The organism is Kitasatospora sp. NPDC056181, from assembly GCF_042266225.1.
Lineage (GTDB): Bacteria > Actinomycetota > Actinomycetes > Streptomycetales > Streptomycetaceae > Kitasatospora.
This window is the reverse complement of sequence record NZ_JBHJUK010000067.1, coordinates 1-45,899: the sequence shown is the minus strand read 5'-3', so window position 1 is coordinate 45,899 and position 45,899 is coordinate 1. Positions and strand designations below refer to the sequence as shown.

41 protein-coding genes, 3 tRNA genes and 1 riboswitch are annotated in these 45,899 nt (G+C 75.4%); of the genes, 26 read left to right on the top strand and 18 right to left on the bottom strand.

Going from position 1 to position 45,899, the window contains the following annotated elements:
- Positions 1-281 precede the first annotated feature (281 nt).
- Complete coding sequence (locus tag ACFC1F_RS24240; RefSeq protein WP_376161209.1) at positions 282-1,796, bottom strand: PP2C family protein-serine/threonine phosphatase; 1,515 nt, start codon at positions 1,794-1,796, stop codon at positions 282-284.
- Between the two features lie 142 nt (positions 1,797-1,938).
- Entirely contained in the window at positions 1,939-3,315 is a 1,377-nt protein-coding gene (locus ACFC1F_RS24235) for an NAD(P)/FAD-dependent oxidoreductase (protein ID WP_376161214.1), read from the bottom strand.
- A 554-nt stretch (positions 3,316-3,869) separates the two neighbouring features.
- On the opposite strand from ACFC1F_RS24235, the gene ACFC1F_RS24230 reads away from it, so the two are divergent.
- Both ACFC1F_RS24230 and ACFC1F_RS24225 read left to right on the top strand, forming a co-directional pair.
- Positions 3,870-4,868, top strand: a complete 999-nt coding sequence (locus tag ACFC1F_RS24230) for a helix-turn-helix domain-containing protein (RefSeq protein WP_376161207.1) — start codon at positions 3,870-3,872, stop codon at positions 4,866-4,868.
- Positions 4,869-5,445: 577 nt separating this feature from the next.
- Entirely contained in the window at positions 5,446-7,578 is a 2,133-nt protein-coding gene (locus ACFC1F_RS24225) for a sigma-70 family RNA polymerase sigma factor (RefSeq protein WP_376161205.1), read from the top strand.
- Between the two features lie 38 nt (positions 7,579-7,616).
- Here ACFC1F_RS24225 and ACFC1F_RS24220 read toward each other — a convergent pair whose 3' ends face one another.
- The 3 genes from ACFC1F_RS24220 to ACFC1F_RS24210 all read right to left on the bottom strand — a co-directional run bounded on the left by ACFC1F_RS24220 (position 7,617) and on the right by ACFC1F_RS24210 (position 11,388).
- Positions 7,617-8,321 carry a DsbA family oxidoreductase gene (locus ACFC1F_RS24220; RefSeq protein ID WP_376161203.1) on the bottom strand — a complete coding sequence of 235 codons (705 nt, stop codon included), beginning with the start codon at positions 8,319-8,321 and terminating at the stop codon, positions 7,617-7,619.
- Between the two features lie 118 nt (positions 8,322-8,439).
- A complete protein-coding gene (locus ACFC1F_RS24215) occupies positions 8,440-8,961 on the bottom strand; it encodes a universal stress protein (RefSeq protein WP_209413490.1) in 522 nt (173 codons plus the stop codon).
- A gap of 249 nt (positions 8,962-9,210) precedes the next feature.
- Entirely contained in the window at positions 9,211-11,388 is a 2,178-nt protein-coding gene (locus ACFC1F_RS24210; RefSeq protein WP_376161201.1) for an asparagine synthase-related protein, read from the bottom strand.
- A 744-nt stretch (positions 11,389-12,132) separates the two neighbouring features.
- On the opposite strand from ACFC1F_RS24210, the gene ACFC1F_RS24205 reads away from it, so the two are divergent.
- From ACFC1F_RS24205 to ACFC1F_RS24170, 8 genes are all read left to right on the top strand, one after another.
- Positions 12,133-13,560, top strand: coding sequence for an MFS transporter (locus ACFC1F_RS24205; RefSeq protein WP_209413492.1), 1,428 nt, complete (start codon positions 12,133-12,135; stop codon positions 13,558-13,560).
- A 265-nt stretch (positions 13,561-13,825) separates the two neighbouring features.
- A tRNA-OTHER gene (locus ACFC1F_RS24200) sits at positions 13,826-13,954 on the top strand.
- Between the two features lie 146 nt (positions 13,955-14,100).
- Positions 14,101-15,693, top strand: coding sequence for a TROVE domain-containing protein (locus tag ACFC1F_RS24195; protein WP_376161199.1), 1,593 nt, complete (start codon positions 14,101-14,103; stop codon positions 15,691-15,693).
- A 75-nt stretch (positions 15,694-15,768) separates the two neighbouring features.
- Positions 15,769-17,004, top strand: a complete 1,236-nt coding sequence (gene lhgO, locus ACFC1F_RS24190; protein WP_376161198.1) for an L-2-hydroxyglutarate oxidase — start codon at positions 15,769-15,771, stop codon at positions 17,002-17,004.
- Positions 17,005-17,197: 193 nt separating this feature from the next.
- Positions 17,198-18,028 carry a tRNA (guanosine(46)-N7)-methyltransferase TrmB gene (gene trmB, locus ACFC1F_RS24185; protein WP_307853208.1) on the top strand — a complete coding sequence of 277 codons (831 nt, stop codon included), beginning with the start codon at positions 17,198-17,200 and terminating at the stop codon, positions 18,026-18,028.
- Positions 18,029-18,154: 126 nt separating this feature from the next.
- Positions 18,155-19,480, top strand: coding sequence for a PrsW family intramembrane metalloprotease (locus ACFC1F_RS24180; RefSeq protein ID WP_376161196.1), 1,326 nt, complete (start codon positions 18,155-18,157; stop codon positions 19,478-19,480).
- A 26-nt stretch (positions 19,481-19,506) separates the two neighbouring features.
- Positions 19,507-19,580, top strand: a tRNA-Met gene (locus ACFC1F_RS24175).
- A 440-nt stretch (positions 19,581-20,020) separates the two neighbouring features.
- On the top strand, positions 20,021-21,205 hold the full coding sequence (locus tag ACFC1F_RS24170; protein WP_376161194.1) for a hypothetical protein: 1,185 nt from the start codon (positions 20,021-20,023) through the stop codon (positions 21,203-21,205).
- A gap of 91 nt (positions 21,206-21,296) precedes the next feature.
- Here ACFC1F_RS24170 and ACFC1F_RS24165 read toward each other — a convergent pair whose 3' ends face one another.
- The 3 genes from ACFC1F_RS24165 to ACFC1F_RS24155 all read right to left on the bottom strand — a co-directional run bounded on the left by ACFC1F_RS24165 (position 21,297) and on the right by ACFC1F_RS24155 (position 23,560).
- Entirely contained in the window at positions 21,297-22,043 is a 747-nt protein-coding gene (locus ACFC1F_RS24165) for a class I SAM-dependent methyltransferase (protein WP_376161192.1), read from the bottom strand.
- A gap of 120 nt (positions 22,044-22,163) precedes the next feature.
- Positions 22,164-22,874 carry a sensor domain-containing protein gene (locus ACFC1F_RS24160; RefSeq protein ID WP_376161190.1) on the bottom strand — a complete coding sequence of 237 codons (711 nt, stop codon included), beginning with the start codon at positions 22,872-22,874 and terminating at the stop codon, positions 22,164-22,166.
- A 59-nt stretch (positions 22,875-22,933) separates the two neighbouring features.
- The gene (locus tag ACFC1F_RS24155) at positions 22,934-23,560 is read right to left on the bottom strand and encodes a GNAT family N-acetyltransferase (RefSeq protein WP_376161188.1); all 627 of its coding nucleotides are present in this window, start codon (positions 23,558-23,560) and stop codon (positions 22,934-22,936) included.
- A gap of 42 nt (positions 23,561-23,602) precedes the next feature.
- On the opposite strand from ACFC1F_RS24155, the gene ACFC1F_RS24150 reads away from it, so the two are divergent.
- Positions 23,603-24,475 (top strand): hypothetical protein, encoded by an 873-nt coding sequence (locus ACFC1F_RS24150; protein WP_148643435.1) that lies wholly within the window; start codon positions 23,603-23,605, stop codon positions 24,473-24,475.
- A 116-nt stretch (positions 24,476-24,591) separates the two neighbouring features.
- Here ACFC1F_RS24150 and ACFC1F_RS24145 read toward each other — a convergent pair whose 3' ends face one another.
- The gene (locus tag ACFC1F_RS24145) at positions 24,592-25,452 is read right to left on the bottom strand and encodes a M23 family metallopeptidase (RefSeq protein WP_277347260.1); all 861 of its coding nucleotides are present in this window, start codon (positions 25,450-25,452) and stop codon (positions 24,592-24,594) included.
- 12 nt (positions 25,453-25,464) lie between these two features.
- Positions 25,465-25,623: riboswitch (cyclic di-AMP (ydaO/yuaA leader) on the bottom strand.
- A gap of 245 nt (positions 25,624-25,868) precedes the next feature.
- On the opposite strand from ACFC1F_RS24145, the gene ACFC1F_RS24140 reads away from it, so the two are divergent.
- The 3 genes from ACFC1F_RS24140 to ACFC1F_RS24130 all read left to right on the top strand — a co-directional run bounded on the left by ACFC1F_RS24140 (position 25,869) and on the right by ACFC1F_RS24130 (position 27,710).
- A complete protein-coding gene (locus ACFC1F_RS24140) occupies positions 25,869-26,159 on the top strand; it encodes a YiaA/YiaB family inner membrane protein (protein ID WP_148643436.1) in 291 nt (96 codons plus the stop codon).
- A gap of 109 nt (positions 26,160-26,268) precedes the next feature.
- Positions 26,269-27,096, top strand: a complete 828-nt coding sequence (locus tag ACFC1F_RS24135; RefSeq protein WP_376161185.1) for an alpha/beta fold hydrolase — start codon at positions 26,269-26,271, stop codon at positions 27,094-27,096.
- A gap of 44 nt (positions 27,097-27,140) precedes the next feature.
- Positions 27,141-27,710: a TetR/AcrR family transcriptional regulator gene (locus ACFC1F_RS24130; protein WP_209413502.1), complete on the top strand. Its 570-nt coding sequence runs from the start codon at positions 27,141-27,143 to the stop codon at positions 27,708-27,710.
- An 89-nt stretch (positions 27,711-27,799) separates the two neighbouring features.
- Here the strand turns inward: ACFC1F_RS24130 and ACFC1F_RS24125 are convergent.
- Positions 27,800-27,876 (bottom strand) — tRNA-Ile (locus ACFC1F_RS24125).
- Between the two features lie 183 nt (positions 27,877-28,059).
- Between ACFC1F_RS24125 and ACFC1F_RS24120 the strand changes: the two genes are divergently transcribed.
- The 8 genes from ACFC1F_RS24120 (at position 28,060) to ACFC1F_RS24085 (ending at position 36,119) form a co-directional block, all read left to right on the top strand.
- Entirely contained in the window at positions 28,060-30,405 is a 2,346-nt protein-coding gene (locus ACFC1F_RS24120) for a SpoIIE family protein phosphatase (protein ID WP_376161183.1), read from the top strand.
- A 148-nt stretch (positions 30,406-30,553) separates the two neighbouring features.
- Positions 30,554-31,897: a sensor histidine kinase gene (locus tag ACFC1F_RS24115; RefSeq protein WP_376161212.1), complete on the top strand. Its 1,344-nt coding sequence runs from the start codon at positions 30,554-30,556 to the stop codon at positions 31,895-31,897.
- Positions 31,881-32,294 (top strand): roadblock/LC7 domain-containing protein, encoded by a 414-nt coding sequence (locus ACFC1F_RS24110; protein ID WP_209413505.1) that lies wholly within the window; start codon positions 31,881-31,883, stop codon positions 32,292-32,294. Before ACFC1F_RS24115 ends, ACFC1F_RS24110 begins: the two co-directional genes overlap by 17 nt.
- Positions 32,291-32,638: a DUF742 domain-containing protein gene (locus ACFC1F_RS24105; RefSeq protein WP_148643442.1), complete on the top strand. Its 348-nt coding sequence runs from the start codon at positions 32,291-32,293 to the stop codon at positions 32,636-32,638. The genes ACFC1F_RS24110 and ACFC1F_RS24105 overlap by 4 nt, the downstream gene beginning before the upstream one ends.
- Positions 32,616-33,230, top strand: coding sequence for an ATP/GTP-binding protein (locus ACFC1F_RS24100; RefSeq protein ID WP_209413506.1), 615 nt, complete (start codon positions 32,616-32,618; stop codon positions 33,228-33,230). The genes ACFC1F_RS24105 and ACFC1F_RS24100 overlap by 23 nt, the downstream gene beginning before the upstream one ends.
- The gene (locus tag ACFC1F_RS24095; RefSeq protein ID WP_376161180.1) at positions 33,227-34,744 is read left to right on the top strand and encodes a cytochrome P450; all 1,518 of its coding nucleotides are present in this window, start codon (positions 33,227-33,229) and stop codon (positions 34,742-34,744) included. Before ACFC1F_RS24100 ends, ACFC1F_RS24095 begins: the two co-directional genes overlap by 4 nt.
- Positions 34,708-35,814 carry a cytochrome P450 gene (locus tag ACFC1F_RS24090; protein ID WP_376161178.1) on the top strand — a complete coding sequence of 369 codons (1,107 nt, stop codon included), beginning with the start codon at positions 34,708-34,710 and terminating at the stop codon, positions 35,812-35,814. The genes ACFC1F_RS24095 and ACFC1F_RS24090 overlap by 37 nt, the downstream gene beginning before the upstream one ends.
- 44 nt (positions 35,815-35,858) lie before the next feature.
- Complete coding sequence (locus ACFC1F_RS24085) at positions 35,859-36,119, top strand: hypothetical protein (RefSeq protein WP_209413508.1); 261 nt, start codon at positions 35,859-35,861, stop codon at positions 36,117-36,119.
- A gap of 176 nt (positions 36,120-36,295) precedes the next feature.
- Here the strand turns inward: ACFC1F_RS24085 and ACFC1F_RS24080 are convergent, their stop codons facing one another.
- From ACFC1F_RS24080 to ACFC1F_RS24070, 3 genes are all read right to left on the bottom strand, one after another.
- Entirely contained in the window at positions 36,296-37,114 is an 819-nt protein-coding gene (locus tag ACFC1F_RS24080) for an isocitrate lyase/phosphoenolpyruvate mutase family protein (protein ID WP_376161176.1), read from the bottom strand.
- Positions 37,115-37,124: 10 nt separating this feature from the next.
- Complete coding sequence (locus tag ACFC1F_RS24075; protein ID WP_376161174.1) at positions 37,125-37,601, bottom strand: carboxymuconolactone decarboxylase family protein; 477 nt, start codon at positions 37,599-37,601, stop codon at positions 37,125-37,127.
- An 89-nt stretch (positions 37,602-37,690) separates the two neighbouring features.
- Positions 37,691-38,041, bottom strand: coding sequence for a hypothetical protein (locus ACFC1F_RS24070; protein WP_376161172.1), 351 nt, complete (start codon positions 38,039-38,041; stop codon positions 37,691-37,693).
- 125 nt (positions 38,042-38,166) lie between these two features.
- Between ACFC1F_RS24070 and ACFC1F_RS24065 the strand changes: the two genes are divergently transcribed.
- Complete coding sequence (locus tag ACFC1F_RS24065; RefSeq protein WP_376161170.1) at positions 38,167-38,952, top strand: NRDE family protein; 786 nt, start codon at positions 38,167-38,169, stop codon at positions 38,950-38,952.
- Positions 38,953-39,024: 72 nt separating this feature from the next.
- On the opposite strand, the gene ACFC1F_RS24060 is transcribed toward ACFC1F_RS24065, so the two are convergent.
- A complete protein-coding gene (locus ACFC1F_RS24060) occupies positions 39,025-39,546 on the bottom strand; it encodes a hypothetical protein (RefSeq protein ID WP_376161168.1) in 522 nt (173 codons plus the stop codon).
- 217 nt (positions 39,547-39,763) lie between these two features.
- Here ACFC1F_RS24060 and ACFC1F_RS24055 point away from each other — a divergent pair, with 217 nt between their 5' ends.
- From ACFC1F_RS24055 to ACFC1F_RS24045, 3 genes are all read left to right on the top strand, one after another.
- Positions 39,764-40,663 (top strand): RNA polymerase sigma-70 factor, encoded by a 900-nt coding sequence (locus tag ACFC1F_RS24055; protein WP_376161166.1) that lies wholly within the window; start codon positions 39,764-39,766, stop codon positions 40,661-40,663.
- A gap of 116 nt (positions 40,664-40,779) precedes the next feature.
- Positions 40,780-41,526, top strand: a complete 747-nt coding sequence (locus tag ACFC1F_RS24050) for an SDR family oxidoreductase (RefSeq protein WP_376161164.1) — start codon at positions 40,780-40,782, stop codon at positions 41,524-41,526.
- A gap of 43 nt (positions 41,527-41,569) precedes the next feature.
- The gene (locus ACFC1F_RS24045) at positions 41,570-42,352 is read left to right on the top strand and encodes an alpha/beta fold hydrolase (RefSeq protein WP_376161162.1); all 783 of its coding nucleotides are present in this window, start codon (positions 41,570-41,572) and stop codon (positions 42,350-42,352) included.
- 173 nt (positions 42,353-42,525) lie between these two features.
- Here ACFC1F_RS24045 and ACFC1F_RS24040 read toward each other — a convergent pair whose 3' ends face one another.
- From ACFC1F_RS24040 to ACFC1F_RS24025, 4 genes are all read right to left on the bottom strand, one after another.
- Positions 42,526-42,984 (bottom strand): carboxymuconolactone decarboxylase family protein, encoded by a 459-nt coding sequence (locus tag ACFC1F_RS24040; RefSeq protein WP_245205139.1) that lies wholly within the window; start codon positions 42,982-42,984, stop codon positions 42,526-42,528.
- A gap of 210 nt (positions 42,985-43,194) precedes the next feature.
- The gene (locus ACFC1F_RS24035; RefSeq protein ID WP_376161160.1) at positions 43,195-43,989 is read right to left on the bottom strand and encodes an alpha/beta fold hydrolase; all 795 of its coding nucleotides are present in this window, start codon (positions 43,987-43,989) and stop codon (positions 43,195-43,197) included.
- The gene (locus ACFC1F_RS24030) at positions 43,986-45,233 is read right to left on the bottom strand and encodes an RNA polymerase sigma factor (protein ID WP_376161158.1); all 1,248 of its coding nucleotides are present in this window, start codon (positions 45,231-45,233) and stop codon (positions 43,986-43,988) included. The genes ACFC1F_RS24035 and ACFC1F_RS24030 overlap by 4 nt, the downstream gene beginning before the upstream one ends.
- Positions 45,230-45,592 carry a YciI family protein gene (locus tag ACFC1F_RS24025; RefSeq protein WP_148643454.1) on the bottom strand — a complete coding sequence of 121 codons (363 nt, stop codon included), beginning with the start codon at positions 45,590-45,592 and terminating at the stop codon, positions 45,230-45,232. The genes ACFC1F_RS24030 and ACFC1F_RS24025 overlap by 4 nt, the downstream gene beginning before the upstream one ends.
- Between the last annotated feature and the right edge of the window lie 307 nt (positions 45,593-45,899).

Genomic DNA, 45,899 nt, shown 5'->3' with positions numbered 1-45,899 from the left:
CCGCTCCGTTTCCGGCGCTTCGTTCATCCAACTCGCTGGTGTCTTCTGCGGCTTGACGCCCCGTCCGACGTTTCAAACTCTAGCCCATCCCCGCTTCGAAAAGCGAATCCGGCCGCAATCCATATAAACGGACACGCCGAATAAGGCCCGAGCCGCGTTGCCGAAAAAGGCAAAGCACGACCCAGCCCGAACCGGGAAGTGGTGTTTCTAGGGATTGGCTGCCCCGGGACCGTCCGCGCCGATGCGTGTCCGGTGCTCCCTGCCAGGCAGCTCGAAGAACACTAGACCTCTTGGGACCCCGGGTCAACCCCGGCCTTCGGCTCACTCCCGGACTCGCTCCCCGGCTCCGCCCCGGGTTCACTCCCCGGCTCACCCCCGGGCTCCGTCTCCGGCTCCGCCCCGGAGTTCTGCCCCGCTTCCAGCTCCGGCGGGGCCTCCTCGGCCGGCAGCTGGAAGGCGAGCACGGCGACGTCGTCGTCGTGCTCCGCGGTCACCCCCATGGCCCGGAGCAGCCGGGCGCAGATGACCTCGGGGGCGCCGACCGCTCCGGTGAGGGTGCGGGCGAGCAGGTCGAGGCCCTGGTCGATGTCCTCGTCCCGGCGCTCCACCAGGCCGTCCGTATAGAGGACGCCGGTGGTACCGGGGAGCAGGCGCAGGGTGTGCGAGACGTGGACGCCACCACCGGTGCCGAGCGGCGGGCCGTTCTGTTCCTCGCTGCGCAGGACGGTGCCGTCGGGGCAGCGCAGCAGGACGGGCAGGTGGCCGGCGGAGGCGTAGGTGAGGGTGTGGCGCTGCGGGTCCCAGACCGCGTAGGTGCAGGTGGCGATCTGGTTGGCGTCGATCTCCATGGCGAGCCCGTCCAGCAGGCGCATCACCTCGTGCGGGGGGAGGTCGAGGCGGGCGTAGGCCCGGACTGCCGTCCTGAGCTGTCCCATGACCGCGGCGGCGCGCAGGCCCCGGCCCATGACGTCGCCGATGACCAGCGCGGTGCGGCCGCCGTCGATGGCGATGACGTCGTACCAGTCACCGCCGACCGCCGCCTCGGCGCCGCCCGGCTGGTAGGTGGCGGCGACCCGGAGGTCGGCCGGCTGGTCGAGCTTCTGCGGGAGCAGGCTGCGCTGGAGGGTGACGGCGGCCTCGCGGTGGCGGCGTTCGGACTCCCGCAGGCGGGTGGCGGCGAGGACCTGGTCGGTCACCTCGGCGGCGAAGATGAGCACCCCGGCCGGCGACGGCGCCTTGTGTTCCCGGTGTTCCCGGTGTTCCCGGTGTTCCCGGTGTTCCCGGTGTTCCCGGTGTTCCCGGTGATCGTCGGTCGGCCCCGGCTCGGCCCGGTGGTCCTGGCGGCTGAGCGGGACGCAGGAGACGTTGTAGTAGCGGTTGCCGGTGAGGCCGAGGATGCAGCGGGCCTTGACGCTGCGCGGGCGGCCGCCGCGGATGACCTGGTCCATGAGCGGCAGGACGCCCATCGTCCCGAGTTCGGGCAGGGCGTCGCAGGCGGGCAGGCCGGTGGGGCGGTCGCCGAAGAGTTCGCGGTAGGCGCGGTTGGCGTAGCCGAGCTGGTGCAGCGGGCCGTAGGTGACGGCGACGGGGGCGGGGATGCGGTTCAGCACCTCCCGCAGGTCCTGGGGCTTCTGCGGGTCGAGCACCTCGGTCGGGCTGACGAGGCTGGTGGGGTCGCGTGGGCTGGGGACCACGACGTCGCCGGACGGCGCGCCCTGGTCGGTGCCGTTCCCGGTGGGCGGGGCGGCACGCCAAGGGACTCCGGTGAGCCGGGCGCTCCAGCGCATGAGGTTCAAACGACGGCCGCTTCCTCGATTTCCAGGCATATCATCACTTTTTGTATGCGCACTGGCACACGGGGTAATGACTCGGTTGGGCAGATCCTGTCAGGCGGAGGCCCGATTCCGGAAGTCGCGCGCCCACGGCGCGGCCGTCATGTCAGTCCGGGCCGGGCCGGGAGCCGGGCCCGGGGCCCGGTCCGAACCCCGCCTCGAACTCCGAGCGCGGGTGCTCGACCGCCCCCAGCGAGACCACTTCACGGGAGAACACCCCGCCCAGGAGCCAGTCCATCAGCACCCGCACCCGCCGGTCGGAGCTCGGCAGCCGGCGCAGGTGCCGGGCCCGGTGCAGCCACCACGCCCTCCGGCCGGTCAGCCTGCCGCCGCGCCGGGTGTGGGCGACGGCGCGGCCCAGGCCGAGCGAGGTGGAACAGGCGGCGCGGTCCGGCCGGTACTCGGCGATGCCCGCCGCCCGCGGGCCGCCGTCCAGCGCGACCAGCACGTTGGCCGCGAGCAGCTCCGCCTGGGCGAACGCGTGCTGCGCGTTGGGGGCGCAGGGGGCGCCGTCCGCGTGCGGGTCGGGCACGGCGGCACCGTCGCCGGCCGCCCAGACGCCGGGGAGCGCCCGCCCGTCCGGAGCGACGACCTGGAGGGTGGCGAGGCAGCGGACGCGGCCGGAGGTGTCCAGCGGCAGGTCGGTGTCGCGCAGCAGCGGGGACGGGCGCACCCCGGCCGTCCAGACCAGGGTGCGGGCGGCGAAGCGGCTGCCGTCGGAGAGCGCCATGACCCGGCCGACGGCCGAGTCCAGGGTGGTCCGCAGCCGGACGTCGACGCTGCGCTCCCGCAACTGCGCCAGCGTGTGCTCGGCCAGTTCGGGGGACTCCTCGGCGAGGATCCGGCCGGAGGCCTCGACCAGCACCCAGCGCAGGTCCTCGGGGCTGATGTTGTGGTAGCCGCGGACCGCGTACCGGGCCATGTCCTCCAGCTCGGCCAGCGCGCCGACGCCGGCGTAGCCCGCGCCGACGAAGACGAAGGTGAGCGCGGCCTGCCGCAGGGCCGGGTCGCGGGTGGCGGAGGCGAGGTCGAGCTGCTCCAGGACGTGGTTGCGCAGGCTCACCGCCTCGCCGACGGTGGAGAAGCCGAGGCCGTGTTCGGCCAGGCCGGGGACGGGTGCCGTCCGGGAGACCGAGCCGGGGGCCACGACGAGGACGTCGTAGTCCAGCTCGACGGGCGCCGGCGGCTCGCCGTGGCCGGCGGCGTCGGCCCAGGCGCGGCGGGTGGCGTGCTCGATCCGGGTGATCCGCGCCGTGAGGACGCGGCAGTCCGGCAGCGCGCGGCGCAGCGGGACGACCACGTGGCGGGGGTCGATCGAGCCGGCCGCGACCTCGGCGAGCAGCGGGTGGTACGTCAGGTAGGGCTGCGGCTCGACGACGGTGATCTCCACGTCGCCGCGCCGGAGCCGCTCGCGCAGGCCGCGCTGGAGGTGCAGCGCGGCGGACATCCCGGCGCAGCCGCCCCCGACGATCAGGATCCTGATAGCGCACCTCCTGCCGAAGTGACCTTCCCGCCGGCCCCGTCGGCCGGGGCACCCCCCACCACGCCCTCCATGAAGGACCGTCGAAGGGCCTCTTGTCCACAGTCCGTACCGAGGCAGTTGGGACGGGAGTGGACAGGTGGGGCCGGATGTGCTGCCGGGGTGACTTTCTGACGCACTTTCGGCTTTCAACGGCGGTGAACTATGGTCGGATTGTGTGTCGGAGCGGCCATCGCCATGACAATCGGCGGCGACGCACCGTGGAGCTGCCATTACGGCCAGTTCCAGCGTTGGCGGGAGCAACCCGACTGCGGGAGCGTGATCCGGGGAAGGGTAGTCCCGGACGAGGCCTCAAACGCGTGGTCTTCATGCGTATGCGGTCGGACACGTGCGGTCCGGCGATCGTGGTCGGACACCACCTGGGCGGAGCGAACGGCACGACCGGTACGAGCGATGGGTCATCTGGTCATTTCTGACAACGGACGGAGCTGCACCGGGGGGTGCAGGGGCGGGCGACGACAGGGTCCGGGATCGGGCGCCTGCGGGGGAGAGTTGGGATGATGGAGCAGGAACGACTGTTGGGGCGGGATGCGCCGCGTACCGTCCCGGGTGTGGTGCCGGAGCAGCGCGGTCCCGGCGGCCTTCCGGAACAGGCCACGGTGGCGTACGCCGGGGTGCCGTACCGGAGCGAGCCGCCGCAGGGCGGTGGCGGGCCCGTACCCGGGGCCCGGTTGCGGGTGGACGCCCGGCGCAACCTGGAGAGCGTGCTGCGCGCGGCCCGCGAGGTCTTCGGCGAGTTCGGCTACGGCGCGCCGATGGAGGAGGTCGCGCGCCGGGCCGGGGTCGGGGTCGGCACGGTCTACCGGCGCTTCCCGAGCAAGGAGGTGCTGGTCCAGCGGATCGCGGCCGAGGAGGTGGCCTGGCTGACGTCGCAGGCGCGTGAGTCGCTCTACGGCGGCGGCGGTGCCTGGGAGTCGCTGGCCGGGTACCTGGCGCGGGCGGTGTCCACGGGTGCCGGGCGGCTGCTGCCGCCGGAGGCGTTCCGGTATGCGGACGAACTGGGCCGGGTGCCGGAGCAGCGTTCCGGCGATCCGGCCGGGGCGGGCGGGCTCCCGGGGGGCCGGTTCGAGCCATCCGGCTCCGGGTCGTACGGCGCCGACTCGTACGGCTCCGGGTCGTTCGGCTCCGGGTCGTTCGGTGCCGGACCGCAGGATGCCGTGGCGCAGGGTGCCGTGGCGCAGCAGGGCGGCGCCGAAGCGCCGGCGGCCGATGCGGACCCGCGGCTGTTGCTGCAGCTGCTGGCCGCGCTGGTGGCCCGGGCGGGTGCGGCGGGCGAGCTTCGGCCCGGGGTCACGGTGGCCGACGTCGTACTGGTGCTGACGGCCTCGGTGCCGGTGCACGCCACGCGCGCGGTGGCGGGCGAACCCGTGCACACGTCGGCCGCGGTTCCGGCGGGGGGTTCACCGACGAGTGGCCGGCCGACGGACGGTCAGGCCACCGAGGGTCCGGCCGACCGGCTGCTGCAGATTCTGCTGGACGGGCTGCGGGCGCGCTGAGCCCCGGCGCGGCCGGGCGCGGCCGCCGTCCGCTGCGGGCAGGTGAGTTGGGCGTCGGACCGGGGCGCACGGACGGGCCGCGCACTCCGCGCGTCCGCCGTGCCGCCGGGCACCGTGAGCAGGCCGAACACCTCCGCGACGGCCCCTCGGAAGAGTGGGTCACGGCGGTCCGGCTACCGCCCAACTCTGCGCTATGCCATCCTTTGCCCGTGGTTGGAGCCAATGTCCCGATGCGCGCCGTTCGCGCGCACCCGGCGCCGCGCAGCGGGGAATCGTGCGCCCACGCGCTCCCGCACGCCCTGCCACACTTCGGGGGCTGTCGTGGAATCTGGGGTCCGTTGTGAGCGCCGAGGAACAGAACGACTACGGCTACGGCCTCGACTTCGGCCGATCCGGTACAAACGGGCCGGAGGGCGCGGCTGAAGGCCCGAGCGCTGGTACACCCGGTCACGCGCCCGGTCACGGGCCGGGGCGTGCGCCCGGCTCCCCGCCCGGGCGTTCCGGGCCGTTGCCGTCCGGGCACCAGGGGGCCCGCGGGAATCCGGCGCATCCGGGACAGGTGCCGGACCAGGCCGGCATGCCCAGCCGCGAATCGCTCTCCGCCTCGGCCGCCGCGCTCCCGCCCACCCGCGTCCCCGGCCAGGCCCCGGCCGGACGGGGCGGGGTCGCCCCCGAGGCCTTCGTCGGCAACGGCGTCCCCGCCCGCCGGACCGTACCCGCCCCCGCCGACCCGGTGGACGGCGAGCGCCCGCCCTCGGACGCCGAGTTGACCGCCCGCGTCCGGGCCGGCGACGACACCGCCTACGAGGAGGTCTACCGCCGGCACGCCGACGCGGTGCGCCGTTACGCCCGGACCTGCTGCCGCGACAGCTTCACCGCCGAGGACCTCGCCGGCGAGGTGTTCGCCCGCACCCTTCAGGCGCTGAAGGCGGGCAAGGGTCCGGACTTCGCCGTCCGCGCCTACCTGCTGACCGCGGTGCGCAACGTCGCCGCCGCCTGGACCCGCAGCGAGCGGCGCGAGCAACTCGTCGACGACTTCAGCGTGTTCGCCCAGACCTCGGCCGCCACCGTCGACCTCGACCTGGCCGACCCGGGGGCCGACGCCTGGGCGATGGCGATGGCCGACCAGCGCATGGTCATGCAGGCCTACGCCGAACTGCCCGAGGACGACCGGATGGTGCTCTGGCACACCGAGGTCGAGCGGGAGTCCCCGAAGACCGTCGCGGTGATGCTCGGCAAGACCGCCAACGCCACCGCCGTCCAGGCGCACCGCGCCCGCGACCGGCTGGCCGCGGGCTTCCTCCAGGCCCACGTCTCGGGCAGCCAGGACCGGGACTGCGAGGCGTACGCCAACCGGCTCGGCGCGTACGCGCGCGGCTCGCTGCGCAAGCGGGCGTCGGCCGAGGTCGGCCGTCACCTCAAGGAGTGCGACCGGTGCACGGCCGCCTGCCTGGAACTGTCCGAGATCAACCACGGCCTGCGGGCGCTGCTGCCCGGCGGCGTGCTGGTCTGGGTCGGTGTGGGCGGGTTCAGCGCCGCCGCGGCCGCCGTGGGCGGGGCGGCGGCGGTCGGCGGTGCGGCGGCCGCCACCTCGGCGGGTACGACCGCGGGAACGACGGCCGGCGCGACGGCCGGCGCGACGGCCGGTGCGGCCGGGGGCGCCGCCGGTGGTACGGCGGGTTCCGGCGGCGGGGCCGTCGGTGCGGTGGCCGGCGAGGGCCTGGGCGCCGCCGCCAAGGCCGGGATCGCCGCCGCCGTCGCGGTGGCCGCGGCCGCTGCCGCCGCGTACGCGCTGACCGGCGCGCCCGCGCCGAAGCCCCCGGTGGCCGCTCCCCCGGTGGCGGCCCCCGCCGTGCCGGCCCCGCCGCCCGTCGCGGCGCCGGAGCCGCCGACCCCGGCCCCGAGCAGCCCCGTTTCGGAGCCGGAGCAGGTGGAGGAACCGTCGCCGGGCCCCTCCGCCACGCCCGCGCCGAAGGCCCCGCCCGCCCCGGCCCCCAAGGCCGTGCCGCCGCCGGCGCCGAGCCCGCGGCCGACGACGGCGGCGGCCGCGCCGGCGACCAGCCCGGCGCCCGGGCCGCAGTCGCCGAAACCCCCCGTCCCGAAACCCCCCGTCCCGGAGGTGCCCACGCCGGTCGTGCCGCCGGTGCCCACGCCGGACGTCCCCGTGGTGCCCACCCCGACGCCCCCGCCGGTGCCGACTCCGACACCACCGACTCCGACACCACCGACGCCGAGGCCGACGCCGACGCCGCCCGCCCCGACCGACTTCTGGGCCGACGACCTGCCGGTGCTCAAGCCCGGCAACAACCGGGTGCCGCCGCCGGGCCCGAGCATCCGGCAGAAGGGCAGCGACTGGTTCTGGCAACGGGACAGCGTCTCGATCGGCGGCACCCGGTACGCGCACGGCATCACCGTCCACGCGCCCGCCGGCACGCTGGTCGACCTCAACCGCGGCTGCACGTCCTTCGACGCGCTGGCGGGAGTGGACGACATCACCGCCTCACCCGGCGGCGTGGTCTTCTCCGTGCAGGGCGGCGACGGCCGCACGCTGTGGAGGTCGCCCGTCCTGGCCACGGGCGACGACGCGGTGCCGGTGCACGTGCCGCTGGGCGGGCAGCGGTCGATCCGCCTGGTGGTCACCCCCGCGCACGGCGTCTGGTCGGCCCTGAACGCGGCGGACTGGGCCGAGGCCCGCTTCAGGTGCGACTGAAGCGGGCCTCGGGGGGCTTGCCGTGAGGGGCGGGCGGGTCAGATCGCGCAGGAGCCGTCCGCGCACGCCTCGCCGGCCGCGGCGACCTGCACCGGCACCGGGCGGCGCTCGCCGATCTCGGTGGCGACCTGCTCCAGCACCTTGCGGAAGGTCTCGGCCTCCTGACCGCCCTGGACCGCCCACTTGCCCTCGAAGACGAAGGTCGGCACGGCGGTGATGCCCAGCTCACGGGCCTCGGCCAGCTGGGCACGGACCTCGGCGGTGCCCTCGTCACCGGCCAGGTAGGCCGCCACCCGGTCGCGCTCCAGGCCGGCCGCGACGGCGACCTCGGTCAGCGCCGCGCGGTCGCCGACGTCCACGCCGTCGGTGAAGTGCGCCTTGAGCAGCGCCTCCTTCAGCCGCCCCTGCACGGCCGCGCCGTACTCGGTCTCGGCGAGGTGGAGCAGCCGGTGGCCGAGGAAGGTGTTGGCGTGCAGCGCCGCGTCGAAGTCGTAGGTGATGCCCTCGGCGAGGCCCAGCTCGGCCACCCGGGCGTCCATCGCGACGGACTGCGGGCCGTAGCGCTCGGCCAGCCAGGCGCGGTGCGGGCTCGCCGTGGCGGGCGCGTCCGGCACCAGCTGGTACGGCCGGTAGACCACCTCGACGTTCTCCTTGCCCGCGAAGCCGTCCAGCGCCTCCTCGAAGCGGCGCTTGCCTATGTAGCACCAGGGGCAGGCGATGTCGGAGTAGATCTCGACCTTCATGACGGGGTTTCTCCAGGGGGTGGGGAGGATGGTTCCGAGATAGGTGAACGATGAACCATCTCGGGACATTCCCGGCAGCGCATCTCGGGACATTCCCGGCAACACGGGGTGCGGCGGCTCAAGGGGCCGGCGGAGCGGGGACGACCAGGACCGGGCAGCTCGCGTGGTGGACCGCCGCCGAGGTGACCGATCCCAGCAGCAGCCGGGTGAAGCCCCCGTTGCCGCGGGTGCCGATCACCAGCGTGTGGTGCCGGGCCGACGCCGCCAGCAGCACCTCGATCACGTTGCCGAGCACCACGTGCAGCGACAGTTCCCCCTCGTACCGGCGGGTCCGGGCCCGCTGCACCGCGGCCACCGAGCGGCGCAGGCCGTCCGCCATGCTCTCGACCAGCGTCTCGACGCTCTCCTGCACCAGCTCGGCCATCCCCGGCGGGTAGCCGCCCGGCGCCGGGTTGACCACCGCGAGCACGTACAGCGGCAGGCCGAACCGCTCGGCCTCGGTCATCGCCCGGTCCAGCGCCCAGAGCGAACCGTCCGAACCGTCGCACGCCGCCAGCACCCCCGGCGGGCGGCCCGTCGGCGGGCGGCCGAGCACCGACAGGACGACGGGGACGGACGGATCCGGGCTGGCGCTGGTCACCACGGCCTCCACGGGGGCGGGACGGGACGGACGGGCAGGGACGGGCAGGACGGGCAGGACGGGCAGGGACGGGTAGGGCGAGACGGGACGGGCAGGGCGGAGGGAGCGAGTCGGAATGGCGCCATGATTGCCCGCCCGGCCCGTCCGGACGGGCGTGCCGCGCCGGAATCCCGGCCGGACTCCCGGCCACCCGGTCCACGTGCCGCGCCGGAGCCCCGGCCGGACTCCGGCGCGGGTCAGCGAAGCGGGTCAGGCGAAGCGGGCCGGGGCCAGGGCGGCGCGCTCGGCGACCGGGAGGCCGGTCCAGCAGGCGCCGTGCCGACGGGCGCGGACGCGGCGGAGCCAGAGTTCGGTGGCGACCAGTTCGGCGAGCCCGGCCAGGGTGCCCGGCGCCGGCGGGGTGGACGGGTCGGCGGAGCGGGCCAGGCCGGCCCGGACGGCGGCGAGGTCGATCAGGCCCGCCTCGGCGAGCAGCGGGGCGTCGAACAGTTCGGCGAGGCCGTCGGCGGCGAGCCGCAGGCCGGCCCGGGCGGGGGCGGTGCGGTCGGGGCGGGTGCCGCGGCCCCAGTCGGACGGAAGGTCGGTGCGGCCGGCCCCGGTGAGGACGGCGTGCAGCAGGGCGGACCGGGCGCCGGGCTGGAGCCGGACGTCGTCGGGGAGCAGCCGGGCCGCGCGGACCACCTGGTTGTCCAGGAACGGCGCGTGCAGCCGCTGGCCGGGCTGTTCGGCGGCGTGCACCAGGGTGCGGAACCCGCGCGCGTGCCGGTGCAGGGCGTACCGCGCCCGTCGCGCGCCGGGCAGCTCGGCGGGCGCCGGTTCGCGCGCCGCCAGCCGCAGCCGCAGGGCGACGGCGGACAGCGCCTCGTCGGAGAGCCAGCGGGCCGCCGGGCCGGGGACGCACCAGGCCAGGTCGTCCGCCGAGCGCGCACCCGCCGTGCCGCCCCCGTCCGGGACGTGGCGGAGCGTCAGCCGTACCGCGGCGTCGTCGAGCGCCTCGGCGTAGCGGATCCGGGAGAGCCGGTGGGCGGCCCGGACCACGGTGAGCGGGGTGCGCAGCGCGCCGGCCAGGACGCCGACGGTGGCCCGGTCGGCGCCGGCCAGAGCGGCGACCGGGGGCAGCAGCTCGCGCGGGCGGCCGGCCCGGACCAGGTCGGCGAGCCGGGCCGGGTGGCCGTCGAGGACCTGACGGGCGCCGTAGCCGGTGAGGTGGTCGGTGCCGCCGGCGTCGAAGCGGGCCTCCGCACGGACGGCGGCGACCAGCTCGGGGCCGGGTTCGTCGGTGAGCCGGCCCGCCTGAGGGTCGGCCCGCAGGTCCGCGTACGGGAGGGTGCCGGGCCCGGGGGCGAGCACGGTGTGCCGCAGCCGGGGAAGGTCGGGGGCGAGCGCCAGGGTGGCCGGCGTCTCGGTCTCGTCGAGGGTGACGGCGGCCAGTTGCTCGGGCGCGGACGGCGGCCGCGTGGCCGGGCGGGCCCAGGAGCCCTTCACGGCCCCGCTCCTGGCGGCGGCCCCGTCCCCGGCGCCGCCGCCCCCGGCCGCCGGCGCTCCCTGGACGGGAACGCCCGCGCCGGGCGCCGGGGCGAGCGGCACGGCGGCGGCGAGCAGCGCGACGGTGGCGGACGCCGTTCCGTACGAGAGGTCGACGCCCAGCCGGGCCCGGCCGTTGCCGGCGGAGCCGGGGGCGGGGGTGCGGACCCGGGAGCGGACCGACTCCAGCAGGGCGCGGGTGAGTTCCCGGACGGCGGGCGCCTCGCCGCGCTGCCGCGCCGCGCCAGCCGGCTCGTCGTACGCCGAGAGATAGGGGCGTCCGCCCCGGATGGCCAGCGCGTGGCCGGGCGGCACCTGCTGGACGCCGAGGTAGGGGGTGCCGGTGCCGAGTGCCTCCGGCGACTCGGGGCAGGCCAGCCGGGCGGCGAGGTGGCCGGTGTCGAGGGGCGCGCCGATCAGGTCGGCGAGCGGCAGGGCGGCGGTGGCGTACGCGGTGCCGCCGGCCCAGGGGGTGTGGAAGACGGGCTGGGCGCCGGCCAGGTCGGTGAGCAGCACGGTGGAACGGGTGCCGGTGCGCAGCACGACGGTGTAGCTGCCGGGCCAGGCGGTGAGGTGGCGGACGGCGCCGCCGCGGGCGGCGGCCAGACCGGCGGCCAGTTCGGCGTCGGAGGCCCCGCAGTGGCCGAGGACGGCGAGCCGGGTGGTGGCGGGGGTGTCCTCGGCCGGGTCGGGGCCGGCCGGGCCGGTGGTGACGGTGGCGGGGGCGCCGGGGCGGATGGTGGCGAGACGGATCTCCTCGGGCCGCCAGTCGCCCACCGCCCAGAGCGGGTTGGGGCCGGTCCAGAGGGCGCGCGCGGCGATCGGTGCCACCGTGCCGGGCGCCTCGTGCGCCGGGGTGCCCGGCCGGGCCGTGCCCGTGCTCCAGCCCGTCAGCCACCGCATCGCGCCTCCACCGGACGAGGACCTGCCGCCGTGCGGCGCCTCCGCCGCCGGGCAGCCCCGTGCCAGCCCGTGGCGCGCCGCGGCGGCCGCCCACCGCGGATCCGGCGCGCCGTCAGGAGACATCGTGCCACCGGTTCGCTGCGCCGTGACCGGAGTTGGCGTTTCCGATTTCGCGGCGCCGGGCCGCACCGGCCGGCCGCCGGGGCGGCGGTGCCCGGTGGCGCCGCGGCTCCCGCCGGGCGGGCCGGGCCTCCCCCTCCCCGGCCCGGACCGCCCTCGCGACCGCCTTGTCATGGCCATCGCGAGATGGCCGAAAGGCGTCGTTCGGCCCGGGAGGGCATCCGCATGCCCTCCCGGACTCCGCCGCCGTCCGCGGGGATTGAGACGGCGGCATCCCCCGGCCCGCCGGGTCCTCGACGGCGGGCCGACCCACGACCACCAGCGAATCGCCGACCCGCCGGTCGGGCCAGGGGGCACGGCCGGGCGCACATCGACACGGGACCGGAGCACAACGCTCCGGCGCGCGGCCGGACCGACCACCGGCGGCCGGTTCCGAGCGGTCCGGACCAACCCCGCCGCGCCGCCCGCCGGAGCACCGGCCGACCGCCGCCGGGTGCGCGATCCCGCCATCCGGAATGCGGCCTCTTAACCCTCGGAACGCGTCCGACTACTCTAGGTACAGCAGCTACGGCCCGGTGCCGCCCGGGCCCCGCGCACAAGGCCGCAGGAGGTGCCGCCGCCACCATGACCGTCAGCCCACGAGGACCGAACGAACGGCTCGGCACGCTCCTGACCCTCGCGCAGATCAGCAACGCCGGCCTGGCCCGCCGGGTCAACGACCTCGGCGCCCAACGCGGACTGACGCTGCGCTACGACAAGACCTCGGTGGCCCGCTGGGTCAGCAAGGGCATGGTCCCGCAGGGCCCCGTCCCGCACCTGATCGCCACCGCGATCGGCGGCAAGCTCGGCCGGCCGGTGCCGCTGGAGGAGATCGGACTCGGCGACACCGACCCGGCGCCCGAGCTCGGCCTGGCCTTCCCGCGCGAGGTCTCCGAGGCGGTCCGCTCGGCCACCGACCTCTGGCGGATCGACCTCGACCTGCGGCGCGGCCCCGGCGGCGGCCGCTGGAGCGACAGCCTGGCCGGCACCTTCTCGGTCGCCGCGTACGCGACCCCCGTCTCCCGCTGGCTGATCACCCCCGCGGACGGTTCGGTGGCCCGCGAGGCGGCGCGCACGCCCGCCGACGCGGGCTCCTACCGGGTGGGCCACTCGGACGCCGCCAAGCTCCGCGAGGCCGCCCAGGAGGCCCGCCGCTGGGACTCCAAGTACGGCGGCGGGGACTGGCGTTCGTCGATGGTGCCGGAGTGCCTGCGGGTGGAGGCGGCGCCGCTGCTGCTGGCCTCGTACAGCGACGCGGTCGGCCGGGCGCTGTTCGGCGCCACCGCCGAACTCACCCGGCTGGCCGGGTGGATGGCGTTCGACACCGGCCAGCACGAGGCTGCCCAGCGCTACTACATCCAGGCGCTGCGACTGGCCCGGGCCGCCGCCGACGTGCCGCTCGGCGGCTACGTGCTGGCCTCGATGAGCCTGCAGGCCGGTTACCGGGGCTTCGCCGAGGAGGCGGTCGACCTCGCCCAGGCCGCCCTGGAGCGCAACCGGGGCCTGGCCACCGCCCGCACCATGAGCTTCTTCCACCTGGTCGAGGCGCGGGCCCAGGCCAAGGCCCGCAACGCGGCGGCGTGCGCGACGGCGCTCGGCGCGGCGGAGAGCGCACTCGAACGGGCACGCGCCGGGGACCCCGATCCGGCGTGGATCGACTTCTACGCCTACGACCGGCTCGCCGCCGACGCCGCCGAGTGCTTCCGCGACCTCGGGGTGCCCTCCAAGGTCCGCCAGTTCACCCGCGAGGCACTCGCCCGCCCCACCGAGGGCTACGTCCGCTCGCACGGGCTGCGGCTGGTCGTCTCCGCGATGGCCGAGGCCGAGGCGGGGAACCTGGACGCGGCGGTCGCGGCCGGCGAGCGCGCCGTCGAGGTGGCCGGCCGGATCTCCTCCCAGCGCAGCCGCGAGTACGTGGTGGAGATGCTCCGCCGCCTCGAACCCTTCCAGGGGGAGCGCCGGGTGAGGGAGTTGACGGAACGGGCGCGCGCGGTGATCGTCGCCCCGGCCTGAGCGGGACGCCTGCGGTAAATCGGATGCACCGGCGCGAGAGGCCCAGCTATGGTCTCTCACGTCCAGGTGCGCAGGCAGGGGTTACTTCCTTTCCATGGAGCGTGTCGCGGGTTCGAGTCCCGCCATCGGCTCCGGCCGGTGTAGCTCAGTTGGTAGAGCAGCTTGTTACCCCAGCCGCTTCGGAACTCTGGACACCCACAGGTGAATAGGTTTTCCGCACCTCCCGGTGCGATGACAGCGGTTACTTCGTGGAGTGCCCCGGCGGGGCACGTTGAATCGGACAACCGAACCGCCGTCACCTTTGATCTCGGGAGGCAGAGCGCCGGGGTGCCCGGTGCGCAGGCGGGGGTTACTTCGGATCTTGCGGTTCCGGGTTCGAATCCCGGGCGTGCCGTGCGCGAGCGCGGCTGCTAGCTCAATCCGGTAGAGCACAAGGCATACACCTCCGCCGAGGCCGGCCGCCGGGCCGGCACGATCTCGGGCACCCCTTCCTTTGCCATGCCTCCTGCACGTCCGACCAGTCAGCAGGGGGATTCCACCATGTCGCGCTTCAACGTCCGCACGGCCAGGCCGAGTCCGGGCTCGCCCGTGACCACCACCGGGCGGCGCGCCGCCAACCACAACGGCGGCACCGGATTCCTCCGCGACGCGAAGTCCGAGCTCTTCCTGCTCGCGGTGGCCAACATGGTCGGCCAGGACACCTGTTACGAGACGGGCGGCGACCGCGACGACCGCTACACCGCACTGGTGCGCGAACTCGCCGTCGCCGACCCCGAGTGGACCCTCGGCCTGCTGCGCTGGCTGCGGTCCGACGCGCACCTGCGCACGGCGGCGCTGGTCGGCGCCGCCGAGTTCACCCGGGCCCGGCTGGACGCCGGGGCGCCCGGCCACTCCCGGCAGGCCGTCGACGCGGTGCTCCAGCGCGCGGACGAACCCGGCGAGCTGCTCGCCTACTGGACGTCCCACTACGGCCGCGCGCTGCCCAAGCCGCTCAAGCGCGGCATCGCCGACGCCGTCCGCCGGCTCTACCACGGCCGCTCGCTGCTCAAGTACGACACCGCGTCCAGGGGTTACCGCTTCGGGGACGTGCTGGAGCTGACCCACCCCTCGCCCGACCCGGCCAAGCCGTGGCAGGGCGAGCTGTTCCGCTACGCCCTGGACCGCCGGCACCGGCCGGAGGAGGCCGTCCCGCCCGCCGCCGACCGGCTGCTCACCGCCAACCGCGAACTGCTCGCACTGCCCGTCGAGGAGCGGCGGGCGGCGGTCACCGCCGAGGGCGGCGCCGAGCGGCTCGCCGCGGCCGGGCTGACCTGGGAGGCGCTGGCCGGATGGCTCCAGGGACCGTTGGACGCGGCCGTCTGGGAGGCGGTCATCCCGTCCATGGGCCCGATGGCGCTGGTGCGCAACCTGCGCAACTTCGACCAGGCCGGCGTCCCGGACGAGGTCGCGGCCGAGGTCGCCCGGCGGATCAGCGACCGGGAGGAGGTGCAGCGCTCCCGCCAGTTCCCGTTCCGCTACCTCGCCGCCCACCGGCACGCGCCGTCGCTGCGCTGGGGGCACGCACTGGAGACCGCGCTCTCCCACTCGCTCGCCAACGTGCCCTCGCTCCCCGGCCGGACGCTGGTCCTGGTCGACCGCTCGGGCTCGATGTTCGACCGGCCGAGCGCACAGACCCAGCTCAACCGGGCCGACTCGGCGGCGATCTTCGGAACCGCGCTGAAGGTCCGGGCGGCCGACGCCGACCTGGTCGAGTTCGGCTCCACCAGCCGGGTCGTCGAGGTGGGCAGGGGGGAGGCGGTGCTGCGCGTCCTGGGGCGCTTCGGCAACCTCGGCGGCACCGACACCACCACGGCCGTCCGCACCCACTACCGCGGACACGACCGGGTCGTCATCGTCACCGACGAGCAGACCGGTCCGGGCCACTGGAGCGGCGGCGACCCGCTGGCCGCCGTGCCGGCCGACGTCCCCGTGTACACCTGGAACCTGGCCGGCTACGCCACCGGCCACGGCCCGAGCGGCTCGGCGAACCGGCACACCTTCGGCGGGCTGAACGACGCCGCGTTCCGGCTGATCCCCCTGCTCGAATCGCGCCGGGACGCGGCCTGGCCGTGGCTGGAGCCGAAGGGCCGCTGAGGCCCCCTCGACCGGCACGGCCCGCCGTGGCAGCATCGGCGGCGGGCCGTGCCGGGGCGGAGCGAGGAGCGAGCGGTGGCGTACGACGTCGACGTGCTGGTGGTGGGCGGGGGAATCGTCGGGCTGTCCACGGCGTACGCCCTGACCCGGGAGCGGCCGGGGCTGCGGCTGGCGGTGCTGGAGAAGGAGGCCGGCTTCGCAGCGCACCAGACCGGCCGCAACAGCGGGGTCATCCACAGCGGCGTCTACTACCGGCCGGGCTCGCTCAAGGCCCGGTACGCCGTCGCGGGCGCCGCCGAGATGGTCGGGTTCTGCCGCACCCACGACATCCCGCACGAGGTGACCGGCAAGCTGATCGTGGCGACCGGCCAGGCCGAACTGCCGCGGCTGCGCGCGCTGGCCGAGCGCGGCCGGGAGAACGGCATCCCCGTCACCGAGCTGGACCGCGCCGGGATCGCCCGGTACGAGCCGCAGGTCACCGGCATCGCCGGGCTGCACGTCGGAACCACCGGGATCTGCGACTTCCCCGCCGTGGCCGGCACCTACGCCCGGCTGGCCCGCGAGGCCGGGGCGGAGCTGCGGACCGGGACGGAGCTGCGGGCGGTCGCCCGCCGGGCCGACGGGGTGACGGTGCAGACCTCCGCCGGGGAGCTGCGCTGCCAGGTCCTGGTGAACTGCGCGGGCCTGCACAGCGACCGCATCGCCCGGCTGGCCGGCGACGACCCCGGTGTGCGGATCGTGCCGTTCCGCGGCGAGTACTACGAACTGGCCAAGGACCGCCGGGAGCTGGTCCGCGGCCTGGTCTACCCGGTGCCCGACCCGGCGTTCCCCTTCCTCGGTGTGCACCTGACCCGGGGCATCCACGGCGACGTGCACGTCGGCCCGAACGCGGTGCCCGCACTGGCCCGCGAGGGCTACGACTGGCGCACCGTGCGCCCCCGCGACCTGGCCGGGACGCTCGCCTTCCCCGGCACCTGGCAGATCGCCCGCCGGCACTGGCGGTACGAGCTCGGCGAGCTGCACCGTTCGCTCTCCAAGCGGGCGTTCACCACCGCCGTCCGGCGCCTGCTGCCCGCCGTCACGGCCGAGGACCTGGTGCCGGCCACCGCCGGGGTGCGGGCCCAGGCGGTCGGCCGGGACGGCTCGCTGCTGGACGACTTCGCCTTCGCCGGGTTCGACCCGGAGGACCCGCGCTCCACCCGCCGCCTGGTGCACGTGCTGAACGCGCCCTCCCCCGCGGCCACCGCCTCCCTCCCGATCGGCCGCGAGGTGGCCCGCCGGGCGCTGGCCGCGCTGGAGGCGGGCGGGTGACCGCACCCGGCGGCCCCGTCGCACCCGCGGTCCGCCCGGCACGTGCGGTCCCCTGGTGCACCCGGTACGTGCGGTCCACCGTGCATGGCGTGCGGTCCCCCCGGTGCACCCGGTACGTGCGGTGCGCCGGGCGCGTCGCGTGCGTCACAGGCCCTGCGGCCCGTGCACGGCGGCCCCGTAGACTCGGGTGATTGTGACTGCCACCGCCCCGATCCCCCAGCAATCGCCCTCCGCCCGGCTCTCCGCCGCGCCGGCCGGCTACCCCGCGCCGATGTACCCGCACCGGGCCACCGAGGCCCAGCACAGCGAGCGGCGCATCCGCAGCTTCCAGCCGCGCCGGGGCCGGATGACCAACGCCCAGGCGGGCGCGCTGGACCGGGGCTGGGAGAAGTACGGCATCGCGATCGACGGCAGCCCGCTGGACCTGCGCGAGCTCTTCGGTGACCTCCCGGTCACCCTGGAGATCGGCTTCGGCATGGGCGAGACCACCGCCGCGATGGCCGCCGCCGACCCGGCGACCGGCATCCTCGCCGCCGACGTCCACACCCCCGGCCACGGCAACCTGCTCGGCATGCTGGAGCGCGACGGCTCGAAGAACGTCCGGCTCGCCGCCGGCGACGCCGTGATCCTGCTGCGCGACATGCTCCCGGACGCCTCGCTGGCCGGCCTGCGGGTCTACTTCGCCGACCCGTGGCCCAAGCCCAAGCACCACAAGCGCCGGCTGGTCCAGCCGTCCTTCCTGGAGCTGGTGCTGCCCCGGCTGGCCCCCGGCGCCCTGGTGCACTGCGCCACCGACTGGGAGCCGTACGCCGAGCAGATGCTGGAGGTGCTCTCCGCCTCTCCCGAGCTGGAGAACCTGCACCCCGAGGGTGACGGAACCGGCTGGCTGGAGCCAGCCGACCACCCGGACGGCAGCATCCCCGGCTACGCGCCGCGGCCGGACTGGCGGCCGGTCACCAAGTTCGAACGGGCCGGCATCGCCAAGGGCCACGTGGTGCACGACCTGCTGTTCCGCCGCCGCTGAGCGGCCGCCGGGCGTTCGACCCGGCGGCCCCGCGGAGCCCGTACGGCCCGGACCGGCCCGGCCCGGGCGGGGGGATTCGTCCCGAGTCCTCCCGTGGGGCCGGTGCCTTGGCCTACCCTGTGCCGGGTGAGCAGCCCGTCCGGCGGCGGCTTCCGGACCACCGTCCGGGCCACCGCCGACGACCGAGAGGTGCCCACGCGCACCGCCGGCACCCGCACCATCCCGGGGCCCCGGAGGCGCCGGGCCCACCGGATCGTGCCCTGGTCGCCGCCCGTCCGCGTACCGTCCGTCCCCGTGCCGTCCGCGGCCGTGCCGCCCCGGCCACCGCGCCCCGCCCGCCCGGTCGCGCTCTCCTCCGTCACCGCGACCGCCGTCCTGACCCTGGCCGGCTGCGGCGTCCTGATCCTCCACCTGGTCCGCCGCCAGACCGGCACCACCGGGCTGCTGGTCGGCCTCGGCCTCGCGATGGTCCCGCTGCCCTTCGTGCTCGGCGGCCTCGCCTGGCTCAACCAGACCGCCCGGGTGCCGCTGCGGCACACCGTGTTCTGCCTCGGCTGGGGCGCCTTCGCGGCGACCACCGTCGCCATCCTCGCCAACGGCTGGACCAGCACCTACCTGACCGCCCACCAGGGCGGACTCGGCGAGATGCTGGGCGCCGACCTGGTCACCCCGGTGATCGAGGAGAGCGCCAAGGGCGCCGCGCTGCTCGTCCTGCTGCTCCCGCTCGGCCAGCGGCTCCGATGTCGCGGCCACCGCACCGACCGCCCCTGCGCGACCGTCCTGCACCGGCTCCCCGGCCCCCGGCCGCCCCGCCGGTACGGCCGACGGCCCACCCTGCCGCACGCCCGCGGACGGCTGCGCCCCTACCTGCGCCCGCTGCCGTACCTGCGCCCGTACCCACTGACGCACGACCGCCCGCGCGCCCGTGCGCGGCCGCGCACGCTGGCCGCCGGCGTGGTCCTCGGCGGGATCACCGCCTGCGGGTTCGCCTTCACCGAGAACGCGCTCTACCTGGGGCGCGCCTTCACCGACGACCAGCAGCAGCGGCTGGACAGCATCGGCCTCGGGGCAGAACCCAGCCTGCGGGACTTCGACAGCACCGTGCAGACCTTCGTCCTGCGCGGCCTGCTCTCCCCCTTCGCCCACCCGCTCTTCACCGCGCTGACCGGGCTGGGCCTGGCCGTCACCCTCACCACCGGCCGCCGCTGGCTGGCGCGGCTGGCCGCCCCCGCCGGACTGCTCCTCTCGATGGCCCTGCACGGCACCTGGAACGCCGCCGCCGACCTCGGCACCCACGGCTTCCTGCTGGTCTACGCCGTCCTGATGGTGCCCTGCTTCGCCGCCCTGGTCTGCTTCGCCGCCTGGGCCAGGGCCCGCACCGCACGCCACGGAACCCGCCGGACGAAGGCACCGGAGCAGGCCCGCCGGGGAACGGATTTCCCATCCGCGTGACTTCCCCGTATTGTTGGGTTCACCGACGCGGGGTGGAGCAGCTCGGTAGCTCGCTGGGCTCATAACCCAGAGGTCGCAGGTTCAAATCCTGTCCCCGCTACTCAGTAGCACGAAAGGCCCGGAGGACTCGTCCTCCGGGCCTTTCGCATGTGCGGGTCCGTTCCTCGAAATAATCCGTTGCCCTCCTTCGGGGGAGCTGCCTACAGTGGCGGCACACTGAAAGGAGGTGATCCTGGTTGAGTACCGTCAGGATGTGTGAGGTGGCTGCTCGCTAGAGCCGCCCCTGCCTGCGCAGGGCGAGGTCCTAGGCCTCCGGCAGGCGAAATCCCAAGCAGTCACCCGGCCCGTGGGCTCACCGGTACATCCCCGGTGCCTCGGCGCCCGGCCCCTCACAGGGCCGGCGCGGAGGAGCAGCCCACGGGCCGTCTGCGTTCCCGCCGGGTTCCGGCGGGGGCCGCCGGGGCGTTCCGGCCGGGTTCCGGGGGCACTAGGCTCGGCCCGGATTCCGGAGCGGAGCCGGACGGGCACAGGGGGTAGGCGATGGCGAGGACGACCCGGCGGGCGGGGGGCGCGGCCGGACGTGCGGCGCAGCGGGCTGCGGCCGGAGTGCTGCCCGGGGTGGGGGTGCTCGGGCTGCTGCTCTTCTCGCTGGGCCGCGAGCACGCCTGGCAGGCGCTGGGCGGCGGCCTGGTGGTGGCCGGGGCGTCGGTGGTGCTGGGCGGTGCGCTGGGGTTCCTGTTCGGGGTGCCCCGGGTGCGCGGCGGGGCCGGCCCGAACGGTGAGCCGCACGGCTCGTACGCGCCGAACACCAATCTGGAGCAGGTCTCGGACTGGCTGACCAAGGTGCTGCTGGGCGTAGGGCTGACCCAGCTCGGCTCGCTCGGCGAGCGGCTGCACCGGCTCGGCACCGCACTGGCGCCCGCGCTGGGCGGCGACGAGGGCGCGGTGCCGTTCGCGGTCGCGCTCGTCCTCTACTTCCTGGTGTCCGGCTTCCTGGCCGGGTGGCTGGTGACCCGGCTGACGCTGCCGCAGGTGCTCTCGGACGCGGACCAGGCACTGGACCTCTTCCTGGCCGGGCAGGACCGCGACCGCAAGGGCGACAAGGTGGGCGCGGACGACTTCCGGGTACGGGCGATGCAGCACCTGGGGCTGCTGGGCAGCAGCGCGGAGCGGCCCGAGCAGTTGGCCGGCCAGCTGCCGCCGAGCGCGGTGGCCGGGCCGGAGGGCGTGGTGGCCGAGGTCCGCTCGACGGCGCGGCGCTCGGCGCTGACCGCGCAGCAGGTGCGCGAGCTGTTCGCGGACGGTTCCGAGGGCCGGCGGATCCAGGCGCTGGCACTGATGCAGGGCGACCCGTCGCTGGCCGACCTGTCCAGCCTGTTGGACGCGATCGAGCAGCCGCGCTCGGGCTTCGAGCAGTACCACGCGCTGCTGGCCGCCCGCGGCCTGCTCTCCCGCCTGCCGGCCGCCGAGGCTCAGCGGCTGCGCGAGGCGGTGGCCGGGCGGCTGATGGCGCCGGACGGCATCCCGTACGGCTCGGACCGGAGCTGGCTGGCGGAGAAGATACTGTCCCGGCTGGAGGCACCGGCCGTCCCTGCGCCGGAAGCCCCTACGCAGGTCGCCCCCGTGCCGGACACCCCCGTACCGGTCGCCCCTGCACCGGTCGTCCTCCCGCAGCAGGCCGGGCCGGCCGGCGAGGCGCAGCCGCAACCGCAACCGCCCGCCTAGACCCGCCCGACCTCCGACCGCCCGACCCGCGACCTCCCGGCCCGGCGACCCCGGCCCCCGGCCCCGGAGCCTCCGGACCGGCGGGTGACCGTCAACCGGCGGCGGCCCGGCGGCGGCGGTCGGCGGCCCGGAGGACCAGGACGCGCCCCGGACGCCCCGCGCCACCGGCCGGCAGGCGGCGGACCTCGCTGGCGATCCGGCGCTCGCCGAGCGCGTGCCGCACCCCGTCGAGGTGGGGGCAGTGGCGGCCGGCGCCGTCGCACAGGGGGTGGACCCGGACCTCACCGTCGGGGTCGGTCACCCGGACCAGCTCGGCCAGCGCGGCCACCTGCCGGTCGGGGCCGAACAGCTCGGGGTAGGCGAAGATCAGGTACCCGCTGAGGGTGAGCGCGAAGGTGCCGTCGGCGAACGGCAGCCGGGGCAGTGCGGCGGCCACGTACTGCTGCGGGTGGGCGGCGGTGTCGGCGGCGAACAGCCGGCGGGCCCGGTCCCAGCTGCGCAGGTAGCGGTCGTTCGGGTGGAAGTAGGGCGCGGGGTACAGCTCGGGGCGGGCGTGCAGCGCGGCGGCCATCGTCGCCCGGGCGGCCAGTGCGCCGGCCTCGATCTCGGGGACGGGCCACGCGTACGCCGGGTCGGCGGCGATCACGTGGCAGCCCAGTTCGCGTGCCTCGGCGGCCAGGCCGGCCGCTCCGCCGGGGCAGTCGAGCAGCGGCCCGGGGAGGGCCGCGAGCTGGGCGCGGGTCAGGCCGAAGAGGCCGCAGTACTCGTCCAGCGGGCGGGAGGTGACGAGGGCTCCGGTGGCCTGCCCCGGTCCGGTGCGGTTGGTGCGGGCGGTCATCCGGCCATGCGAACACGGGCCGGCCCCGCCCGCATCCGGAGTGTCCGGGCGCGGGCGGGGCCGGTGGAGCGGTCAGCGGGTCAGTGGGTCAGCCGGTCGGCGGGTCAGCGAGTCAGCCGGTCAGCGGCCGAGCAGGCCCCGGACGGCGAGGCGGTTGACGTTGGTCAGGCCGCGCAACAGCTGCGGGGCGAGGAAGACGAGGAGCGTCCCGATCAGCGACACCCCGGCGATCTGCCACGGCGACTCGATGTAGTAGACGTGCTCGACCCCCTTGTCCCAGTAGTCGAACACCCGGTAGCCCGGCCAGTCGGTGTAGGTCCGGAAGCTCCAGTGGTAGGCGGGGTAGAACGCGAGCACCCAGCCGACCAGCGTGAAGACCAGCGACAGCGAGAAGCTCAGCACCGCCCAGGGGAACATCACCACCTGGTACAGCGCGGCCTTCCAGCCGGCCACGTCCGTCAGCCGTGCGGTGACGGCGCCCCAGGCCCCGGGCCGCACCGCCCGCACCGGCTCCGGGCCCGGCACGTCCAGCGCCAGCATGCCGCGGGCCCGGGACCGCTCCAGCCGGCCGAAGCCGCGGGCGCCGCTGGTCAGTCCGGCGAGCACCGGCAGGCCGAGGACGGTGACGAAGGTGGCGAGGCCGAGGCAGAACAGCGTGACGGAGAAGACGAAGCCGGCGATGGCGACCGGGAACCCGCTGAGCACGAAGCCCAGCTCCCGGTAGTAGTAGGAGGAGAACGGCGCCCGCCAGGCGTAGGGCGGCTCCTCGGTGCGGCGGGCGCCGTCGTGGCGGTCGTACTCGCTGCGCAGTGTGTGCTCGCTGGTCGTCATAGCCGGGCCTCGGTCCTCGGGTCTGTGGCGGTGCCGTTCGGGCTGATGGGTTAACCCTGTCAAGGAAGCGGCCTGCCGGACATCCGGCTCCCCGCCGGAGCGGGGGTGGGGTTATCCCCCCGTCCGGGCGGCCACTCGTCCTGGAGCAGGGAGTACTGGAAGGAGTCGTGCCAGGCACCCCGCAGGTACACGTCGTGCCGCACCCGGCCCTCCAGGCGGAAACCGGCCCGGGTGAGCACCCGGGCCGAGGCGTCGTGGTCCACGTCCACCCGGGCCGCCAGCCGGTGCAGGCCGAGCGGCCCGAACGCGAAGTCGCAGAGCAGCGAGGTGATCTCACCCGCGTAGCCGTTGCCCCAGGTGTCGGCGCGCAGCGCGTAGCCCAGGTGGGCGGAGCGGTGGCCGCCGACGGTGAGGGCGGCGGTGCCGATGGGGGTGGCGTCGGCGGGGTCGCCGGCGTCGGTGTGCCGGGTGACGGCCAGTCGGTAGACCGTCCGCTCCTCCTGGAGCGCCTCCTCCAGGTACTGCTCGATCTGGTCGGCGCAGTCCTCGCGGTCGCGCGGCTCGAAGGGCAGGTAGCGGGTGGCCTCCGGGTCGCCGAAGACCGCGTGCAGGGCGTCGACGTCGCCCGGCGTGTGGTGGAACTCGCGGATGGCCAGGCGGGGGCCGGTGAGTCGGACGGGGACCATGTCTGCCGACCCTACCCGCGCTTTCCGATTACCGTACGTCACATGGAAGAAGATGACCTGCGGCTCGCCCCGCGCACCAAGGCCGCCGACCTGCTCGCCTGGGCGGAGGCCGAGGGCCGCGCGCCGGTGGCCGAATCCGCGGTGCGAGCGGTGCTGGCGCTGCTGGAGCTGGGCGAGAGCAGGATGCACGACGGCTGGCCGGAGCTGACCTCGAACGCCGTGGAGCAACTGCTGTACGAGCGGCTCCACCTGTACGTCCAGCCCGCGCCCGAGCAGGACCCGCTGGCGTACGGCGAGGCGGTGCGGCTGTTGGTCGACCACCAGCGCGCGGCGAAGCGGCTCAACGCCAAGCGGCAGGAGCGGCTGCACGCGGAGGCCGAGTGGCAGGGCGAGGTGGCCGCCGGACTGCTGCGCCGGGCCGACCTGGTGACCTGGCCCCGGCTCTACGCGGTGCTGCTGTGCGCGCACGACGTCGACCTCGCCGACAAGGCGGCGGTGCGGGAGTGGCTGACGGCGTTCCGGGAGCTGGCCGAGGAGGACCGGCGGGCCGCCTTCGAGGCGCTGGCGGCGGCCGGCTGGCTGGACGAGGCGGACGAGGAGGGCTGGGGCGCGGCCCGGGTGCTCTCGGTCGGGATGGCCACGGACGGCGCCCGGCGGCTGCTGGAGCAGGGCCTGATGCGGCGCAGCTACCGCAACCTGGCGGAGCTGACGGCGCTGGGCCGCCCGATGCCGGACGAGTTGGCGGGGGACTTCGGGGCGTTCGAGGAGGCGGCGGTCGAGGCGGCGCTGGACCTGTTCGGCGAGTGGACGGTGCCGGGGCTTCCGCGGCTGCTGGTGGCGGAGTTCCCGGACCTCGCGCCGGAGCCCGGCCAGGAGGAGATCGACGCGTACCTCGCGCAGCTGCCGGGGGAGTGAGCGCGGGGGCACGGGGGCGCGGGCCTGGTCCGGTCCGCGCCCCCGGGGCGTGCCCCTGGGCGGGACGCACGGGTGCCCCGGCCGTCGTCGTGACGGCCGGGGCACTCCGGTGCTCGTCAGGGGGTGATGCCGCGCTGCTCGAACCAGCTCTCCGGGTCGACCGGGGCGCCGCCGCCCGGGCGGACCTCCAGGTGCAGGTGGGGGCCGGTGACGTTGCCGGTGGCGCCGACCTTGCCGAGCTGCTGGCCGGGGACGACCTTGCCGGAGCCCTTGATGATCGAGGAGAGGTGGCAGTACCAGATCTCGGTGCCGTCGGGCAGCGTCTCGACGATCCGGTAGCCGTAGGAGCCGGCCCAGCCGGCCGAGGTGATGGTGCCCTGGCCGACGGCGTAGACCGGGGTGCCGGTGTCGGCGGCGAAGTCCAGGCCGGTGTGCAGGTGGGCCCAGTAGGAGGCGCTCTGGCCGTAGTGGGCGGAGAGGTTGTAGTCGCGCACCGGCAGGTTGATGGCGGCGAGCTTGGCCTTCTCGGCCTCCTCGGCGGCCCGCTTGGCCTCCTGCTGCTGGGCGGCGCGCTTGGCCTCGGCCTCCTTGGCGGCCTGGAGCCGGGCGCCCTCCTCGGCGGCGGTGCGCTGGCTGTCGGCCTGCTGCTGGATCCGGGCGGCGAGGGCGAGGCCGGGGTCGGCGGCGAGGGCGACCGGGGTCTCGTCGGGGGCCTCGACGGCGGGGGCGGCGGCCGGGGTCGCGGAGGCGAAGCCGGTGGCGCCCAGGGTGGCGGCGACGGCGGTGACGCCGAGCAGCGGAGCCGTCCCGCGGGTCTGACGCGGCATCCGGTGCCGGTTGGCCTCGGCGGCCTGCGGGGCCGCCTCGTCGGAGGGCCCGCCGTACTCGCCCGGGTGGGCGGGCGGCCACGGGTGGTCGAGCAGTTGGGTGCCGGCGGAGGAGCCGGGCAGGTTTGCCGGAGAGTGCGTCGACGCCACGGAGGCGCGCTCCTTTCCTTCCTTCGCGCCTACCGGGTTAGCTGACGGGTTCGGAGCAGGAAGGTCTCCTACGGCTGGGCCTGGGCCCGGCCGATTCACCCCAAGGAACGTGGTTCCCCGGCTCCCTGGCCTGCCCGAAGGCCGGCCGGCGGGATTAGGCGACGGCGCACGGTGCCGTCTGGGTACGGCGTTGGGGACCGCGCTGCGTTATCAAACGTTAATCCTAGGAGCCCCTGATTCCAAGCCATCCGTCAGGAGCAGCCGGACACAGCCCGGACACTACGTGACCCGATGGGCATTTTGGGGCGATTGACAACAACTGACACTACCGAACGTTATTGGACGTCAACGAACGAACCCCTACTTGAGTACCCCTACTCATGTGCGACCCGGCCCGGCGCGGCCATCCTGACGCCATGAACGCACCGATGCAGTCACGCACCACGGCCGCGTACTACGTCCAGGCCGTGCTCTCCTTCGCCCTCTCCGCCGGCGCCCTCGCGACCGGGATCGCCTACCTCCCGGTGGGCGGCTGGACCCGGGCCTTCCTCGGGGTCGGCCTGCTCTACACCGTCACCTCCTCGTTCACCCTGGCCAAGGTGGTCCGCGACAAGCAGGAGAACAGCGAGATCGTCACCCGGGTGGACCAGGCCCGGCTGGAGAAGCTGCTGGCCGAGCACGACCCGTTCAAGGTGGAGGGGGTCTGATCCGGGCCATCCTCGGATCCGGTCGATAGCTTGACGGCTAAGGCTATTAGCCTTAGCTTTATGGGTGTCGGCACCACCGCCGACGCCCCGGCGGACCGAGGAGGCCCCCATGTCCCGCACCACCGCCCCCACCACGCAGTACCTCGACGTCACCGGCGGCCGGATCGCCTACGACGACACCGAGCAGGGCGACGGCGCCCCCGTCGTCCTGCTCCCGGGGATGCTCGACAGCCGGGCCGCCTACCGGCACCTGCGCCCGCTGCTCGTCGCCGCCGGCCGCCGCGTGATCACCATGGACCTGCGCGGCTTCGGCGACTCCTCGATCGTCTGGGACGACTACTCGCCGGCCGCGATCGCCGCCGACGTCCTCGCCCTGCTCGACCACCTCGGCATCGGGCGCGCCGTCCTCGCCGGCAACTCGTACACCGGCGCGACCGTGGTCAAGGCCGCCGGCGACGCACCCGAGCGGGTCGCCGGGATCGTCCTGCTGGACGCCTTCGTCGAGAACCTGCCGCCGAACGCCCTGCAGCGCGCGATGTTCGGCGTCATGGGCAAGCTGCTGGTGCACTCCCCGGCCTTCTGGGGCCTCTACCACCGCAGGATGGCCTACCCGACCGCCAAGCCGGCCGACTTCGACGCGTACGTGGACGGGCTGGTCGCCGCGATGCGCACGCCCGGCCGCAAGACCGCCACCCGCGGCCAGGTCCGCGGGGACTCGGCGCCCGTCGGCTGGACCGCGGCCGTGCGGTGCCCGGCGCTGGTCGTCATGGGCAGCAAGGACCCCGACTTCCCCAAGCCGGAGGTGGTCGCCGACCGGCAGGCCGCCGCGCTGAACGGCCGCAAGGTGATGATCGAGGGCGCCGGCCACTACCCGATGGCCGACCACCCGCAGGCGACCGCCGACGCGCTGCTCGGGTTCCTCGCCGAGCTGGCCTGAGCCCTCCCGCCCCACCGGAACCGGACCCACGGAGAACCGCCCCCATGCCCCGAGTAGGACTCACCCCCGAGCAGGTCGTCGGCCACGCCCTCGCCCTCATCGACGAGCAGGGCCCCGAGGCCCTCACCCTGGCCGCGGTCGCCGCGCGGGCCGGGGTGGCCACTCCCTCGCTCTACAAGCACGTCAGCGGCGGCCTCGCGGAACTGCGCCGGCTGGTCGCCGTCCGGGTCACCGAGGAGCTGGCCGACCGGCTCGCCGAGGCGGCCGTCGGCCGGGGCGGGGACGACGCCGTCGCCGCCGTCCTGCGCGCCTACCACGCCTACGCCACCGAGTACCCGCACCGCTACAACTCGCTCCCGCAGGCCCCGCAGCCGGACGACGACCTCACCCGGGCGGCGACGCGGCTGGTCGGCGTGATCATCGCGGTGCTGCGCGAGTACGGGCTCGCCGGGTCGGAGGCGATCCACGCCGCCCGCGCCGTCCGCTCGGTGGCCCACGGCTTCGCCTCGCTCTCCATCGGCGGCGCCTTCCAGCTCGCCGAGGACCTCGGCGACACCCAGGACCGGCTGATCACCGTCCTCACCCACGGCCTGCGCGACTGGCCCGGGGCCTGAGGCGGGACGCGCCCACCGGGGCCGGTCGCGGGGGCCGGCCGCAGGGACGCCGAAGGGCCCGGAGCGTGATCGCTCCGGGCCCTTCGCGGTGGTGGGCCTAACAGGACTTGAACCTGTGGCCTCTTCCTTATCAGGGAAGCGCTCTAACCGTCTGAGCTATAGGCCCTTGCCGCTCGCCGATCCTACTCGACCGGCGGCCCGTCGGTCGCACCGGGTGCCACGGCGTTCCGGTCCGGGGGCCTCCGTGGCACCCTGGGCGACCATTCACCGGCTTAAGAAATAAGGTATTAAGAATTGGGTGTCCGATAAGGCACCACCCCGACAGGGCAACGGAAAGGCCGGGCATCCCATGGACCTGTCCTCGCCGTGGCTTCCCCCCTCCGAGGACGAGAGCCGGACGCCGCGCAGCAGCCCCACCGCGCGCAGCGCCATGCGCTGCGTCCGCTTATTGCTCGGCTGCACCAGCGCCGCCGAACTCCTCGGCACGATCCTCGCCGAGGGCCCCGGCTGGATCACCGGCGAGGGGTCCGCGCTCTACCTGCTGGACTCCGCCGGAATGCTCCGGCTCGCCGCCTCCCACGGCCTGCCCGAATGGGCCCACGAGCGGTACGGCGTGGTCGACCCGGCCGGCGACCTGCCCGCCGCGATGGCGCTCAGGCTGCGCCGGCCCTACCTGCTCAGCCCCGAGCGCACCAGCGTCGACTACCCCAACCGCAACGCCGGCATGGGCACCGGCATGGTCGCCATCATCGCCCTGCCGATGATCGTCGACGAGCGGCCGATCGGCGTGCTGGCCCTGGCCCTCGCCCACCGGGGCACCGTCCCCCGGCGCGACCTCGACGTCCTGGAGACGCTCGGCGACGCCTGCGCCCACCGGCTCTCCCACCTGCTCCACCACGCGAACGCCGAGACCGGCACACCCAGGGGCGGCCGCCCGGGCGGTGCGCCCGCGACCGGCGCCGGAACGCCCCCGGGCCTCGACGGGAACGGACCCGACGGGAACGGACCGGACGCGGACGACGCCGGCCGGGCCGCCGGGCTGGCCCACCCAATGCTCTCGCTCGCCGTCCGCTCCGCCGGGCACGGCGCCTTCGAACGCGACCTGGTCACCGGCGAGTCCTACTGGGACGCCCAGGCCTACCGGGTGGCGGGCCAGCCGCCGCCGGCCGACGGCGGCCCGGCGGCCGCACCCGACCTGGACCGGATCGTCCACCCCGAGGACCTGCCGGACTTCCAGGCCGCCCTGGCCGAGGCGCTCGCCACCGGCGGCCCGTACCGGATCACCTACCGGGTGCTGCGCCGGGGCGGCGGCGTGGTCCGGATCGAGGAGACCGGCGAGGTGATGCTCGACGTGCACCGGCGGCCGGTCCGGATCGCCGGGCTGGTCGCCGACCGGGACCGCGTCCGCGCACCCGGGGAACGCCCGCCCGCCGGCGGGCCGGGCGGCGCCCCGGCGGCCGGGGCCCGCTCGGCGCTGCTGCTGGCGCTCACCCGGGCACTGTCCCGCGCGGTCACCGTCAGGGACGTCACCACCACGGTGACCGACATCGCCCGCCCGGCCTTCGGCGCCGCCAGCATCGTGCTCGACCTGGTGGACGAGGGCCGGCTGCTGCCCGTGTCGCACACCGTCTACGGCGGGCCGCGCCGCACCGAGCTGACCAGGCTGGCCGACCTCTCCGAGGGGGTCATGCAGCACGCGCTGGCCCGCTCCACCCCGCTGTTCAGCGAACCGGGCCGCACGGGACGGGCCCCGGACGGCGGCGGGCCGCTCACCCCGCCCGCCTGGACGGTGCTGCCGCTGGTCGCCTCCGGGCGGCAGGTCGGCTCCTGCCTGATCACCTTCGCCACCGAGCGGGCCTTCGGCCGCGAGGACCGCACCCTCTACTCCGCGTTCGCCGGCGTCCTGGCGCAGTCCCTGGAGCGCGCCCGCCTCTACGACACGCACCACCACCGGGCCACCGAGCTCCAGCGCGCCATGCTGCCGCGCACCCTGCCCCGGCTGCCCGGGATCGCCAGCGCCGCCCGCTACCTGCCCAGCACCGAGGGCATGCAGATCGGCGGCGACTGGTACGACCTGCTGCGGCTGCCGGAGGGCAGGATCGGCCTGGTGATCGGCGACGTCCAGGGGCACAACGCCGAGGCCACCGCCGTGATGGGGCAGCTGCGCAGCGTCCTGCGGGCGTACGCCACCGACGGGCACGACCCGGCCGCGACGCTGGCCAGGACCAGCCGGCTGCTCTCCGGGCTGGACACCGACCTCTTCGCCACCTGCCTCTACCTCACCCTCGACCCGGCCGACGGCACCCTGCGGGCGGCCCGCGCCGGGCACCCGTCGCCGGTCCGGATCACCGACGACGCGAAGGCCGTGGAGCTGGACCTGCCGGGCGGCCCCCCGCTGGGCGTCGACCCGGAGGCGGCCTACCACCTGTCGGTCGGTCACCTGGCACCCGGGGAGACGCTGCTCGTCTACACCGACGGCCTGGTCGAGGACCGCGAGGAGGACTACGACGAGTCGGTGCAGCGGATGCTCGGCGGGCTGGAGCTCTGGGCCCGGCAGACCGGGCCGGGCCGGATCGGCCCGGCGCCCGCCCTGGAGCGGCTGGCCGACCTGCTCACCCTCAACGTCACCGAGCGCCGGTCGCGGCCGGACGACGTGGCACTGCTGCTGTTGCACCGGATGTCAGCAGGGCAATAAACGGTGCGGCGGCCGGTGCCGCAGGCCGATCGGGGGCGAAGCAGGCCGGATTGACGCCGTATTGACGGGATATTGAGGAGATCCGGTCACTTGGCGAGATCCGGTCACACCATCGTAGGATCATCACCCTAGAATTCGCCGCGTGACGATGACTCAGTGGTGCGCAACGGCAACCGGCGTTCTCGCCGCCCTCGCCCTCGTGGCCGCCGCCCGCTACCGCGCCGTCTCCGTCACCCACCGCCGACGTCACGACCGCCAGCAGCGCGAACTCACCCGCCTCCGGGAACAGCTGACCACCGAACTGGCCCGGCGCGGCAGCGAACTGGCCGCCGTCCAGCAGGAACAGGAACTCAACGCCTCCACCCAGCGCGCCTTCCTCAGCGTGGCCCGCCGCATCCTCGTCATGGCGCACGACCAGCAGGCCCTGCTGGACGAGATGGAACGCACCCACGACGACCCGACCCTGCTGGAGGGCCTGCTCAAGGCCGACCACGCCGCGGCCCAACAGGCCCGCCTCGCCCAGACCCTGGCCGTCCTCTGCGGCGCCCGGGCCGGGCGGCACTGGCCGGAACCGGTCTCGCTGGAGGACGTGGTGCGCGGCGCCCAGTCGCGCATCCTGCCCTTCCAGCGGGTGGTGGTCCGCAGCCGGATCGAGACCGCCGTGGTCGGCGCCGCCGCCGAGGCCCTCATCCACGCCGTCGCCGAGCTGCTGGACAACGCCACCCGCTACTCCCCGCCCAGCACCCAGGTGTTCGTCACCCTCATGCCGGTGCACAACGGCGCCGTCATCGAGATCGACGACGGCGGTGTCGGCATGCCCGAGCAGGCGGTCGCCAAGGCGGCCTCCGCCCTGGCCGGCGGCTCCGCCCTGGAGGTCTCCCGCCTCGGCGAGGTGCCGCAGCTGGGCCTCGCGGCGGTCGGCCGGCTCTCCGAGCAGTACGGCTTCCGGGTCACCCTCAGCTCCGCGCCCTCACCGTACGGCGGTGTGCGGGTCGTGGTGCTGCTGCCGAACGCCCTGCTCACCGAGCCCCTCCCGCCGACCGTCCCGGGCCTCGGCCCGGACGACCCGGCGTTCGCCCCCGGACCGCACCACCCCGCACCACCCCTGCACCCGGCCGCACCCACGACCGCGTCCCAGGAACCCACCCGGCCCCCGGTGCCCGGACACCCCCTGAGCCCCGGGCACCCACTGGTGGACACCCGGCCGGCCGACCGGTCCCCCTCGGCCGGCCCCGCCGTCCCACCACCGCTGCCCCGCCGGAGCCACCGGCGCGACCGCGCCGCCCGCCACGGCGCGCCGGCCTCTCCCCCGCCGGCACCCGCCCCGCCCTACCGCTCGGCGCAGGACGCCCAGGCGTTCATGGCGATGTTCCAGGCCGGGACGGCCAGCGGCCGCTCGGCCGTCCGGGCCCACGCCCACCCCGATCCTTCCCATCCCGCTTCCCCCCAGCTTCCCCAGCGCTTCGGAGAGTTCCATGACCACCACCCCTGACCTCGGCTGGCTGCTCGCCGACATCGTCTCCGTCCCCGAGGTCCGGCACGCCGTCGTCGTCTCCAACGACGGACTGGAGATCGGCCGCAGCGAGGGCATCCTGCGCGAGGACGCGGAGCGGCTCGCCGCCGCCTGCTCCGGCCTCCAGTCGCTGGCCCGCGGCGTCGCCCAGGGCTTCGGCGGCCACGGCAGCGCCACCCGGCAGATCATCATCGAGTACGGCGGCGGCTACCTCTTCATCGTCGCCGCCGGGGCCGGCGCCCACCTGGCCGTGGTGACCGGCGAGGCCGTCGACGCCGGCCTGGTCGCCTACCAGATGCAGGTCCTCGTCGAGCGGATCGGCACCCACCTCACCAGCCCGCCGCGCGTCGACCACGCGGCGGGGGGACAGCGGTGACCGGGCCGGTCCGGCCCTATGTGATCACCGGCGGACGCAGCCGGCCCACCCGGGCCGCGCTCGCCGTCGAGAGCCTGGTCAGCGCCTTACCCGACCGGCCCGAACTGCCCGAGGACGCGCTGCTCAGCCGCGAGCACCACCGCATCCTGGACCTCTGCCGCAGCCTGCTGTCGATCGCCGAGGTGGCGGCCCACCTGAGGCTGCCGCTCGGCATCGTCAAGGTGCTGGTCGGCGACCTCTGGGACCTCGGCACCGTGCAGGTGCTCCCGCCCGTCCCGCAGGCCGAACGCCTGCCCGCAACCCTCCTGGAAGAGGTGCTCGTTGGCCTCCGCCAACTCCGCTGAAGCCCCGGCCGAGCCCCAGTACCTGCCGTCCTCCGTGCAGGGCGCGGTCAAGATCCTGGTCACCGGCCCGTTCGGGGTCGGCAAGACCACGCTGGTCGGCTCGCTCAGCGAGATCACCCCGCTGCGCACCGAGGAGGTCATGACGGCCGCCAGCAGCGGCATCGACGACCTCACCGGGCGCGGAGACAAGAGCACGACCACCGTCGCGCTGGACTTCGGCCGGATCACGCTCAACCCGCGGCTCGCGCTGTACCTGTTCGGCACCCCCGGGCAGCAACGGTTCTGGCCGCTCTGGGACGACCTGTCGCGCGGTGCGCTCGGCGCCATCGCCATGGTGGACCTGCGCCGCCCGGACGAGAGCTTCGACGTGCTCGGGCGGCTGGAGGAACAGCAGATCCCGTTCGCCGTGGCCGTCAACACCTTCCCGGACACGCCGACCTACCCCGAGGAGGAGCTGCGCTCCGCCCTCGACCTGCTGCCCGACGTGCCGATCCTCTACTGCGACGCGCGGGACCGGCGGGCCGCGTACGACCTGCTGATCGACTTCGTCGGGCACCTGCACGCCACCGCCGTCCTGGAGCTCCACCGATGACGAATCCCGAGCCCGGCACGACCGTTCCCCCGCTCACCCCGCCGCCCGGCTGCCCGGCGCACGCCGGCGGGGGCGCACCGGGCGGGGGCGGGTTCCCGGCCGGGGGGCCGCTGCCGGCGCTGTACGGCCCCGCCGTCGCCGACGACCCGCACGGCCTCTACGCCCGGCTGCGCGACCAGTACGGCCCGGTCGCGCCGATCGAGCTGGAGCCCGGGGTGGAGGCCTGGCTGGTGCTCGGCTACCCCGAGCTGCTCGAACTCACCCGCAACGAGGCCCTGTTCTCCAAGGACTCGCGCGGCTGGCGGGTCCCCGCCGAGGGCCGGCTCGCCGCCGACTCCCGGTTGCTGCCGATGACCGCCTGGCGCCCCACCCTGCTCAACCTGGACGGCGCCGAGCACCAGCGGCTGCGCGCCGCCGTCTCCGACACGCTGGCCGAGATCGACCACCGCCAGCTGCGCGAGACCACCGAGGCCGCCGCCCACGCCCTGATCGACAGCTGGGGGCCGGACGGCACCGCCGACCTGGTCGCCCAGTACGCGCGCCGGCTGCCGCTGCTGGTCTTCACCCAGCTGGTCGGCCTGCCCGCCGAGGCCGGGCCCCGGCTCATCGAGCTGATCAGCCACTTCGTCGACAGCAGCGAGAAGTCGGTCCGGGCCAACACGGAGTTCCAGGCCATCCTGGTCGACCTGGTCCGGCAGCGGCGCGTCACGCCCGCCGCCGACCTCACCTCCTGGCTGCTGGCCCACCCGGCCGCGCTGACCGACGAGGAGGCGGTGCACCACCTGGTGGTGATGCTGGTCGCGGGCAACGAGACCAGCATCAACTGGACCGGCAACACCCTGCGGCTGCTGCTCACCGACCGCCGCTTCCGGACCACCCTGACCGGCGGCCGGCTCACCGTCGCCGACGCGCTGGAGGAGGTGCTCTGGCGCGACCCGCCGACCCAGAACTTCCCCGGCCGGTGGGCCACCGGCGACACCGTCCTCGGCGGCCAGTACATCAGCGCCGGTGACATGCTCGTCCTCGGCCTGGCCGCGGCCAACGCCGACCCGGCCGCCCAGGGCGCCGCCTCCGCCGCGCACGGCTCCCTCGGCGGCAACCGGGCCCACCTGGCCTGGGGCGCCGGCCGGCACGTCTGCCCGGCCCAGCACCCGGCAAGGATCATCGTCGAGACCGCCGTCGAGACCCTGCTGCACCGCCTGCCCGACCTCCAGCTGGCGGTACCGCCGGGTGAGTTGGCCTGGCGCCCGTCGCCCTGGTCGCGCGCCCTGGTCGGCCTGCCGGTGCTCTACAGCGCCTTCACCCCGCCCCGCCCGCCCGCTCCCGAGAGGCCCGCATGGACACCGCCGCACCCGAGCACGACCGAGACGGCCACCGGCCCGGACCCGGCCGCCCCGAACCCGTCGGACTCGACCCCTTCGGACGCGACCAGCACGGCGAGAACGCGCGGCTCCGGGCAGCCGGGCCCGCGGTCCTGGTGGAACTCCCTGGCGGGGTGGTGGTCTGGGCGATAACCCACCACGACACCCTGCAGGAGCTGCTCGCCGACCCGCGCGTCGGCAAGAACCCGCAGCTGTGGACCACCTTCACCGAGGGCCGCCTGCCCAAGGGCTGGCCGCTGCTGAACTTCGTCACCGTGCCCGGCATGGTCACCGCCGACGGCGCCGACCACCGGCGGCTGCGCGGCCTGGTCAGCCAGGCCTTCACCCCGCGCCGGATCGCCGAGCTCCAGCCCGCGATCGAGGCCCGGACCGTCGCCCTGCTGGACGCCGTCGCCGGGCTGGACGGCGAGTTCGACCTGCGCGAGCACTTCGCCTACCCGCTGCCGATGCAGGTCATCGGTGAACTGCTCGGCCTGCCGCCGAAGCAGCAGGACGAACTGCACGAGCTCTCCGACACCCTGGTCTCCAGCTCCGCGACCCCCGAGGCCGCGATCGCCGCCCAGCAGGGCCTCCAGGCGCTCCTGGCGTCCGTCGTCGCCGCCAAGCGCGCCGAGCCCGGCGACGACCTCACCACCGACCTGATCGCCGCCCGCGAGGCCGACGACCGGCTCAGCGAGCCGGAACTGGTGGGCACCCTGCTGCTGATGCTGGTGGCCGGCCACGAGACCACGCTCAACCTCATCACCAACGCCGTCCGGGCCCTGCTCGCCCACCCCGACCAGCTGCGGCTGGTGCTGGACGGCTCGGCGTCGTGGTCCGAGGTGGTCGAGGAGACGCTCCGGTACGACTCGCCGGTCGGGCAGTTCCCGCTGCGGTACGCGACCGAGGACATCACCGTCGGGGACGTCGTCATCCGGCGCGGCGAGGCACTGCTCGCCTCGTACGCCGCCGCCGGCCGGGACTCCGGGCACTACGAGGACGCCGACCGCTTCGACGTCACGCGCCGGCCGAACCGGCACCTCTCGCTGGGCCACGGCCCGCACTTCTGCCTCGGATCCGGGCTCGCCCGGATGGAGGCGGAGACGGCGCTGCGGCACCTGTTCGAGCGGTACCCCGGGCTGGCCCTCGCGGAGGACGCCCGGCCGGAGCCGATCGGTTCGTTCGTCAGCAACAGCGTGCGGACGCTGCGGGTGACGGTCTGAGGGGTTCGCGGTGACCTGAGGGCGGCCGGGTCGTTTGGCGTTCCATGAAGAAACTCGCCACCCTGGCCGCCCTCACCATGGCGGGCCTCGCCATGGCCGCCCCCGCCGCGTCCGCCGCCACCTCGGTCGCCTCGCAGCCGGACGCCCTCGACGGGCTCTCCAGCGGTCTCAACCTCTCCCCCACCGACCTCGCCCTGCACGAGGCCGCCAAGCTGCCGCTGGCCGGCAAGCTCGCGCAGCAGGTGGAGGCCGTCGGCACCGACCAGATGACCCACCCGGGGATCAGCGGGCAGGTCCTGAACTGACGAGCGGGTCCGCCCCGGGCCGACGGGCCGGGCCCTCGCCCACCGGACGGACGGGGTCCGGGCGCGCCCCCGTGCGTGCCCGGACCCCGTCCGTCCGGCGCCGTCACGCGCCCGGCCCCCGCCCTGCCCGGCCGTGGGCCGGCCCGGCTGTGGTCCGACCGGCCACGGCGGCCCGATCAGCCCTCGGCGAGGGCGTTCAGCTCCTGGTAGGTGAGGCCGCCGTCGAGGGCCGTGTAGGTGCCCGCGCGGTAGACCTCCTCGGCGGCCCGGCGCACCGCCGCGTACGCCACCTTGGCCAGGCCCGGCCCCAGGCTGACCCGGGCCACACCCAGCCCGGCCAGTTCCGGCACGGACGGCGAGCCCGGGCCGGCCAGGACGTTCAGGGGCGCGGGGACGGCCTTCACCAGGGCCGCGATCGTCTCCGGGTCGGCCACACCGGGGACGAACACGCCGTCCGCGCCCGCCTCGACGTACGCGCGCAGGCGCTCGACCGCCTCGTCCAGGCGGCCGGCGGGGTCGCCGATCCCGTGGAGGAAGACGTCGGTGCGGCCGTTGACGAAGAGCCCGATGCCGGCCGCGTCCGCCGCCGCCCGGGCTGCCGCGATCCGCTCGGCCGCCTCGGCGGCGGGCCGGGCCGCGTCCTCCAGGTTCACTCCGACCGCGCCGGTGGCGAGCAGGGCCTCCACCGTCCGGCCGACCTCGGCCGCGGTGGCACCGAAGCCGCTCTCCAGGTCCGCCGTGACCGGCAGGCCGACCGCGCGGACCACCAGCGCGGTCTGGGCGAGCACCTCGTCACGGTCGGCGGCGTCCCCGTCCGCGCTCCCGAGCGTCCAGGAGACGCTGGCGCTGGCCGTCGCGACGGCCGGTGCGCCGGCCGCGGCGACCAGCCGCGCACCGGCCGCGTCCCAGACGTTGGCGAGCACCAACGGCTCGCCGGGACGGTGGAGTTCGCGCAGGGCGCGGGCCTTCTGCTGCTGGAGCCGAGTGTCCGTCATGTCGGCGACCCTACTTCGCGGCCGGGCTGAGGCGGGAGGTCACGCCGATCCGGTTCCAGGCGTTGATGGTGATGATCAGCGCGATCAGCTGCGCCAGTTCGGCCTGCTCGAAGTGCTCGGCGGCCTCGTCGTAGACGGCGTCCGGCACGTGCCCCTGGGTGAGCAGGGTGACCGACTCGGTCAGCGCGAGCGCCGCGCGCTCCCGCGCGGTGAACCACGACGTCTCCCGCCAGGCCGGGAGGGAGAGCAGGCGGTGGTTCTGCTCGCCGTTCTTCAGCGCGTCGGCGGAGTGCATGTCGATGCAGAAGGAGCAGCCGTTGATCATCGAGGCGTGCACCTTGACCAGCTCCGCGAGCACCGGGTCGACGCCCTTCCGGGCCCCGCGCTCCAGCGCGATCATGGCCTGGTAGAAGTCGGGGGCGAGGTCGGGGAGGGAGATCCGCTGCTCGGGGGCGGGAACGGTGGCGTGGTCGTGCGTCGTGGTCATACCGGCAACCCTAGGCCGGTGGTGGACTCCGGCTCCGGCACATTCGGGCCCGAGGATCCTGGGCCACTTCGGGCCCGGCCCCCGGGGGCTCAGGAGCGGTACACCGTCTCGCCGCCGTCCTCGTCGTACAGCTCGACGACGTGGGCCAGTCCGAGCGCGGAGAACGCGGACAGCAGGTCGCCGATCCGTCCGGGCACCACCGCGCCCCCGAACCGCAGGGGCGTGTCGGGGCGCAACTCCAGCTGGGCGTAGGTGTGCTCGACCTCGTACTCGGTCCAGCCGGACCTGCGCACCCGCCAGCCGGCCCCGCGGAAGGCCCGCGCCACGTCCGGGGCGCCCGCTGCCGACGGAAGGAACCCGTAGACGTTGTTGCCGAGGCCCAGGTCGTACCCGGCCTGGTCGAACCGCGGGCCGACGGTGCCGCCGGAGGTGAAGTCCACGGCGGCCAGTATGGCGGTGGAAGGGGAGCGGGGCCAGGGCCCTCCCGGAATCCGAACGGCCGTGCGAGGATCGGCGGCAGGGTGGTGCGCGGCCGCCCGTTCGGCGAGGTCAGGGGGCCCTGCGCGTGTGTACGGCGTTCGTCAGCATCGAACCGTCGTCGGCGGTGCCCGTGCTGCTGCTGTCCGTCCGGGACGAGTACGCCGGGCGGCGCTGGTCGCCGCCGGACCACCACTGGCCCGGGCGCCCCACGGTCGTCGGCGGGCTGGACCTCGCGGCGGGCGGCACCTGGCTGGCGGTCGAGCCGGGCGCCGGTCCCGTCGCGGCCTGCCTGCTGAACGGCTTCGGCGCCATGGCCCCGGCGCGGGGCCGGCTCTCCCGCGGCGAGCTGCCGCTGACCGCCGTCCGGGACGACGGGATCGGGCACCTCGACCTGACCCGCTACGACCCGTTCCACCTGGTCGTGGCCCGGTCCGACGGCGCACGGGTGCTGAGCTGGGGCGGCAGCCGGCTGGAGGAGCGCGAACTCCCCTCCGGCCTCAGCGTCGTGCTCAACGACGGGCTGGAGGGGGCGGCGGCGGACCGCACGACCTCGGAGCTGGTCCGCTCCCTGATGGCCGCCCGGGCCGCCCGCTTCCGTGCCCGCTTCGGGGCCGCCGAGCGGCCGCGGCCGCTGCCGGACGCGGGGACGACGGAGCAGGCCTGGGGCGCGTGGCTGCCGATCGTCTCCGGCGACGGCCTCGCCCTGGACGACCCGGCGGCGCTGATCCAGCGGCGCGATTTCGGGGACGGGCGGATCTGGGGCTCGTCCTCGATCTCGCTGCTCGCCTTCGGCCCGGCGGCGGTCCGGTACGACTTCGGACCGGCGCCGGTGGGCGGCCCGGCCGACGACGGCTGGCGCCGGATCGTCTAGAAGGGGGGAGTAAGCGGTGCCAACCAGCAGACGGAACAACCAGCGGACGGCGCCGACTCCCCCGGTCGCGCCTCAGTCCTGCGCGCGGGCCTTGAGCCAGCGGCCGGCGGTGCCCGCGCTCATCGTGTAGAAGAACTCGACCTTCAGGCCCGGCTCGTCGGTGAGCGACTCCACCCAGGTCATCGGCCAGTTCCGGCGCCCGTAGTGCCGGTGCACGGCACGGGTGAAGGCGGCCAGGTTGCCCTGGAGGTTCTTCTTCTCCATGCCCAGCCGGGTGGCCAGGGTCGTGTAGCTGACCTTCGTGTCGGGCTGGTCGGCCAGGACGTCGAGGACCCGGGCGACCGCCTGCACCGAGCCCAGCGGCTCGATCATCAGCCGGCGGAAGTCCTCGACGGTCCACTCGACGACCGGCAGCTTGCCGTCGTCCACCGGGGCCGGCTCTCCGGAACCGTCCGGCAGAGCCGGGGAGACGGCGGGAGTGGCGGTGGTGGCGACCTCGCCGGCGGCCAGCTCCGCAAGGAAGGCGTAGACCTTGGTGACGTGCTCGGCCGGCACCGGCACCATCACGAACTGCGGCTGGTTCTCCTGGGACACGGGCTCCTCCCCCTGATCCGCCCGCCCGACCGGCTGTCCGGCGGCAGGAGCGATTCTGACACACCGACAGTTCCGGCGTCTAGCACTTACTGCCATCTAATCAACCTGCACTCTCCTTTACTGTCGGGTGGCGTCTGCGGGAACGGCCCCGGCCCGCGCGCCGGTCACCGGCAGGGTCCGGCGGCCGGCGCGGCCGGCCGACTGGCAGGCTTGGGGCGTGACATCAGGAACCGCCGAGGAGTTCACCGCCCACCGCCCCAGGCTGTTCGGCCTGGCCTACCGGCTGCTCGGCTCCGCCGAGGAGGCGGAGGACGCGGTGCAGGACGCGTACCTGCGCTGGAGCGGCGCCCGGCGTGCGGAGATCGGGCACCCGGGGGCCTGGCTCGCCAAGGTCGTCACCAACCTCTGCGTCAACCGGCTCACCTCGGCCCGGGTGCAGCGCGAGCAGTACCCGGGGCCGTGGCTGCCGGAACCGGTGCTCACCGAGGACGGCACCCTCGGCCCCCTGGAGTCCGCCGAGCAGCGGGACGCCGTGTCGACGGCGCTGCTGGTACTGCTGGAGCGACTCACGCCGACCGAGCGGGCGGTCTACGTGCTGCGCGAGGCGTTCGGCTACAGCCACCGGGACATCGCCGGGGTGCTCGACCTGGGCGAGGCCAACTGCCGCCAGCTGTACCGCCGGGCCGTCCAGCGGGTGGCGACGCCCGAGGCCCGGTTCACCCCCGCGGCCGAGGAGCGGCGCAGGCTCGTCGCCTCCTTCGTCACGGCGGCCCGCGAGGGCGACCTCGCCGGTCTGGAGCGGCTGCTCGCCCACGACATCGTCTGGTGGAGCGACGGCGGCGGGAGGATCACCTCGGCCCGGCGCCCCGTCATCGGCCGCGAAAAGGTGCTGCGCTTCCTGCTGGGCACCAGCGAACGGTTCGGCGGTGGCTGGGAGTTCACGATCGCCGAGGTCAACGGTGCGGCGGCGCTGGTGATGCACGCGGACGGGCAGCTGGTCTCCGTCGCGTCCTTCGACCCGCGGGACGGCGTCATAGCCGAGGTCCGGGTCGTTCTGAACCCGGAGAAACTCGCCTACGCAGGCCGTCAGCTCGCCGCCCCGGCGCCCCGGACGTGAACCGCCGCCGGGAGCCGCCCCGGGGCCCTTGTCACAAATCCGGGGGCTCGTCGGTTCTCAGCGGTTGACGCGCGCTCCACCGGGGAGCGCGCACCACCGAAGGGACGGCAACCGCGATGACCACGATCCTGGTGACCGGCGGCACCGGCACTCTCGGCCGGCTCGTCACCGAACGGCTGCGCGCGGACGGGCACGAGGTGCGGGTGCTGAGCCGGCACTCCCAGCCGTACGCCGTGGACCTGCGCGAGGGCACCGGGCTGGCCGAGGCCGTGGCGGGCGTCGAGACGATCGTGCACTGCGCCACCTCCCCGCGCGGCGGCGACGAACAGGCGGCCCGCCACCTGATCGGGGCGGCCCGCCGGGCCGGCGTACGGCATCTGGTCTACATCTCGATCGTCGGCGTCGACCGGGTGCCGCTGGCCTACTACCGGGCCAAGCTGGCCGTCGAGAAGCTGGTCGAGGAGTCCGGGCTCGGCTGGACCCTGCTGCGCACGACGCAGTTCCACGATCTGATCCTGGAGCTCCTGCAGGCCTCGGCGAAACTGCCGGTGATGCTGCTGCCCTCGGGGGTCGCCGACCAGCCGATCGAGGTGGCGGAGGTCGCCGCCCGGCTGGCCGGGCTCGCGGCCGGGGAGCCGGCCGGGAGGGTGCCGGACATGGGCGGCCCCGCGGTCCGGCCGTTCCCGGAGCTGGCCCGGGCCTACCTGCGCGCGACCGGACGGCGACGCCCGCTGCTCAACGTGCGGCTGGCCGGCCGGTCCTACCGCGCAATGCGGGCCGGCGGGCACCTGACGCCGGAACGGGCGGTGGGCGAGGGCACCTTCGAGCAGTTCCTTTCGGGGCGATTTCCGGCCGAAGGCTGACGCCTCCGTTGCGACGGCCGCCCGGGCGCCCAGACTGGTCGGTATGGAAACCATGGTGTCCGTCGGCAACGGTGAACTCTGGGCAGAGGACTCGGGAGGGGACGGGCTGCCACTGGTCCTGGTCCACCCGGGCGTCGGTGACTCGACCATCTGGGACCCGGTGCTGGCGGCGCTCGCCACGCGGTACCGGGTGGTCCGCTACGACGCCCGCGGCTACGGGCGGTCGCCCGCACCCACGGCCGCCTACTCCCCGTCCGCGGACCTCGCCGCGGTGCTCGACCACTTCGGGCTGGCCCGTGCCGTGCTGGTCGGCTCCAGCATGGGCGGGGCCGCCTCGGTCAGCCTGACGCTGGACGCCCCGGAGCGGGTGGCCGGGCTCGCGCTGTTCGTCCCCGGGGTCACCGGGTACGACTTCGACGAGTCGGACCTGAACCAGGAGGTGGCGCGGCTGGCCGAGGCCGGCGACCTGGAGGGCATCGTCCGGCACGGACTGGGCCTCTGGGGGAGGGTCGGCGGGGGCTCGCCCGAGGCCGATCCGGTCGCCGCCGCGCACCTGCGGGCCGTGCTGCCGGCCTGGTTCAGCAACGTCGGCCACCAGCAGCCCGACGCGCCGGCCTTCGACCGGCTCGGGGAGATCGCCGTGCCCACCGTGCTGGCGCTGGGCGAGCAGGACCGTCCGCAGGTCGTGGCCTGCAACGAGCAGATGGCGGCCCGGATCCCCGGCTGCCGGCTCGTCCGGCTGGCGAAGTCCGACCACTACCCGACCCTGCGCGAGCCCGAGGCCGTCGCCCGGCTCGTCGAGGAGCTGTACGCCCAGGCGCGGTGAGATCGTCTCCTGCGCGGGGAAGCCGGCCGGGCCGGCCCAGCGGCGGTGCCACCAAGCCGGGGGCACCGCCGCTGCGTTGATCCGGTCCACCGGCACCGTGACGGTCGCGGTGCTGCTGCCGGGGTCGGGGGCCCGGCGGGGCCGGGGTCGTGGTGAGCCCGGGTCAGGTCCGGTCAGGTCCACTGCTCGGACGGCTTGACGCCCGGGAGGGGCTTGCCGATCAGGGCCAGCGGGATGAAGAAGTTGACCTGGCCGATGGCGATCGCCAGCGTCGCGAGGGCCGTCTCGTCGTAGTGCGCGGCCGCCCGGGCGTACAGCTCGTCGGAGACCCGCTCACCGTGCGGGGACGGCTGGAGCACCGCCTCCACCAGGGCCAGCGCGACCGCCTCGGCCTCGGTGAAGCACGGGGCGTCCTGCCAGGACGCCACCGCCGTGATCCGCTGCTCGGACTCGCCGGCCGCGCGGAGGCTCTGGGTGTGCATGACCGTCAGATAGGTGTTGCCGACGATCTGGCCGGCGCGCAGCTGGACCAGGTCGATCGTGGTCCTCGGCACCGAACCGTTGCCGGTGGCCTTGAACAGGGCGCCGGCCACGGCCCCCAGCTCGGGGACGAGCTTCGCGGGGTTGGACATCCGCGAGCCGGGGGTGGTCGCCGTGGCGGGGGCGGCGGTGGCGGTGGTGGTCGCCGTGGCGGTGGCGGGGACGGTGGGCTGGGCTTCCATCGTGATGTTCCTCTCGGTCCTTCGGTGCCTTCACAGGTCCGACGGATCCCGGAGGCCCGATGTGACAGGCGCCGCCAAGCTCCTTCCGGCAAGCTCCTTCCGGCCGGCTCAGCGGCCGGCTCAGCGGCTGGGGAACGCGCCGATCAACCGGGCCAGCTCCGCGGGCCGTTCGAGGTGGAGGTCGTGACCGGTGCCGGGGACGCTGACCGCGACGGCCTCCGCGCCGGTGGCGAGCATCCGGCCGATCTGCTCGGCGTCGATGATGCCGGACTGCCCCAGCACGGCCAGGGTCGGACAACTGATCCGCGCCCACTCCTCCCACCAGGAGCGGTGGACGTTCTCCGCCAGGGAGGCGACCATCACCTCCTTGTCGAAGCGCGACCACCAGCCGCCGTCCCGTTCCTCCAGGCCGGCCGCCCAGCCCTCGCCGACCGGGCCGCCGCCGAGGAACTCCACCGCGGCCTCCCACGACGGGAACGGCGCCGGCCAGGTGTCGAACCAGCCGGCGATCCCGGCGAGCGTCTCCGGGTCCGAGCCGGCGGGGCCCGCCTCGACCAGGATCAGACGGCTCACCAGCGCGGGGTGCGCGGCGGCGGTGAGCATCGCCGCATGGCCGCCGTAGGACTGGCCGACCAGGACCGGGCGGTCCAGGCCGAGTCCGTCGATCACGGCGACCACGTCCGCGACGTACGCGGCCCGGGAGACGTCCTGCGGGTGCCGCTCGCTGGCGCCGTGGCCGCGCTGGTCGACGGCGACCACCCGGTACCGGGCGCCCAGGACCTCGGCGACGGCGTCCCACTCCCCCGCGTGGCCGGCCAGGCCGTGCAGCAGCAGCACCGCCGGGCCCGGACCACCCGAGTCGCGGCAGACGAGCCGCACCCCGTCCCGGACGACCTCACGAACGACGGACCTCATGCCGTGGCCTCCAACCGCCTTGCGCGTTCCGTCAGATGGCGCCGCTCGGGCGCGCTGGTCGTGCGGCGGGCCGCCTCCCGGTAGGCCTCCACCGCACCGGGTCCGTCGCCGAGCAGCTCCAGGAGGTGGGCCCGGGTGGCGGCCGGCCGGTGGCTCCGGGCCATCGCCCTGTCGCCGTCCAGCGTCGCCAGCAGCTCCAGCCCGGCCGCCGGTCCGTGCACCATGCCCACCGCGACCGCGCGGTTCAGGGTCACCACCGGGTTCGGCCCGAACCGCTCCAGCAGCTCGTAGAGGGCCAGGATCTGCGGCCAGTCGGTGGCCTCCGCCGAAACGGCCTCGTCGTGCACCGCCGCGATGGCCGCCTGGAGCTGGTACGGGCCGGCCTGCCCGCGCGGCAGGGTGCGGCTGATCAGCTCCACACCCTCGGCGACGAGCCGGCCGTCCCACTGCCCGCGGTCCTGCTCCGCCAGCGGCACCAGCTCGCCGCCGGGACCGGTGCGGGCCGGACGGCGGGCCTCGGTGAGCAGCATCAGGGCGAGCAGGCCGGCCGTCTCGGCGTCCCCGGGTTCCAGGCGCAGGAGCAGCCGGGTGAGGCGGATCGCCTCGGTGGAGAGCCCGGGCGCGGTGAGGCCGTCCCCGTCGCTCGCCGTGTAGCCCTCGTTGAAGACCAGGTAGAGCACCTGCCGGACCTCGGCCAGGCGCCCGGCGCGCTCCGGGCCCCCGGGGGCGGCCGGCGGCAGGCCCTTGAGGGTCTGCTTGGCCCGGCTGATCCGCTGGGCCATCGTCGCCTCGGGGACCAGGAAGGCGGCGGCGATCTGCGCGGTCGTCAGGCCGCCGACCGCGCGCAGGGTCAGCGCGATCCGGCTGGGGGCCGAGAGCGCCGGGTGGCAGCAGAGGAAGAGCAGCGCGAGCGAGTCGTCCCGGTCCGTGTCCGGCCGGGCGTCGGCGGCGTGGGCGAGCAGCGCGGACCGCGGGGTGGCGAGGGCGAGGGCGTCCTCGCGGCGGCGGCGGGCGGTCTCGCTGCGCACCTGGTCGACCAGGCGGCGGGAGGCCACGGTGAGCAGCCAGCCGCGCGGGTTCTCCGGCACGCCGGTCCCGGGCCACTGGAGGGCGGCGGCGAGCAGCGCCTCCTGCACGGCGTCCTCGCAGGCGTCGAAGACGCCGTACCGGCGGACGAGCGCGCCGAGGACCTGCGGCGCCAGTTCGCGCAGCAGGTCCTCGGCGTCGTGGGGCAGACCGGTCACACGTCCGCCGCGGCGTCGTGCAGGATCGGCCAGAGTTCGACCGGCTCGACGTCCGCGAACGGCATGTCGGCGGCGATCTGCTGGGCGCGCTCCAGGCTCTCGCAGTCCAGCAGGTAGAAGCTGGCGAGGTACTCCTTGGTCTCCAGGTACGGGCCGTCGGTGACCGCCGGGAGGCCGTCCTGACGGCGCACCAGCTGGGCGGCGGCCGCGTCGGCCAGGCCGTAGGCGCCGATCAGCTCGCCGCTCTCGCGGTACTTCCGGTTGAACGCGTCCTGCCTGGCGATCGCCTCGGGCCAGGCCTCGGCCGGGAACGCGTCCCACTTCGCCTGGTTGCCGTAGATCATCGCGATGTACTTCATCCCGGGTGTCCTCCCCGTCCCGCGCGCCCCGTCGGCGCGCTGTCACCCTTCAGTCGGAGCCGCCCCCGCGTGCTCGACATCCCCCACGGAGGATTTCGAAGATGATCGGCGCCACCGCCGACCCGGCGCAAGCCGGCCCTGCCCGACCCGGCGCAAGCCGCCAGCGCCGCCCGGCGCAAGGCGGCCCGGCCCGCGGCGGGGGGGGGGGGGGGCCCCCGCCCCCCCCCCCCCCCCCCCCGCGCCCCCCCCCCCCCCCCCCCCCCCGGGGCGGCGCGCCCGCGGCCCCGCGGGGGGGGGGGGGGGCCGC

Coding starts and splice junctions, on each gene's coding strand:
- ACFC1F_RS24230 (WP_376161207.1), top strand. CDS start 3,870: ATGATGGAGCAGGAACGACTGTTGGGGCGGGATGCGCCGCGTACCGTC.
- ACFC1F_RS24225 (WP_376161205.1), top strand. CDS start 5,446: ATGCCCAGCCGCGAATCGCTCTCCGCCTCGGCCGCCGCGCTCCCGCCC.
- ACFC1F_RS24220 (WP_376161203.1), bottom strand. CDS start 8,321: ATGAAGGTCGAGATCTACTCCGACATCGCCTGCCCCTGGTGCTACATA.
- ACFC1F_RS24210 (WP_376161201.1), bottom strand. CDS start 11,388: ATGCGGTGGCTGACGGGCTGGAGCACGGGCACGGCCCGGCCGGGCACC.
- ACFC1F_RS24205 (WP_209413492.1), top strand. CDS start 12,133: ATGACCGTCAGCCCACGAGGACCGAACGAACGGCTCGGCACGCTCCTG.
- ACFC1F_RS24195 (WP_376161199.1), top strand. CDS start 14,101: ATGTCGCGCTTCAACGTCCGCACGGCCAGGCCGAGTCCGGGCTCGCCC.
- ACFC1F_RS24170 (WP_376161194.1), top strand. CDS start 20,021: ATGGCGAGGACGACCCGGCGGGCGGGGGGCGCGGCCGGACGTGCGGCG.
- ACFC1F_RS24165 (WP_376161192.1), bottom strand. CDS start 22,043: ATGACCGCCCGCACCAACCGCACCGGACCGGGGCAGGCCACCGGAGCC.
- ACFC1F_RS24160 (WP_376161190.1), bottom strand. CDS start 22,874: ATGACGACCAGCGAGCACACACTGCGCAGCGAGTACGACCGCCACGAC.
- ACFC1F_RS24155 (WP_376161188.1), bottom strand. CDS start 23,560: ATGGTCCCCGTCCGACTCACCGGCCCCCGCCTGGCCATCCGCGAGTTC.
- ACFC1F_RS24150 (WP_148643435.1), top strand. CDS start 23,603: ATGGAAGAAGATGACCTGCGGCTCGCCCCGCGCACCAAGGCCGCCGAC.
- ACFC1F_RS24140 (WP_148643436.1), top strand. CDS start 25,869: ATGAACGCACCGATGCAGTCACGCACCACGGCCGCGTACTACGTCCAG.
- ACFC1F_RS24135 (WP_376161185.1), top strand. CDS start 26,269: ATGTCCCGCACCACCGCCCCCACCACGCAGTACCTCGACGTCACCGGC.
- ACFC1F_RS24130 (WP_209413502.1), top strand. CDS start 27,141: ATGCCCCGAGTAGGACTCACCCCCGAGCAGGTCGTCGGCCACGCCCTC.
- ACFC1F_RS24120 (WP_376161183.1), top strand. CDS start 28,060: ATGGACCTGTCCTCGCCGTGGCTTCCCCCCTCCGAGGACGAGAGCCGG.
- ACFC1F_RS24115 (WP_376161212.1), top strand. CDS start 30,554: ATGACTCAGTGGTGCGCAACGGCAACCGGCGTTCTCGCCGCCCTCGCC.
- ACFC1F_RS24110 (WP_209413505.1), top strand. CDS start 31,881: ATGACCACCACCCCTGACCTCGGCTGGCTGCTCGCCGACATCGTCTCC.
- ACFC1F_RS24095 (WP_376161180.1), top strand. CDS start 33,227: ATGACGAATCCCGAGCCCGGCACGACCGTTCCCCCGCTCACCCCGCCG.
- ACFC1F_RS24085 (WP_209413508.1), top strand. CDS start 35,859: ATGAAGAAACTCGCCACCCTGGCCGCCCTCACCATGGCGGGCCTCGCC.
- ACFC1F_RS24080 (WP_376161176.1), bottom strand. CDS start 37,114: ATGACGGACACTCGGCTCCAGCAGCAGAAGGCCCGCGCCCTGCGCGAA.
- ACFC1F_RS24075 (WP_376161174.1), bottom strand. CDS start 37,601: ATGACCACGACGCACGACCACGCCACCGTTCCCGCCCCCGAGCAGCGG.
- ACFC1F_RS24050 (WP_376161164.1), top strand. CDS start 40,780: ATGACCACGATCCTGGTGACCGGCGGCACCGGCACTCTCGGCCGGCTC.
- ACFC1F_RS24045 (WP_376161162.1), top strand. CDS start 41,570: ATGGAAACCATGGTGTCCGTCGGCAACGGTGAACTCTGGGCAGAGGAC.
- ACFC1F_RS24040 (WP_245205139.1), bottom strand. CDS start 42,984: ATGTCCAACCCCGCGAAGCTCGTCCCCGAGCTGGGGGCCGTGGCCGGC.
- ACFC1F_RS24035 (WP_376161160.1), bottom strand. CDS start 43,989: ATGAGGTCCGTCGTTCGTGAGGTCGTCCGGGACGGGGTGCGGCTCGTC.
- ACFC1F_RS24025 (WP_148643454.1), bottom strand. CDS start 45,592: ATGAAGTACATCGCGATGATCTACGGCAACCAGGCGAAGTGGGACGCG.